A 57,671-nucleotide genomic window follows, 5' to 3' on the forward strand; every position below is an offset into this window, starting at 1 on the left:
ACGTGCCCGTAGTGCTGTTCGGGCAGCAGCAGCGGGAGCTTGCGCAGGATGACCGCCTCGTGCAGCGAGGTGAGGCTGGGCGGCACCGCGTACAACGGGGCGTGGGCCAGGTGCCGCAGGAAGTCCTTGTGCGGCAACATCGTGTACTCGATCTCGACGCCGCCGTGGGTCTCGGTCACCGGTTCGCGGAACGCGCCGCCGCACACCAGGACGCGGCGCAGCTCCGGCTGCCCGGCCGCGAGTTCGGCGACCCACCGGCGCAGCAGGTCGAGATAGGCGTTGTGGGACTCGTAGTCCAGGAAGAAGTTCTGGAAACCACCCAGGTTGATCAGCAGGTCGGGGTTGCGTTCCGGCGCGGGGACCGAGAGAGCGGCCTCCAGCGCGCCGCGGTCCACGATGGGGCCGCACAGTTCGATGTGGCTCGCGCCCGCCTTGGTCAGCGACTCGATGCGCTCCGCGACGCCGGGGAAGTTCTGCGCGTACGAGCGGGTGGCCAGCAGGTGGGCCAGCAGGATGCGCTCGTGCGGCGTCAGCGTGTCGAAGACGAACCGCGCGGTCTCGTCGTCGGACCAGCGCACGAGCTGAGCGCGGGCGGCCAGTTCCTCGATGCTGCGCTCGGTGAGCCAGAAGCTCAGCAGGCTGTCGAAGAACAGCACCGGCACGTCGGCGCGGACCGCCCAGAACACGAGTTCCGCGTCCATCACGCTGACCACGAAGTCGGCCTCGGCCAGACCGTCCGCGACGTCCTCGTGCCGCTGGGTGTCGCCCTCGCTGATGCGGGTGAAACGGTGCACGTGGCGCCGCGCGAAGTCCAGGGCGACATCGCGACCCGTGAAGTCGATGGTGGCGCCGTGGAACATCGGCGATATGGCGGTCAGTTTGGAGATGGGTCCGAAGCCGCAGGCCTGGGCGCTGGAGAAGATCCTCATCGTCACGCTTCCCTCGTCTTCCGGTTGCGGTAGCTCAGTACGGCGGACCGGATGCTCTGGCCGTCGACGCCGTAGAAACGGAGAAGTTCCTGGTGGGAGGCAACCGGCGGGTACCGGTGGTCGGTGTGCAGGCTGAGCACCGCCGGACCGCGGCGCCCGAGTGCCTCCGCGGTGGACTGGCCGAGACCGCCGGGCGCCAGGGATTCCGCCGCGGTCACGACGAGCGGCCGGCGGCCGGCGAGCTCCCGGATCGCGGCGGCGGGAAAGGGGTGCAGGGTGGTCACGGAGGCGACGGCCGCCGCCACACCGTCCTCGGCCAGCCCGTCGGCGGCGTCGAGCGCCTCGGCCACGCACCGCCCCGTGGCCAGGACCAGGACGTCGTCGCCGTCGCGCAGCAGCCGGGGGGCGCTGGGATCACCGGCTGAAGCGGCAGGCGGCAGCACGGGATCAGGGCGCGCGGACAGCCGCACGTAGGCCGGGCCCGCGGTGTCGGCCAGCACGGCCCGCACCACGGAGACGGCGTCGGCGGCGTCGGCCGGGCAGTACACCCTCATGCCGGGCATGGCCGACATCAGGGTGATGTCGTCCGTGGCGTGATGGGTGGGGCCGAGCGGGCCGTAGCCGAGGCCACCGCCCACGCCGAGCAGCACGACCGGAAGGCCGGGCACGCACACGTCCAGCCGGATCTGTTCGTACGCCCGGCGGACCAGGAACGGCGCCATGGCGGCGGCCACCGGGCGCAGGCCGCTGCGCGCCAGCCCCGCGGCGACGCCGACCAGGTTGGCCTCGGCGATGCCCGCGTCCACGTAGCGACGCGGATCCCGCTCGAGGACCTGCTGGAACAAGGCCCGTCCGTCCGCGCCCAGGGCGATCAGCCCGGGATCGGCGTCGACGGCGTCGGCCAGCACGGGGGCGAGTGCGGCCCGCATGCTCTGCGGCGCAACGGATACGCGGTGCGGTGTGATGGATGTGGTGGTCAAGGTGGTCTCCTCACGCCGTCGCGGTGAGCGCCGCGACGGCGATCCGGCGTTGGACGGCGTCCAGCTCTCCCATGTGCCAGGCGGGATCGCCCTCGGCGAAGGGGACTCCCTTGCCCTTGGTGGTGTGGGCGATCAGCACCGCCGGGCCGTCACCGGCTTTCAGGGCGATGAGGGCGTCACCGATGGCCGTGATGTCGTGGCCGTCGGTCTCGCCGACCCGCCAGCCGAAGGCGCGCCACTTGTCCGCCAGGGGTTCCAGCGCGCAGACGTCCTCCGTGTCACCCTCCTGCTGGAGGCGGTTGCGGTCGACGACGGCCACGAGGTTGCCGAGCCGGTGGTGGGCGGCGAACTGCGCCGCCTCCCAGTTGCTCCCCTCGTCGAGTTCGCCGTCGCCCGTGAGCACGTAGACCCGGCGGTCCTTGCCGGCGAGCCGTGCGCCCAGCGCCAGGCCACTTGCGAGGGACAGGCCGTGGCCCAGCGCCCCGGTGGCCGCCTCGATACCGGGAATACCGTCCGACGGGTGCCCTGGAAGCTCGTTCAGGTCCGTGGTCAGCACGCCCAGTTCGGCGAGCACGGCGTACAGGCCGTAGACGCCGTGGCCCTTGCTGAGGACGAGCAGATCGCGGTCCGGCCGGTCGGGGCGGGCTGGGTCGCGACGCAGGATCCTGGTGTAGAGCGCGGCCAGCACGTCGATCAGCGAAAGCGCGGGGCCCAAGTGGATGGCCTTGCGCGCCGCTAGTTCGACGACGCGGAGTCGGGCCCGCCTGGCCAGTTCGTCCGCGTTCGACATAAGGAACACTCCTCGCGTGAACGGGGTTGGAATGAGCCGGATAAGCGCGGTTAAAGCCGCCCGGCTTTCAGATGCGGAAAAGGTCTTCCATGGTCTCGTGCGAAATTTCCTTGCTCAGATCCCGTTCGGCCGCGTAAGCCATGTTGATGATCGTGCGCGTGGCGCCTTCCTCAACGGGGTGTACACGGTGCAACGTGGTGTCGGTACGCAGCAGGTAGACGTCACCGGGCCGCAGCTCGTACGAATAGATTGGGTGGTTCACGAGCTGCTTGAACACCTGCGGGTTCTTTTTGTCCCATGCCGTGTTCGGCACCGTCTGGACGAATCCTCCGAACTCGACGTCCGGGCAGTCGACCACGAAGATCACGCCGAAACTGTAGTCGTCCCAGTGCCAGCCATGCGTGTCACCAGGCCGTTCGAGGTGCGTGATGATGTAGTGCTCGGGCTCGTACGGGCACTCCAACACCTGTTCACCCGCGACGCTGCTCAACGCCTTGACGAAGGCAGGGCTGTTGTACAGAGCGACGGCCGCGCCCGCGTGAGCGCGGATGTCGGCAGCGGTGATGTTGCGCATGTACCGCGGGCTGTTGCTGGTCTCCGCGAGGTGCAGATCGCGCCGGACGGACTGTCCGGCCAGCAGCTCGTTCACCTCTGCCGAGACCATGGCTTTCACGTCGTCCGGCAGAAGGTACGACACGAGCGCGAAGCCCGTTTCGTAGAACGACTTGCGCGATACCCACAGCTGCTCGTTGTCCACCTCACGGTGAACGTGCTCCTCGATGGACGAATCCAGTGAAGTCACAATGGACAATTCCGTCTCCCTAGTCGGTCTTTTGCAGCGAAAGAATCCCCCACTGAATTCGGCTCCGAAACTGACGCTCCGACAGCCGCAGGTTTGTTCAGTCAGTGTCACCGACAGATGCTGACCATACCGATCGCGCGGACGCCGGAGCCGAAGACAGTGAACGCGCCGCAGATCCCCGAATGCGAGTTCACGTTCAGCACGACCGTGCCCGGCCGGACCAGACCCTCCTCGCACATTCGATCCGGGTCCCAGACCTCGACATCCGCACCGAAGGAGTTGCTGTCGCCCTCGATCACGACGTGGAACGGTCGTCTCTGTCGCTCCCGGTGGACCCGAAAGAAACGTGCCGCATTTTTTGTATCAGCCTGGATCGCCCGGTTGCCAGTAATGTAAATGTCACCTAAACGCCCATCTATACCTCGTCTAAATGAAGCATTGTCGACGCCTTGAAAACTTGGACAGCTGCTGGTTGCCGTGTTGTGATCGGAGCCAAGGCATCCGTGATCACCACAGGTCGGCTGCGAATCGAGCTGCACGTACCAGCAATTCACTTCGAGGGAGCACCATGATTTCTGGCACGGCACGAACGACAGGGTGCGGATGTCAATCGGCGTGCAGCTCAGGCACATCGACGCCCCGTCCGACCGGCCCCGACAGCTGACCCTGCCGGCCAATACGGCTTTGCGCGCATCGACATCCCCGTTCTCCGTCCCATCCTTTCCGGAAAGGAACATTCATGTCTGCTGGCTACGGGCGGCTGATCTGGCGCAACGGCGTCCTCATGCCGTGGGAGGAGGCCACCGTCCACATCAGCTCAGTGGGCCACGCCTCGGTCTCAGCCGCGTTCGAAGGCGTGCACTCGTACTGGAGCAGCACGCGGGAGACCCTCCACGGCTTCCGGTTGCGCGACCACATGCAACGCCTGCTCGAATCGCTGCGGATGAGCTGGATGGAGCCCGAGTTCGACGCGGACGCGCTCGTCACCGCGACGGTCGAACTCCTCACGTCCTGGCAAACCACGGGCAAGGACCTGCACATCCGCCCGTGGGGCTTCGCCGCCGGAACGCATCGCCAACAGATGGTGCCGCGCGGCACCCCGGCCGAGATCGCCATCGAGACCTGGGAGTTCGAGAGCAAGCTGGGCCAGGGTCGCACCTGCACACTCGCGGTCAGCTCGTGGCCGCGGTTCAACCACGGTGCCTCACCGGCGTCGATGAAGGTGTTCTCCAACTACCACAACGGCCGACTGGGCAACATCGACGCCAGAGCACGCGGGGCCGACTGGCCGCTCTTCCTCAACACCAACGGCCACGTCACCGAGTCGTCGGGGTCGTGCATCGCCCTGGTCAAACGCGGCCGGCTGGTCACCCCGGCCCTGTCCGACGGTGTGCTGGACAGCATCACCCGGCGCACGCTCATCCAGCTGGCCCAGGAGGAGCTCGGCCTCGACGTGGAGACCAGGCCGGTGGAGCGCACCGAGCTGTACCTCGCCGACGAGATCTTCCTCATGGGCACCTCGGCCGAGGTGCTGCCCGCCGTCGAGGTGGACGGCTTCCCGATCGGCGACGGCAAGACCTCGGGTGAGATCACGCAGGCGATCGAGGCCTGCTACCACGACACCGTGCGAGCCGTGACCGGCAAGCACGACGAATGGCTGACCCCGGTGCACCTCGACCGAGCTCCTGACGCGCCGTCGTTCCTCTCCCCCACTGGTTCGAGCGATGCCGGGAGTTCGAAGTGAAGCGTCTCGTCCATGCCGTCGTGGGCTGCGGCCGTGTCGCCCCCAACCATGTCGACGGCTTCTCCGTCCTGCCCGAGGTGGAGGTGCGCTGGGCCTGCGACCGCGATCTCACGACCGCGGAGTCGCTGGCTCGTGCGCATGGCCTGCCGCGCGTCACGACGGACGTGCACGAGGTGCTGGCCGACCCGGAGGTGGACAGCGTCTCCGTCGCGACCGGGCACGCCACGCACCACGGGCTGGTCGCGGCTGCGCTCGAAGCGGGCAAGCACGTGCTCGTGGAGAAGCCGCTCGCCCTCAGCGTCGAGGACGGCGCGGCCCTGACGTCCCTCGCCGAGCGCGCCGGACGGGTGCTGTCGGTCGTCTCCCAGCACCGCTATGACCGCGTCGTCACCGCCGTCCGGGACTGGATCGGGGCCGGCCTGCTGGGCAGCCTCGTCTCGGGTGTGGTCAGCCTGCAGTGCGGCCGCGACGACGCGTACTACGCGGGCAGTGACTGGCGCGGCACCTACACGGGTGAGGGCGGCTCGGCCCTGGTCAACCAGGGCTACCACGCGCTCGACGTGACCCGCTGGCTGACCGGCGGGCTCGCGGTGGTCGGCGCGGCCGCCGGGCACACCGCGCCGCGGGGCGGCATGGAAACCGAGGACACCCTCGCGGCTCTGCTGCGCGGCCCGCGGGGCGCGCTCGTGACCTACCAGGTCACCGTGGCCAGCAGCATCACCTGGCGCACCCGCGTCGAGATCATCGGCACCGGAGGGTCGGTCCTGTTCGACCTCGACCACCCCGGGACCCTGCACGTGGCGGAAGGCAACGAGGAGCTGCGCGCGGCGGCGGCAGAGCTCGCCTCAGCGGAGGTGGAGCAGGCTCCGCCGGGGATCGGCTACTACGGCATCTCCCACCGCCGGCAGATCGCGGATTTCGCGGCGGCCGTGCGGGACGGGCACAAGATGATCGCCGACGACCGGGCCGGGCTGGACACCCTGATCCTGCTCCAGGACATCTATCGTGTGGCCCGGCACGAGGTGGCGGCACCCGTCCTGTCAGCCCTGGGGAGCTGAACGTCCTGGTCGGCGCGGCCACCGCGAGCCGGATCGAGGAGGCCCGGACCGTCGCCGGGGAGGCCCTGCGCACGGATCCACGACCGAAACTCACCCGCCGCCCGCTGTCCGCGGAAGAGGTGGACGAACTACTGCGGGGCGACGTGGCCGCCCTGTACCGGCGCGGGGCGCATCCGGTGCTGCTCGTACGCCTGGCCCAAGCCCGACTCTTCGGCCTCGATCCGCACCTATGCGCGGCCCGCATCAAGACCGCCGAGCCTCGGCTTCACCAGCCCTGGTGCGACAGGTGAGGCCGAGGGGCGTCAAGCAGTTTCTGGAAGCGAGTGGATGGGAGTTCGAAACATGCTGCACGACATCACCGGCGCCACGCGCCGGTTCATTGGTTTGCTGGACGCTGACCAACGCGAACACGCGATTCGCGCGGTCACCGACGACGATCTCAGGCACCGCTGGGGGTATGCACCCGGCACACGACCTGGCCTGGTGCTCGGCGATCTCCGGCGAGACCAGCGCAAGGCGGTGCACGGCATGCTCGCGACAGTGCTCAGCCCTCACACCTACACGCAGGCCGCGGCGGTCATGGCGCTGGAAGACGTCCTCGACCACCGAGAGGGCGGGCACCGCGACCGTCACAGCGGCGACTACTGGACAATCCTCTTCGGCACCCCGGACGGCGACGAACCGTGGGGATGGCGAATCGAAGGCCACCACCTGTCGGTGAACGTCGTCGTCGCAGACGGCCGCGTCTCGGCGACACCGTTCTTCCTCGGTGCGAACCCGGCCCGCGTCACCTACCGCGGCCGCGTCGTCGGCCAACCGTTGCAGCTCGAAGAAGAACTCGCCCGCGAACTCCTCGACCGCATGGGCCCGACCGCCCGCCGCCTCGCCGTCGTGTCGGACCTCACGCCACACGACATCCGCAGCAGCAACTCCCCCCGCATCAACCCATCAGAACCGGTCGGCGTGACACCGGCGCAACTCGACAAGCCCGCCGGCGAGCTACTGGTCGACATCGTCCGCTTCTACCTCGACCGGCTCAGGCACGAGCTCGCCGACAAGGAGTTCGCGCAGATCGACCGGGAACGCCTGCACTTCTCGTGGGAGGGCTCGCCGCGTCGCGGCGAAGGCCACTACTACCGCGTCCAGGGCCCGGAACTGCTCATCGAGTACGACAACACATTCAACGAGGCCAACCACATCCACACCGTCTGGCGTCGCCATTCGGGTGACTTCGGCGACGACCTCCTTGCCGCCCACTGCGACGCGTCACGGCACACTGTCGCCCTTGGAGTGGCCCAGAACGGTTGACGACGGACCTGTTGGTTACGGACGGTCAAGGGCCCCGCGCACCCAGGCCGGTTCGGCCTGGCGTGCCCTCCCCCACACACGTCACCACAGCACGAGAGGAAACCGATGGAAGTCCGTCTGGACGGCCGCAGCGCCATCATCACAGGTGCCAGCAAGGGCCTTGGGCTCGCGATGGCCAAGGAATTTGCCGCCTCCGGCGCCAATGTGGCGATCCTGGCCCGCAATCCCGATTCGCTGGCCGAAGCCAAGGCTGTTGCCTCGGCCGGTGCCCAGGGACGGGTCGAAACCTTCAGCTGCGACGTTTCCAAGGCCGCCGACATCCAGAAAGCCTATGACGCGGTCGTCGGCGCGTTCGGGAAGGTCGATATCCTGATCAACAATGCCGGCCAGACCCGGTCCATGCCGTCGGACCAGATTACCGATGACATCTGGCAGGAAGACCTGGATCTGAAGCTTTTCGCGGCGATCCGCCTTACCCGGCTTGTCTGGCCGGGCATGAAGCAACGCAACTGGGGCCGGATCATCAACGTGCTCAACACCGGGGCCAAGACACCGCAGGCCAATGGTGCCCCCACGGTGGTGTCGCGTGCGGCCGGCATGGCGCTGATGAAGGTCCTCGCCGGTGAGGGCGCCCCGCACGGCATCCTGGTCAACGGCATGCTTGTCGGCCGGATCGTATCGGATCAGATCGCGCGTCGTTACAGGGCCGAGGGCACGAACGTTTCATTCGAGGACTATGTTGCCAAGGCCGGCGCCAATATCCCGGTCGGCCGCATGGGCAAGGCCGAGGAGTTCGCCGCCATGGCCTGCTTCCTGTGCTCGGATCATGCGGGCTTCACGGCCGGGACGGCGATCAATATGGACGGCGGCGCCTCGCCCGTGGTCTGATGCCGCCGGGTCGCGGTCCGGGCAGCGTGGCCGATCGTGCCGACCAGGTCGATGGGGGTGCGGGGGAAGATTCCTTGGCCGGTGGTGACGGTGTCGGTTGCGGCGGCCGGCAGGACGCTGAAACTGATCCGTTCCATGGGTATTTCCGGCCGTCCGGTCAGGGCGTCGTCGCAGGCGCGGATCAGAGCTTGGTAAGCGGTGAGCAGGGCGTAGACCTCCTGGTGGAGGCCATCGATACTGCGGGAGCGCAGGACGCCGTAGCCGATGCGGGCGATGCAGGAACCGTCATCGAGGAGGCCGGGACCGGCCTGGGCGAGCTCCTGCCGTGGACCGCTGCCGCCGAGATGGCCGCGGACCTGCTCCTGTCCCTGATGGACCGCCGCGACGGCGAGGGGCACGCGTTCGCCGCCTGGGGACCCGGCTGAGACAGCAGGACGGCACACGAACGAACAGCGGCCCCGGAACGCGGCAACGGCGTTCCGGGCCCTGGGGATGGGGAGAGCACGTGACGGCGCGGACGGTGTCCCGCTCACGAGGGGGGATGCAGGAGCCGCACGACTCGGTGACGTGGCCCCTGTCGTTGAGGAAGACCGGCCGGTCGGCGCCGCGCGCGCGAGCGTCGATGTTGCCCAGCCTGCCGTTGTGGTTGTTCGAGAACACCTTCATCGACGCGCGGGAGGCGCCGGGGTTGAAGCGAGGCTACGAGTGCACCCCGTCGAAGGCGGCGGACACCGAGGGGACCGTATTCGGCTGGCATGTTCATTCCTCTCTGCCCGCTTCCAGCCACCGCTCGTTCCGACGTACCGCTGGAACCTCAGAAATTGACGAGCCTTCACATAAAGCTGAGTTGTCAAGTCAGTCATAATCGCAGTCAAGTTCATCCGTCTCCCCGCGTCCGCAGATCCTCGAACGCCACGGACGCCAGCGGCGGCTCCACGCCCGCCTCACGGCACCAGCGCAGGGAGAGCCCCAGCGGCACCCCCAGCTCCGCACGGATTCGGACCAGGTTCCGCGCCAGTTCGTTCGGCCCGCCGGACAGCAGACCCGAACTCATGACGTACTCGCGGCCCCGGTTCACGACCCGTTCGAACGCCGCGCATTCGTCCCTGACGTGTCCCCGCGAGCGCACGGACAGCGGGGAGAACCCGGCCGGTATCCGGTACGTGGCGTCGGCAACGTCGATGACCTGGGACAGCAGGGGTACCGGGATGCCGTGGACGGCCAACTCGCCGCCGATCGTCCGGATGAGCCTGCGAAGGACGTGGTGGCGGCCCCGGGGACCGGGGGCGATCCCCTCTCCGAGCAGCAGGACGGCCGCACTCGACACATCGGCGAGAAAGACGGAGCTGGGGCCGGGTTCCGTCGGCGCGTCGGCCGTCACCGCCGAGATGTCGGCCGCCAGCCGTGCCAGTAGCGAGGACACGCCGCCCCCTGGCGCCGACGGGCCGGTGCCGTCGGGGCGCGTGAGCCCGTGCTCGGAGGCCACCATCTCGAAGAGAGGCTGTCGCGCGGCGGTCAGCCGCCCGGCCTTGGCCCGGCGCTCGACGAACTGGATGTGGGCGACGGAGGCGTGGCAGCCGCAGACGCATCCGGGGCCACAGTGGGCGAATAAAGGTGCCCCCGAAGGCCGCCGCAGCGTCAGGCACGGCCCCAGCGCCGGGTCCATTCTCGACGGGGCCCCGGGAAGACGGTCACTGTGCACGACCCTGTCCCAGGCGACTTCGAGGGCCAGCAGGCCCCGCCGCACCCGCGTCGCGTCCTCGGGCTCCGCGGAGAGCAGGAAGGTGAGTTCCCCAATCTCCGTACCGGACCGGCCCAGTGCCTCCATGACGTCCCGCAGGGCCGCCGCGTACGGGCGCGCACCGACCCAGACGGCCCCGACCGTGCGTCCGGCGCTGGGCGGGGAGGCCGGCGGGAGAGCTGCCAGCCGACTGGTGTTGAGGATCCACTGCAACACCACGGCACCCCCCGCGTCCGGTCTCGAGGAGCTCGCCAGTGATCTTCTCCACTCCACGTCCGCGACGGAGGTGAACAACGTGGATCTTCCCTCGCCCGCGAACAGAGGTCGCGGCGGCCGTCTGCGATAACCGGCCCGCACCAGACTCTCCGCGCATGTCAGCGCCGCATCGGCCCCGGGTCCATCTGCCCGGGACTCTGCGATGCCACTACCCACTCGGGCCCCTCCCCCTCGTACCTCGCATCACCTGTCAAACCAAACTTTACCGTTGTCATAAATTCGATCATGGGGAGTCACTATAAGAGTCACTAAATTTTGGGGCAGGGTGCCAGTCATGCGATATGCGGACAAACAATTTGTTATCGCCCTAAAAAGTCCAGCACCAAAAGGCGCATTCACCCCTTTCCTGGGTGAATCTCTGACCGTGGTCGCATGTTGACTGGCCCAGTCAAGGCGTGTCAACATTCCTGACCGTGCGGTAAGGCGGCCACAAAGCACATAACGGCTTGTTTTATTCGCACTCCTCCACCCCCCGTTGAAGTGCCCAGGAGAGGACAGAAAAATGACGCACTCGCGTCCGAAGCGGATTTCGTTAGTCGCCGCACTGCTGATATGCGGACTGAGCCTGCAGGTGACGGCGACACAGACGAAGGCCGGGGTGATCCCTCGGGTGGACACGGCGGCCGCCCAGGCGACCTTCGGCATCCCCACCGTTGCCCGAGAGGTCCTCTCGATGCTCAACAACGACCCCGACATCCCTGTCTGCTGCTGACAGGCTCACCGGACGGCTGTGGGGGGCCGACTGGAGAAAGCCGGCCCCCCACAGCATGTGACGCCTTTCGGCGTCCGCGTCAGGTGCTCGACGCCACCGACTGTCCCGTGAAGGTCTCCCGGTGCCCCATGCATCGCAGGCTCTGCCGGTACGCCCACACGGCGCGCTCGTCATCGCCGCACAGCTGGAGAATCTCGGCCAGTTCGGCCCAGGCGAAGGAGGCCTGCCGGCTGGCCTCCGATGCCTCGAGCATCAGGGCGCCCCGTTCGTATGACTCCTGGGCGGCCGCTCGCTCGCCCTGTGCCAGCCGGGCGGCTGCCAGGACCAGGTGGTTTCGCGCGCTCTGCAGACGGTGGTCGGATCCCAGGAGGGACAGTGCCCGTTCCGCGTGCTGGATGGCCTCGGGCGCGTTCCCCAGGCGGAGCTCGGCATGGGCCAGCGCCGAGAGGCAGTACGCGACATCCACACTGCTGCCGACGTCGCGCAGGGTCGCCAGGCTCTGTTCGAGCACCTGGCGCGCGGTCTCCGGCTGCGGTGTCTCCGACTGCAGCAGCACCATGGCATAGGCGTTGCGCAGCCGGGCGAGCGCCCGCTCGTCCTCGCCCTCGGCGTAAATGGCCAGGGCCTTTTCGATCAGCACCAGCGCGTCGGCGGTCTGGCCATTGCGGTGCATGACCACGCTGGCGTTCCAGTACGCGGCGCCCAGAGCCCGGGAGTCCGTGATCGTATCGGCCTGGTCGATCGCCTTGGTGGCCAGGTAACGGGCGCGGTTCAGATCGCCACGCTCCATGTAGACCCCGACGAGCGTGGACAGCAGCTCGACGCCGATCACGGTCGGCGCGAGCTGGAGCTCCTCCAGTTCCCGCAGCGTGGACTCGGCCAGTTCGATGGCGTGCGAGAGATCTCCCAGCTCCCGGTAGCACCGGCACAGAGCGATCACCAGGCTGAGCCGCGACACCAGGTCCGGCCGCCGCACGGAGTGCGAGCGCAGCGCCTCCAGCCGGGTCACGGCCTCTTCGAGTCGCCCCGCGTGCTCGAGGGCACGGGCTATGCCGTGCTCCGCCTTGTACCAGATCTCGGGCTGGGAGTCGGCCGTCACCGAACCCTGAACGGATTGGTACGCCTCCAGCGCCGCCTGGGGGTCACCGTTGTTCAGGGCCATCTCGGCATAGTTGAGCTCGACCTGCAGTTCATTGACGGAGGCCTCCACCGTGGCACCCGTCAATTCGGACGCGTCACAGCCGAGCCGTTTCGCCAGCGCGGCCAGAACCTCCACCGACGGCGTGCGCTTTCCCGCCTCAAGCAAAGAGATGTAGCTCGGCGACAAACCATCCCCAGCCAGATCGGCCTGGGACAAGCCAGCGGCCCGGCGTAGTCGTCGTATGCGTGCACCCACGTCATGCGAGACGTTCATATTTACTCCACGACCGTATTGACAGGGCTTGACTAGAGAGTCAAGTTTACCCATGCGGTCAACTATAGATGCGAAAACCTCGCTCCATGGTCTGTGACCTGCGGACCCTTGCGACGATCCACCCGAGACTCGTTCGTCCGCGCAAGCTCATCGGGGCGGCATGGTGATGACGTTGCTATCGACTCCACACCACCGGCTAAGGCGATGTGGGCGTCCCCGGCGGCGATGGCGCGGGCCGCCTGGATGACCGCCTCGAGGCCGGAGGCGCACAGCCGGTTGAAGGGCCCCAGCCTCGCTCGTCATCCGCACCTCATCCTCGACGGACACCCTGTAGTACGCCCTACTTCGGTGCGTGGAAGCCGCCGATCCTCTGCTCGAGCAGGTCGGCCAGCCGTAGCGGGGTGCGGTCCTCGAACATCGGACCGATGAGCTGCACTCCCACCGGCAGGCCCTCGGAGGGCCGACCCGCTGGTATGGCGGTGGCGGGCAGGCCGGGCATGGTGGCCAGACCAGCCCAGACGAGCTGGTCGAAGTAGGGGTACTCGACGCCGTCGATGTCGATCCGGCGTTCCAACAGATCGGGGTTGTGGTCGTGCGGGAACGCGGGAGTCGGCGTGATCGGGCACACCACGGCGTCGAACTCGGCGAAGAGCTGCCGCCAGCCGTGACGGTGGAGCTCGCGATGGTTGTTGGCCTCGATCCAGTCGCGGTGGCTGAACACCATCCCGCGCAGCCGCGCCGCGTCGAGGCTCTGGTCGTCCGCGCTCAGTCCGGCGGCGCGGGTCCGCAGCTGCTCGTACGCTTCGACGGGAAAACGCGCGACGGAGCCCGAGAACAGCAACTGCGTGTAGAGCGTAGCGGCTTCGGCCAGGTCGGGCAGCAGCGGAGTGTGCCGTTCGACGCGGGCGCCGCCGTCGACAAGTGCATCGGCCACCCGGTTCACGCCCGCCCGCACAGCGGACCCGGTCGGAATGAGCGGATGCTCGTCGAGGACCAGGACCCGGAAGTCGCCGAGCCGCTCGTGGCGCGCGGGCGGCAGCGTCAAGTCGTGCGCCACGCCCAGCGTCAGCGGGTCCGGTCCGGCCATGACGTCGAGCAGGAGCGTGAGGTCGCGGGCGGTACGCGCCATCGGGCCGACGACGGCGAGGTCGAGGTCGACCGGCAATGCCGGCGTGGTCGGCGGGACCATGCCGCGGTTCGCCACCAGCCCGAGTGTCGGCTTGTGCGCGTAGACACCGCAGAAATGCGCGGGGGTGCGCAACGAACCGCCGATGTCGGAGCCGATGGACAACGCGCCGAATCCAGCCGCCAGGGCCGCCGCCGATCCGCCGGAGGAGCCGCCCGACGTGCGAGCGTGATCCCACGGGTTGTTGGTGGTGCCATAGATCTCGTTGAAGCTCTGCAGATCTTGCAGCCCCAAAGGCACATTGGTCTTACCGAGCACCACCGCGCCGGCGGCCCGGAGCCGCGACACCTGTACCGCGTCCTCGGCCGGCACAAAGTCGCGGTACATCGGCATGCCCCAGGTCGTGGGCAGCCCGGCGATGTTGTAGGACTCTTTGACCGTCACCGGAATACCGAGCAGCGGCCGATCCTCGCCGCGGGCACGCGCCTGGTCGGCATGGTGCGCGGCGGCCCGCGCACGGTCGAAGTCCGGCACGCAGATCGCGTTGATCACCTTGTCGTCCCGCTCGATACGGGCGATTGCCTCGTCGGTCAGCTCCACCGATGTCACTTCACCGGCACGCAAGGCGGCCGCGAGTTTTTCGGCCGTCTGAAAGTTCCAGTCCATGAATCCGACCGTACTGACCTCTGGAAGAGGTCATAAAATGCCGATTCGTACAACGGGATAGATGTCTCAACTCATCATGTTGCTCTCTGGCCACAGAAAATTCGCCCGACCGCCGGCCATGGCGACGCGCGGCGGCCTGGCGCACCTACGGAGATGGCAGCGGCCCGATCTGCCGGCGAAGCACAGCGACTCATGACGAAGTACAACGATCTCGGTGTACGCGGCGGTCGACCGGCCCATCAGGAGCAGGCAGCCCAGCAGTCGGCAGAACACCAGGCAGAGCAGTCGCAGACCCACGATCACTGATCATGCCCATACGCGGGCCATCGCAAAGCCCCCCAGTCAACCACCGTGCGGCAATAATGACATCCATCAGACCTCCCCGCAGGTGGGTATCTCGGCGAAGGACTGAACGGCGCGCTCCCGCACCCCCGCGGTGAGCCTGAAACATCGACACCAGGAACGACGACGTCACATACTGACCCTCGTCGAAATCTGACAACGGGGCCTTCTGCGTCCGGGCCTTCCAGGACGGCGACTTCTGCCGCAATCACGATGAGGAATCGCAGTGAACGCACCTACGTCGCCGGCCGCTTGGGTGACCGGCGAGATCATCGACGGCCGGTACCGGGTGATCGGCGAGCTTGGCCGGGGCGGGATGGGCGTCGTGCACCGGGTACGGCATCTCGCCTGGGGCATCGACATGGCGGTGAAGAGTTCACGGCCCGAGCTGTTCCGGAGCCCCGGCGATCAGGAGCTGTTCGTCAGGGAGGCCGAGGCGTGGGTGTCCCTCGGGCTCCATCCGAACGTCTGCGCCTGCCATTACGTGCGGGTGATAGACGGTGTCCCCCGCGTGTTCGCCGAGTACGTCGACGGCGGCAGCCTGGCCGAGTGGATCGGCGACGGGCGTCTCCACGCCGGGGACGCGCGGCAGGCCCTCGCCCGTGTTCTCGACACGGCAGTCCAAGCGGCCCGTGGACTCGAGCACGCCCATGGCAGAGACCTGGTGCACCAGGACGTGAAGCCGGCCAACATTCTGCTCGACGGTACGGGCGCCGCGAAGATCACCGACTTCGGTCTCGCCCGGTCCAAGGCCACCACGGCCCCGGCTGACCTCCAAATGGCGCCGGGCGTCAGCGTGTTGGTGCCATTCGGCGGCATGACCGTCGGCTACGCGTCCCCGGAGCAGCTCGCGGGCGAGCCCGTCGGGCGGCGCAGCGATGTCTACAGTTTCGCGGTCTCGGTCCTGGAGATGTTCACCGGCGGTGTGCATTGGGCGGCTGGTTCGGTCGCGGGTCTCGCACTGGAGGAATACCTGGCCGACCCCTCGAATCCGGTCGCGGCGCCGCCGGAAGTCGCCCACCTGCTCCGGCGCTGCCTGCGGCAGCACCCGGCCCACCGGCCGGCCTCGATGGCGGACATCGCGGATGTACTGACCGGAATCTACGAGCAGGTGACCGGCTCGGCGTATCCGCGTCCCACGTCGCAGGCCGCCGATCTGCGCGCCGACGAGCTCAACAACCGTGGCCTGTCGCTCCTCGACCTGGACCGGGCCGCCGACGCCGAACATGCCTTCGACCAGGCGCTCGCGGTCGACCCGCACCACGTCGGGGCCGTGTACAACGGTGGCCTGTTCCGGTGGCGTACGGGGGCGATCACCGATGGGGAACTCGTCGCCCAATTGGAGGCGATCCCACGTGGGTCCGGCGCGTCCTCCTGGCAGGTGCGGCTGTTTCTGGCCCGGGTCCACCTCGAACGCGGCGACCTCGCGGCGGCACGCGACCTGCTCGACGCCCTCGCGTGCGAACGGCCCGACGACACCGACGTACGGGCGGCGCTGCGGGTGGCGGCCTCCGGAACCGTGGCCGATGCCCGCCACACCAGCACCCGGGAGTTTCGCGAGCCGTTCGCGGTGCCGTTCGCGCCGGTGAAACTGCTCGCCCGGCACGAGGTGATGGGCTACCTGCCGATCCGGTTCACTCCCGACGCACGCCTCGCGCTGAGCGGCCACTGGGACGGCGTGCTACGGCTGTGGGACACAGCGTCCTGCGCACAGCGGCTGGCAGTCAGGGGCCACGGTACGCAGGTGCTCGGCGTCGACCTCACCCCTGACGGCTCGTACGCACTGTCCACGAGCCGCGACGGCACGGTGCAGTTCTGGGATCTCAGGGCGGGCAGGTGTACCCGCGTCATCCGCTCCGCCGCACGCGCCACGGGGTGCCCGGTCAGGTTGAGTGCCGACGGGCGCATCGGTGTGTGGCAGGGTGTGGACGGGCGCGTTCAGGTCTGGGAACCGCGGACCGGGATCTGCCGGTGGTCGCTCGGGGCAGCGTTCAGGGACAACTACCTGGACGGCTCGCCGTACGAGGTGAGCGCCGACGGGCACCATGTGCTCACCGCCGAGGAGGACGGGGCGCGGCTGTGGAGCGTGGCCGATGGCCGGTGCCGGGTGCTGCCCGCTGACTCGGAGACGCATGCGCTGTGCTTCAGTCCCGACGGGCGGATGGTCGCGGTGGCCGGCGAGGACCGGGTGATCCGGTTGTGGGATGTGGGGGACGGCCGGCGGGTCCGTATGTTGCGCACGTTGACGGGGCTGACCGCCGCGGCCGGTCACCTGGCCTTCGGCGACAGTGGGCGGCTGCTGCTGTCCGGAACGACCGGCGACCACACTGTTCAGATCTGGGAGCTGAGCAGCGGCCGGTGTCTGCGGACCTTCACCGCCCACGCGTACGGAATGCACCACGTCGGATTTCCGGACCGCGACGACCGGTTCGGCGCTTCCGTCGGCGGGCATCCCGAACTCCCCATGCATAGCTGGCGGTTGCCCGATACCGAATACGCCGCCGAGCCGCACGTGATCAAGCCGCGCGAGTACGCGGAGGTCAACCGGCTCGGCGAACTGGCCGAGGAACTGCTCGCCGACGCACGCCAGGCGATGTCGAACGGCCGGCACCGGTCAGCCCTCGGCCTGCTGACCCGCGCACGGGAGATACCGGGATACGAGCGCGCGCCCCAGGTCCTGGCCGCCTGGCACGAACTGGGCCGCTCGGCGCGCCGCATACGGCTGCGCTCCGCCTGGTCGCGGCCACTGGACGCCGGCCACCTCTCCTTCGGCGCCATCACGGCGATCGGTGTCGCCGCGGATGTCCGGCTCGCCGTCAGCGGGCAGAGCGACGGCACCGTACGGATCTGGGATCTGGACAGCGGCGCGTGCACGCACGTCCTCGACGATCACCCGGGCAGGGTGGGCGGGGTGGCGTTGAGCGACGACGGCCAGTACGTCCTGTGCCAGGGCACCAAGCCGCTCGCGATCATTCGGCGGCGACTGGCGGACGGCGAGTGCCGTCGGCTGACTCCGGACTGGGACATGAGGAGGACCATCACGTTCGCCGGCGACGGAAGGTACGCCTGGCTCGGCGGCGGCGACGGTGTCCTGCGCCGATGGGACCTGGACGACGACCGCTGCACCGCGACGATCAGCGGGAACGGCCCGGTCAACGTGATCTCCACGTCCGCGGACGGGCGGCTCGCGGCGGTCGGCGACAGCAACGGTGTGGTCCGGCTGCGGGATCTCGACACCGGAGCCTGCCTGCGGACCTGGACCGGCCCCCGGGAACCGATCCTGTCGGCGTGCCTGAGCGCCGACGGCCGCCTGGCCATGTCCACACACCAGATCATGTCCTCGGGCGCCGAGGACGAACCGATCCGGCTGTGGGACGCCGGTTCCGGGCGCTCCGTACGCGAGTTCGCGGGGCACGAGGGCTGGGTCTCCGCCGTGCGGTTCACACCCGACGCCCGGTTCGCCTTCTCGGCCGGCCACGACAGATCGGTACGGATGTGGGAGGTCGCCACCGGCCGATGCCTGCACGTGTTCGAAGGACACCAACAACGCATCCGGCACCTCGAACTCACCCCCGACCTGCGCAATTTGGTCTCGGCGGGAGACGACGGCATCCGGCTCTGGGACCTCGACTGGGAGCTGGCGGCCGACTGAGCGGAGCGGGATGCGTACCGTCCGACGCCGCGGACGGCACGCTCACGTTCACCGTCTCGTCCCCCGAAGCCCTCCCCTCACACACAAGGAGACGATCCTCTGTGACGCCCTCGGCCACCGTCACGCTCACCCTCGTCGAGGGCCGGGTGAAGCCCGGCGCGTACGTCTTCGAGGAGCGCACCACCTGCGTCCTCGGCCGCTCCACCGACTGTTCGCCGCAACTGCCCGACGACTCCGACCACAAGACCGTCTCCCGCCACCACTGCCTGCTCGACATCAACCCGCCGGACATCCGCATCCGCGACTTCGGCAGCCTCAACGGCACGTACGTCAACGGCGAGAAGATCGGCCAGCGGCGCCGCGGCCTCACCCCCGAGGAGGCCGCCGCGGATTCCTACCCCGAGCACGACCTCAAGGACGGCGACCGGATCCGCCTCGGTGACACTGTGTTCCGCGTCGACATCACGCGGCCGCAGGTCGCCACGCTGAGGCTCGCGCGCTGCGCCAAGTGCGAGCGCGAGCTGGACGACGAGGCGGGCGGCCGCCCCGGCGAGTTGTTGTGCGCCGCCTGTCAGGCCCGGCCCGACGCCGTGCTCAAGCTGCTGCTCGAGCTGGCGCACGGCGGCCGCGCCGACCTCAAGGCCATCCGCGGCTACTCGGTGATCCGGGAGCTCGGTCGTGGCGGCATGGGCGCGGTGTACCTGGCCCGGCACGAGGCCACCGGCGTCGAGGTGGCGCTGAAGGTGATGCTGCCGAAGGTGGCGGCGAGCGAGACGGCGCGCGCCCGGTTCCTGCGGGAGGTGGCGCTCACCCGGGCGATGAGGCATCCGCACGTCGTCGCGCTGCACGACGCGGGTTTCGCGAACGGAACCTTCTATCTGACAACCGAGTTCTGCACCGGCGGCAGCCTGGACCGGCTCGTCGCCCAACGCGGCGGGCGACTCCCGGTCGAGGAAGCGGTGCCCATCGCGGTGCAGGCGCTCAAGGGCCTGGAACACGCGCACGGGCAGGGCGTCGTCCACCGCGACCTGAGCCCCTCCAACATCCTGCTGCACCGGGAGACCGACGGCTCGACGACGGCGAAGATCGCGGACTTCGGCATCGGAAAGGCCTTTGACCAGGCGGGTCTGAGCGGGCTGACACGCACCGGCACCACGGCGGGCAAACCGATGTTCATGCCGCGCCAACAGGTCATCGACTTCCGCAAGGCCACCCCCGCCGTGGACGTCTGGGCATTCGCCGCCTGCCTCTACCACACGCTGACCGGAAGGCCCCCGCGCGAGTTCCCGCGCGCCAAGGACCCCTGGCAGGTGGTCCTGCAGGAGCCGGCGATCCCGATCCGCCGCCGCGACCCGGCCATCCCGCGACGCCTCGCGGAGGTCATCGACACGGCGCTGCGGGAGCACCCCGAGATCGGCTGCGCGAGCGCGGCGGAGCTGCGCGGGGCGCTGGAGCGGGCGGGGCGGTGAGCCCTGACAGCGGCAGGGGTTGTGCGGGGCTCCGTCGAACGGCCCCTCGATACTCGGGCCGCGGGCGATGCTCACCGCGTGGCCGGCCCTGGTGCCGCCCTCCGCGATCATCAGATACCAGTGGTCGCCGCGCCGGAACACATAACGCAATCTTCTCGGCTGCCACCACCAGGTCAGCACCTGCCGCATGAGGTCAGGACCGACGCGGCCGTCGGCCCCCGCCTGTCGGGTTGTTCATCAACATGCCCAACCCGGTGGACGCCTCAGCCCGGCGAGAGCCGCAGGACGGCTCCCGGCTTGTCCGTGGACGGCGCCGAGTGCGAGGCCAGGGACTCGGTCACCGGAGCAGTTCGAGCACTCTCCACCCTTGGCAATCCTTATTAATTAATATTTAATCGTCGGACTGGTGGTAACAGCCTTCCTCCAGAGACTCTTTCACGTCCCCACCGGAGCCCCCTCTTGGACCTCGCAGACTTCCTCGGCCGTCTGAGCCGTCGCAGGCTCGCCGCCATCGTGCGCGGACGCTCGGCGGACGCCGCCCTGCATACCGTTCTCACTCTCGTCGAGGAGGGAGTCGACCTCATCGAGGTCTCGCTCAACACCGACGACGCCTGCGGTGTGATCGCGAAGGCCGCCCGCTCAGCCGGCCAGGACGCGTTCATCGGTGCGGGCACCGTCGTCACACGCGACGACTTGCTGCGCGCCCAGGACGCCGGCGCCGCATGGGTGGTCACCCCCGTCGTGGGTGAGGGCGTCACCGCCGCCGTGGAACAGCGCCTGCCCGTACTGGCCGGAGCCCTGACCCCCACGGAGGCCGCCGCCGCCATGGCCGTCGGCGCCACCGCGGTAAAGCTCTTCCCCGCCTCCCTCGGCGGCCCCGCCTACCTCCGAGCCCTGAAAGACCCCTTCCCCGACCTTCCGGTGGTGCCGGTCGGCGGAGTGGACGCGCAGGCCGTGCCGGAGTACTTCGCGGCTGGGGCCCTCGCCATCGGCGTCGGCTCGCCGCTGGTCGGCGACGCGGCTCGCGGCGGCGACCTGGACGGACTGCGGCTGCGGGCCCGCCGGTTCCGCGCCGTGTGTCAAGGAGAGGAACCCGCCGCGTGACGTCCGGAGCAGCCGCCGATGTCCTGACCTTCGGCGAGACGATGCTGTCCCTCCAGTCCGAAGGGCCGCTGGCCACCGGTGCCCCGGCCCGTACCGCGGTGGCCGGGGCCGAGTCGAACGTCGCCGTCGGGCTGGCCCGTCTGGGACACCGCGTGTCCTGGGCGGGCCGCCTCGGCGCGGACGAGCCGGCGCGCCTGATCCTGCGGACGCTGCGCGGCGAAGGCGTCGACGTGCACCACGCCACGACCGACCCCGACGCGTCCACGGGCGCCCTGCTGCGCGAACGCCTCGTGGCCGACGTGACGCGTGTGCACTACTGGCGATCGGGATCCGCCGCCTCCCGCCAGCGACCCGAGCACCTCGCCCCGGCACTGGCCGCGGGCGCCCGCGTGCTGCATGTCACCGGCATCACCTGCGCCCTCGGCACCGGCCCCCTCGCCTCGGTGACCACCGCCGTCGAACACGCGCGGGCACACGGCTGGACCGTGGTCCTCGACATCAACTACCGCGCTCGCCTCTGGAGCAGGGACGAGGCAGCGGACACCCTGCGTCGGCTCCGCGGCAGTGTCGACGTGATCATCGCGTCGGACGACGAACTACCCCTGGTCGTGAGTGACGACGACACGGAGGGCGAAGCTGCCCGGGTGAGCCGGCTACTGGCCGGCGGAGCACGCGAAGTGGTCGTCAAACGCGGAGGCGACGGCGCGAACCTGTACGGCGCCGACGGCCGTCACTTCCACCAGCCCGCCCACAGCGTCCCGGTCCTCGACACGGTGGGCGCCGGGGACGCCTTCTGCGCCGGATACGTCTCGGGCCTCCTGGACGGTCTGCCGCCGGCCGACCGCCTGCGACGCGCGGGCACCACCGGCGCGTTCGCGGTCGCCGCCCGCGGCGACTGGGAAGGCCTGCCCCACCGCGACGAACTCGCCCTCCTCGACGCCCCGCCCGGAAGCGCCATCCGCTGACGGCCCCGCCCCCAACCACCCACCACCGGAGTCCCCATCCATGCCCGCGCCCACCCGCACACCCGAAGTCGGCACCGAGTTCACGCCCCTCGCCACCGACCGGCTCGAGCTGGGAGAGGGGGTACGTCTCCTGGACGACGGACGCATCGTGCTCGTCGACATCCTCACCGGCCGGCTGCTGACACTGCCTTACGATCCCGACGGCGCTCTGATCGAGCTGGCCCGCCTCGGCGAACCGCTCGGCGCGGTCGCGCCCTTGAACACGGGGGCCGGCTTCCTCGCCGCGGCGGGCACCGGTTTCGCCTGGCTCGCCGAAGACGGCACTCTCACCAGCCGTAAGCGCCTGCCGGACCTGGAGGGGCCACCACTGCGCCGGATGAACGACGCCGTATGCGACGCGCAGGGCCGCTTCTGGGCCGGCTCGATGGCCTACGACGCCGATCCCGGCGCGGGTGCCCTGCACCGGCTGGATCCGGACGGCACGGTCGTCACCGTCTTGAAGGACCTGACCGTGCCCAACGGCCCGGCGGTCAGCCCCGACGGAGCCACCCTGTACCTCGCCGACAGTGCCCACGGCGCCGTGTACGCCTACCGCATGCATCAGGCAACGGGGGCGCTGTCCGGCCGACGGGTCTTCTTCCGGCTCGCCCCTGGCAACGGCAGCCCCGACGGGATGACCGTGGACGACGAGGGCCGGCTGTGGTCGGCGGTGTGGGGAGCGGCAGAGGTCCGCTGCTACGCGCCGGACGGACAGCTCCTGCTGAGACTCGGCCTCCCAACTGGACAGCCCACGAGTGTCTGCCTGACCGGCGACCGGCTGATCGTGACCACCGCCCGGTACGGCCTCGACGCTCCCGGCCCGCTGGACGGAGCCGTGCTGTCCGTCCCCTGCGACGCCACAGCGCCCACAGCGTCGCCTGCCGCTTCCCGTTCCGATCAGCTCATCGGACCGCTGGTGCCGAGGCCCTGACCGCGCCACGGGACACAGGCCCGGTGCCGGGCGAGGCCGGTCTCCCCGGATGCCGTCACCCGGCTTCTCGGTCCGCCGAGCGTGCTGGTCAACAACGCCGGCCGCAACTCCCACGCCGACCCGGTCACCATGACCGCCGCCGAGTGGGACGCGGTGTTCGCCGTCGACCTCAAGAGCGCCTGGCTGCTCAGCCGGGCCGCGCTGCCCTCGATGATCGAGGCGCGCCACGGGGCGATCGTCAACATCGGATCCATCCATGCCGAGCAGACCAGTGCCGGGTACTTCCCCTACGCCGCCGCCAAGGCGGGTCTCGTCGGGCTCACCCGCAGCATCGCACTGGAGGTGGTCCGCCACGGCATCCGGGGCAACGCCGTCAGCCCGGGATGGATCCGCACGGCCCCGGTCGACGACTGGCCGGCCCGCAGCTCCGACCCGGTGTTGGAGCGGACCGTGGTCGAGGCCACCCTCTGGGCCGCATCGGAACGCCCGATGAGGTGGCCGCGGTGGTGTGCTTCCTGGCTTCTCCGGCCGCGTCCTTCGTGACCGGGGCGGACTGGCGTGTGGACGGGGGCTCACGGCCCGCTATGCCGTACCGCCGGCGTCATGACGGAACCGGGACGGGATCCTCTCTTGGCACCCCTTAATAATTCATATTTAATCTAGGGGCTGCCGCCGCCCTTCCCGAGGAGTCCTCTCATGCTTCCCACCGCCACCTCCCCAGCGGACCGCCTCGACGGCCGCTGCGTGCTGGTCACCGGCGCCGCCTCCGGGATAGGCGCGGCCACGGCGCACCGGCTCGCCGCCGAAGGCGCACGCGTCGTCGTCGCAGACATCGACGAGGAGGCGGGCAAGGCCGTGGCGGCTGCCGTCCGGGAGGCCGGCGGCCACGCGCTGTTCCAGCGCTGCGACGTCTCCGAGGAGTCGTCCTGGGACGACACGGTGAAGGCCGCCCGTGAGGCCTACGGCCCGGTTCAGGCGCTGGTGAGCAATGCCTACGCGGTAAGGGTCGCGGCGGCCCATCAGACCAGCGCGGCCGAGTGGAACCGGCAGCTCGCGGTAACCCTCACCGGATCGTTCCTCGGTGTACGCGCCTGTCTCGCCGATCTGATCGCGACCGGCGGCAGTGTGGTGCTGGTCTCCTCGGTGCACGCCCTGGTGGGCTTGCCCGGGCGGCCCGCATACGCCGCGGCGAAGGCCGGCCTGACGGGGCTGGCCCGGCAGCTGGCCGTCGAGTACGGCGGCCGCGTCCGGGTGAACAGTGTGCTGCCCGGCCCCGTCCTTACCCGCGCCTGGGACGGCATAGGCGAGGAGGACCGGCGGGCCACAGCCGCGGAGACCGCTGTCGGGCGACTCGGCCGCCCCGAGGAGGTCGCCGCCGCGGTCGCCTTCCTGGCCGGCGACGACGCCTCGTTCATGACCGGTGCCTCGCTCGTCGTCGACGGTGGCTGGAGTGTCCTGAAGAACTCCTCGTGAACCTCGCCGGACCTCAGCGACCGGTCTCTTGCCCCCACGCCTCGCCTTTTGGAGCAAACCTCTTGAGAATCTCCCGGGTTGAAACGTTCGCCGTCCCGCCCCGCTGGCTGTTCTGCCGCATCGAGACCGACGACGGCGCGGTCGGATGGGGCGAGCCGGTCGTGGAGGGCCGGGCGGCGACCGTCCGCACCGCCGTGCACGAGCTCGCCGAACATCTGATCGGCCAGGACCCCATGCGGATCGAGGATCACTGGCAGGTGATGACCAAGGGGTCGTTCTACCGCGGCGGCCCGGTCCTCTCCAGCGCCGTCGCCGGACTCGACCAGGCTCTGTGGGACATCGCGGGCAAGACACTCGGAGTGCCGGTCCATGTGCTGCTCGGCGGTCCGGTGCGCGAGCGGGTGCGGGCCTACAGCTGGGTCGGCGGTGACGAGCCCGCCGAGATCGCCGATGCCGTCAAGGCACAGGTCGAAGCCGGCTTCACCGCGGTCAAGATGAACGCCTGCGGGCGGATGAACAGGCTTGCCACCGCAGCGGACATCGCCGCCGTCGTCGAACGGGCCGCCACAGCCCGCGAAGTCCTGGGACCCGAACGTGACTTCGCGATCGACTTCCACGGGCGATTCAGCGCCGCCAACGCACGCCGTGTCCTGCCCCATCTCGCCCCGCTGGCCCCGCTGTTCGCCGAAGAACCCGTCCTGCCCGAGTACGCCCACCGCCTGAGTGAGGCCGTCGCGGCATCGTCCGTCCCGATCGCCACGGGCGAGCGCATCTACTCGCGCACCGAGGCCCTGCCCGCACTGCAGGCCGGTATCGCGGTGCTGCAACCGGACCTGTCGCACGCGGGCGGGATCTCCGAGGTGCGGCGTATGGCGTCGCTGGCGGAGACCTTCGACGTGCTACTGGCCCCGCACTGCCCGCTGGGCCCGATCTCCCTGGCGGCAAGCCTCCAAGTAGCCTTCAGCACACCGAACTTCCTCATCCAGGAACAAAGCATCGGCATCCACTACAACGAAGGCGCCGAAGTCCTGGACTACGTGGTCGACCCTGAGGTCTTCCGGTTCGACGAGGGGCACATCCGCCGGCCTCTCGGGCCCGGACTGGGCATCGAGGTCGACGAGCAGGCGGTACGCCACGCCGACGACAGGGCACCGGACTGGCACAGCCCCGTCTGGCGCCATGGGGACGGCTCGTTCGCCGAGTGGTGACCCCTCCCGGGGCGGACCGGCACAGGCGGGCGGCGCCGGTCCGGGACCGGGCGCCGCCCGCGTGCGGCAGACCGCTGCGGGGATCAGCCGGGCAGGTCCACGCCCTTGGCACGCACGGCCGTACGCGGTACGGCCACCAGCTCGGCGGTCTCGACGGCGGCACGGGTGTAGGCCGCTTCCAGTCCGTCGCGCACGGAGGCGTCCAGGTAGATGTCGGCTGCGGGGTCCAGGGGCAGGACGCGGATCTCGATGCCGTGCAGTCGAACGGCCTCGGCGAAGCGGCGTAGCCCGATCTCCCATTCCGGGCCGTACCAGAAGTGGTCGGCGACGAGTTGTCCGTCGATGTAGGCGCGGGCGGCGTCCCCCGTGTAGCGCAGCCGCAGCAGCACCTCGCCGTCACCGTCCAGGGCCGTTGCCGGGACGTCGACGCGGTGCACGGCGGCCTTGCCGAAGTCCGCGTCGCGCGGGGCCGAGGCCCGCAGGTGGGAGCCGCCGGTACGAGCCGGCGCGGCAACCGCGTCTCCCTGTAGGCAGCGCAGGGCCGGCTGCGGCAACTGCGGCGCGGGGCTCAGCGGCCAGCGGGTGAACACACCGTCCTGGGTGGGCCGTCCGACGCCGTCTCCGTGCAGCGTGGCGGGTGCGGGCAGCAGTGCCATGGACGGCGCGGTGGAGGCGATGTGCAGGCGCAGTTCGTCTCCGTCGGCGAGGACCAGGTCGTCGCTGAGGACGAGCCGGTCCTGTCCGTCGACGCGGATCCTGTTCAGGCGCAGCGCTTCGTCGTGCGACAGCACCAGGACCTGTGCGGTGCCGGACGGGCCGTTCAGGGTCAGCAGCGCTCCAGTGCCCGGCTCGGTCACCGTGACCAGCGTGCCGTCCGCACCCTGCTCCACCCGGGCCGGGCCCTCGACATCCACGTCCCCGCTCAGGGACAGGGCGGCCGGGATACCGTCGACGACGGCCAGCACGGTGAGCGTTCCGGCCGCGGAGTCCAGGCGGGTTACGGGCTGGGCGGTGGCCCAGTCCAGCCGCAGCCCGCCGCCGAGGTCCAGACCGATCGGCCAGACGAAGTGCGCTCCGGAGGCCACACGGACCGGCTGCGCGGGCAGCGTGACGGTGCGGCCGCCGTCGAGGTGCACCCGGAACTGGACGCCGTCGTGGTCCGGCATTCTGTCGTGCGGTTGGTGGTTGTTGACGAACAGGAAGCCACTCTCGCCCGCCGAGCGGACGGCCCAGCGCAGGGTGACGCGGTCGTCGAGCGAGGCGGGTTCGGTGTCGGGCAGCGCCAGCGGCATCCGCGCCAGGTCCGAGCCGTAGCCGTGCAGGAACAGGTGGAGCAGGCGCAGACCGTGGAAGGAGGGCCGGACCTGGCCGTACTCGCCGAGCGGTGCCTGGAAGTCGTAGGTCACCGTCGGCATGTCGTTGGGGTAGCCGGTGTCGTGGCTCTCCTGGTTGGGCTCCTTCAGGTCCGTGCGCTGCGAGCAGCCGTGGTACAGGTAGTAGCCCTGCCAGACCGAACCGCTGCCCAGCTTGGTCAGCGCCAGCGAGGTGACGTCCTCGGCGGGCACGATGGGCCGGCGGTGGTAGGCGATCGCCATGCCGCCGCCCAGTTCGCAGGTGGCGTACGGGTAGCGGCTGGTGTCCGGCCCGGCGCCGGTCGCCGTGGCGGAGCGAAGGTCGGCCCCGATGGCGTGGTCGTCCCGGATCGGTGTGAAGAAGAAGTGGCGGCGCATCTCCCGGGCCGGCCCGATCCGGGCGTCCTCCCAGAACACTTCCGAGTAACCCCCGTACAGCGGCAGCAGCGTGTCGCGCGGGATGTCGGCCGCACCCCAGGCCGTCGCGGTCCACAGCGGTGCCCGCATGCTGTGGTCCTCGGCCATGCGTCGCAGGGTGGCCAGATGCCCGGGCTGGTCGTAGAGCTCGTTCTCCACCTGGAGGGCCACGATCGGGCCGCCGTCGTCGTGGAAGAGGCCGCGCAGTTCATGGGCGATGCGCCGGTAGTAGGGCTCGACCAGCGCGAGGTAGGCCGGGTCGTCGGTGCGCGGGGTGCAGTCGACCTCGTTCAGCCAGTCGGGGTGACCCCCGTTGCGGCATTCGCCGTGGGACCAGGGGCCGAGCCGCACCACCAGGGTCAGGCCGAGTTCGCCGCACAGCGTCACGAAACGGCGCAGGTCGAGATCGCCGTCGAAGCGGAGTGTGCCGCGTTCGTTCTCGTGCTGGTTCCAGAACAGATAGGTGGCCAGCAGGTCGATGCCACCGGCCTTGATCTTGAGTAGCTCCTCTCGCCATTCGGCAGCGGGGTAACGGCTGAAGTGGAACTCCCCCATCACCGGGATCCACGGGCGGCCGTCCCGGATGAGGCTCTGGCTGTCGACCGTCAGCGAGTGAGGCGCGTCGGCGGAACTGCCCATGGGCAGGTGCCCGGCCAGGAGCTTGGAGGCTTCGCGGGCGTGCAGGGACAACATGAAAGGTGGCTCCAATGACGACGGATGAAGTGCGTCCATCGTCGGTCGGGCCCGCAGCCAGGTCAAGATGTATTCATAATTAATACCTTTTCCCGGGTGGCGCCGAACATGGCTCGACGACTGGGGACCGAGTCCACCCGGGCCCGACTCATGGCGTCGAGGGGCACTTTGACGGGACGCCCACCGGGCAGGCGGGGCGGGCCTTGCCGCACCACCCCCGTCGGCAACCAGCACACTATCGTTTAGGCATTATTTATGAATACATCTTGACAGGGGTGGGGCCACCTCGACTATGAACCCACTTCACGAGCCGCCACGCAGGAGCCGCCTGTCATGTTGACGCTTCATGCCCTTGAACCTCCGCTCCTTTGCCGGGCCAGCTCATAAGCGAGCTCCGCATCCGCCGGATCACCCCCACGGCCAGAAACGGAGGCGGCGAATGAACGGGATCAGCCGCCGTTCGGTGCTGCGCGCGACAGCCGGGGCCGGTCTGGGCGCCCTCGCCATGCCCGGTCTGGCCGCTTGCGGCTCGTCCTCGGGCAAGACGGTGACCTCGGGACGGGTCGACATCTCCCTGTGGACCCACGACCCCGGTTACATCAAGACCTTTCAGGCCGCGGTGGGCGAGAAGGCCCTGATGCGGGCCTCCCGGTTCGACTACCGGATGAACATCACCAACGCGGCCGGCAGCGACGTCGTCACCCGCATGATCGCTCAGGCGGTGGCGGACGGGAAAACCCCCGACCTGGCCGGCGTCATCATCGACCAGTTCCCCCGCGTCATGGGCTCCTCGATCGCCGAGAACCTCTTCGTCGACCTGAGTGCCACCGTCAAGCCCGTCGACGGACAGTTGCTCAAGCTCGCCCCCTACTCGGTCGACAAGATCCCTTACGGGCTGGACTCGGACAACTCCATCACCGTCCTTTATTACCGCCAGGACCTCTTCGCCAAATACGGCGTCCCCGAGGACATCGACACCTGGCAGGAGTTCGCCCGCGTCGGCGGACGCCTCTACGACAAACACGGCGTCAGCCTGGGCATGGTCGCAGGCGGTGACAACGGCTCCATCGTCAACGGTTTCCTGCAGTTCCTCCTCCAGCGCGGCGGCGGCGCCTTCGACGCCTCCGGCGACCTGACGCTCGACTCCGCCGAAGCGGTCGAGGTCCTCGACTTCATGGCGCAGGGGGTCCGGTCGGGCTTTCTGATGTCACTGCCGGATCCGTACGGCACCGCCTGCGCCGCCGCCCTGAAGTCGGGCCGTCTGGTGGCGACCTCCATGCCCAACTGGTACAACGTCTACGGTCTGCAGGCCAACGCGCCCGATCAGAAGGGCAAGTGGCGCATCAGGACGCTGCCGCGGTTCTCCGGCGGCGGCCACGTGGCCTCCACCCTTGGCGGCACCGGATTCTGCGTCCTCAAGGACAAGCCCCACACCGAGGCCGCCCTCGAACTGCTGCGCAGGGTGGCCTCTGTGGGGCTGTGCTCCCTGGCCGGCTTCGCCTTCGCCAAGTACAGCTTCCGCGGTCAGCACGTCCTGTTCAATGTCATGTTCAGCTCGCTGGCCGTGCCGTTCGCGGTCATCGTCGTACCGCTGTTCATCATGGTCGCCAAGGCACATCTGACCACACCGTACTTCGCGCTGGTCGTGCCCTGGGTGGCGCCTGCGTTCGGCATCTTCATGATGCGCCAGTTCGTCGGGCAGTCCGTTCCCGACGCCCTGCTGGATGCCGCACGGGTCGACGGCTGCACGGAGTTCGGCCTGTTCCGCCGCGTCGTGTTCCCGCTCTTGCGGCCCGCACTGGGCGCCCTGGGCGTGTGGTCCTTCCTCACCAGCTACAACAGTCTCCTCTGGCCGCTGATCGTCGTCAGTGACCCCGGCGACTACACCCTCCCGGTGGGTCTGCAGGTCGTGTTCAGCGCCACCGGCCGCCAGTACGACCTGGTTCTCGCCGGGTCCGTACTCGCCGTGGTGCCCAGCCTGCTGGTCTTCTACGTCCTGCGCAAGCAGCTGCTGGAGGGGCTCACAGCGGGCGCTGTCAAGAGCTGACCCCTTCCGGGGGCGTGCCCCAGAGCTCCGCTGCGAGCGCACCGAACCTCCTGGTGAATCCCGGCTTCGAAAGCGGATTGACCAGCTGGACGAACATCGGCACCGCGGACTCCGCGTACACACAGACCGCGAAGCCCCACAGTGGACGGACCGATCTCGTCCACGCATCGAACGGGCAGTGGGCGGTGAACACGGTGCAGACCCTGACCGGTCTGACCCAGGGCACCTACACGCTCTCCGCCTGGGTCAAGAACGACGGGGTGGCCTCCGCGGGGCTGGAGGCGTACTCCTGCGGTGACACGTCCCAGACCCTCGACCTCCCCAAGTCCCCGCAGTGGACCCGGGTGACTCTCATCGTCTCGGTGCTCAGCCCCTCCTGCACCGTCGGCATCTGGTCCAACTCCAGCGGGGGCACGCTCCAAGCCGACGACTTCTCCTTCACCCGCATCGCACCGGGATCCGGTGGCGCAATGCCGGTCGGCGGCGACATCACCTACCGGCGGATGAGCGCGGCCGCGGGCGGTGTGTACACGGACAGCGCCGACCGCAAGAAGGACGTGCTCGACGTCCTCGCCCCGCAGGGGTTCAACCTGGCCCGCATCCGCGTCTACAACAAGCCCGGCAACTTCGTGACCAACGGCGGAGAGAAGCAACAGCTCCAGCCGGGCTGGCAGGACATCGACGACGCCGTGAAGAACGCGCGGGACGCCAAGGCACGGGGGATGAAGATCTTCCTGTCCTTCCACTACAGCGACTTCTGGACCAATCCGGGACTGCAGATCAGGCCCGCGGACTGGGACGGTTACTCCCAGAGCCGGCTGGAATCGGCGATCTACGACTACACGACCCGCTCTCTCCAGGCGATGAAGCGCGCGGGCGTCACCCCGCAGTACGTCTCCATCGGCAATGAGATCAACAACGCCCTCGCGGACGTGAGCCGTTGGGCCAGCCCGGCCGATTACTTCGCCCTGCTGAAGTCGGCTTCGAAAGCGGTGCGGGCGACCTCGCCGACGAGCAAGATCGTGATCCACCTCACCACCCCGGACCGCGCCGCCTACACGGACTGGATCAACAACGCACGGGCCAACGGTCTCGACTACGACATCATGGGCGTATCGCTGTACCCGTTCTGGACCAACATGTCGATCGCGTCCTTGGCAAACTTCGCGAGCTGGGTCGGGTCGGCGAGCGAGAAGCCGGTCATGGTGGTGGAGACGGGCGCACCGTGGACGCTCAAGTCGAGCGGCGCGAGCGAGACGACCATGATCGCGCAGAACCACCTCGACCCCGACGGTCCGGAGAACTACGGCGCCACGCCCGACGGGCAACTGAGGTGGACGCGCGAGTTCTTCCGCGCCATGCATGACACGGGCAAGTGGTGGGAGTCTCGTACTGGGACCCGATCGCGATCGACTTCGCCGACGGGCCCGACCAGAACGGCTGGATCGTCGGCGGCGACAACGAGGTCGAGGACACATCCTTCTTCGGATACGGGCCGACCCACAAGGCTCTCCCTGGCCTGAGCGCTTTCCGTAGCTGGTGAGACACTGCTGATCGGGAGCCGGCCGCGGATGATTCTCCATCCCGGCCGACTCGCTCTTTGCGACGGGAGGTGGCAGATCCCTGCGTCCAGATGTATTCATAATTAATGTTTAGCTATAGAGTAAAGTATTGATTTTATCAGTACCTCGACACCAGGGAGCATTCGCCATGGCGTCCTACTCCGGCCGCGGCGTACACGGACAGGTCGTACATCAGCTGGGCACGCGCATCGTGGGAGGCCGGGTCGCCGAAGGCGAGACGCTGGACATCGGCGCGCTCGGAGCCGAGTTGGACGTGAGCCTGACCGTCATGCGAGAGGCGCTGAAGGTCCTCGCCGGTAAGGGCCTGATCGACGCTCGGCAGAAGCGCGGCACGTTCGTCAGGGAGCGAACCCACTGGAATCTCCTCGACGCCGATGTGATCCGCTGGCGTATGGAGACGGGCGACGGCAGTCAACTGCTGCGCGATCTCGCTGACGTGCGCTCCATTGTCGAGCCGGCCGCGGCACACCGGGCCGCTCTGCACCGCACCGACGCCGACCTGACTGCCCTCGAAATCGCCCTCGACGCCATGGGGCAGGCACACGCCGAGTCCAGCGACGCCGCCGAAGCCGACGCGGCGTTCCACAGAGCACTGCTCGCCGCCACGGGCAACGAGATGCTGCAGAGGATGGACATGCTCCTGGAACCGGGCCTCAGGGAGCGCGACCGAATGGTGCACGCCCACGGTGACGCCGACGACCCGGTTCCCAGCCATCGTGTAGTGCTCGAAGCCGTGCGCGACCAGGACCCCGCCCGAGCGGAACTCGCCATGCTGGACCTGTTGTCCAAGGCGACCGAGGACCTCGACCACCTCGCCCGTTCTCCCGACGCCACTCCCCGATCCTGAGTGACGGTCCGAACGCGTCATTCCTCGTTGAGAAAGTCACCGGCGCTCGGACTCCTGCTGAGCCTGACGGCACCGGACCGCACCGGGCGAACCGTCCAGTCGGTCGAGTAGCCGCACCCGGTGGGGCCCGGACAAGCTGCCGGCGGACGGGCCCGACGAGAGGATCGCACCGCGCCGTTCGGACCCGGCGGGAGTCAGCCGGACGTGGCGGGAGGCGGGACGGGGGCCCACGCCTTGGGCGACGAGAGCACGAAGCACGTCGCGGGTTTGCCCAGTTCGTTGAGCTGGTCGATGAGCGGCTCGAGCGCCCCGATGTCGCGCGCGACCACACGCAGGATGTGGTCGTCGGCGCCGGTGACCCGGTGGTCCTCCAAGACGTGCGGTGCGGCCTGAGCGATGTGGGCGGTCTGATGGGACTGGCGGACGCCGTTGGTGGACAGCACGATGAAAGCCTGCACAGGCCAGCCCGCCTTGACCGGATCGATGCGCGCTCCGTAGCCGGTGATCACCTGGAGGCTCTCCAGCCGTCGTACCCGGGCGGCCACGGCCGGCGGACTGAGCCCCACCCGGCGGGCCAGCTCCCGGTAACCGAGGCGGGCGTCATTCTGCAGCAGCGCGAGCAGATGCCAGTCGGTGGGGTCAAGGGTCGCCATGTCGTGATGAGACACCACGACTTAACAAACGGCAAGTCCTGCCCTGCTGTAGCCGCACAGTGTGCATTCCGGTCCGCCAATGCCTTTGCGTACGGTCTGCGCGTGCCCGATCCGGGGCGTGTCCGTCCTGCCCACCGTGGAGTACCGATGAGCCGCCGAGGCCTGCTGTTGTTCATGACCGTGTCCGTGCTGTGGGGGGTGCCGTACCTCCTGATCAGCGTGGCGCTGGAGGGGCTGGGCCCGGTGAGCGTGGTGGCGGGGCGAGTCGCGCTGGGGACCCTGGTTCTGCTGCCCGTGGCTGGCGGCGGGGCCTTCCGCGGCTGCTGCGGGAACGGTGGCGTCCGCTGCTGCTGCTCGCCGTGGTGGAGGTCGCGGTGCCATTCACACTCATCGCGGTGGGCGAGCGTACGGTGTCCTCCGGACTCGCCGGGGTGCTGATCGCCACGGAACCGCTGTTCGTCCTGGGCCTGGGTGTCCTCTGGGGCAAGCGCAAGCGGATGGCGCGCGGGGCGTGGGGCGGTGCGGCTTTTGGATTCCTCGGCGTCGTCGTCCTGCTCGGAGTGGAGGGCGCGGGTACGGGTGCCGCGCTGATCCTGGCGGCTGCGGCGTGCTACGCGGCGGGCGCCGTCATGATGCACCGGCTGTTCCCCGGCACGCCTCCCGTGGCCGTCACCACCGGCATGCTGACCCTGGCCACGCCCCCGCTACTGGCCATGGCCGCGATCACGGAACCCGCTCCGCAGGTGACGGACCGCGTCCTGTTCGCGGTCATCGGCCTGGGCGCGGCGTGCACCGCAGGGGGTTTCACCGCGTTCTTCGCCCTGATCAGCGCCGAAGGCCCCGCGCGCGCGGCGTTCATCACCTACGTGGCCCCCGTGGTGGCCGTCTCGGCCGGTGTACTGCTGCTCTCCGAGCCGGTCACCGCTCGCACGGTCACCGGTACCCTGCTGGTCCTGGCCGGCGCCGCGCTGGCCGCCCGCCGGCCCGCGGCGCCGACCTCTGCCGAGTGACCGCCACGACGGGCGTGGACCGCGGCCCGGCACTGGACGACGGCAGCCTCAGCGGGGGCCGTCGGCTCGCCCAGCACCCGAGCGGAACTCCAGACCCTGGGCCACCTTCCTTCGCTCCCAGGCTGATGCGCTACTGGCCTGCGACTTCATGGAAACAGTCACCCTGTCGGGGGTACGGATGTACGTGCTCGTGGTGATCGAACACGGCAGTCGCCGGATCCGGATCCTGAGCGCCACCGCGCAGGTTCTACAACAGACACCGGCCACACCAAGGCATCGCCAACGCCAGACCGCCGCACCCCCTGCCCCCACCGATCGACGACCCGGACACGTCAGACCGCCTCAACATACGCCGACGCGATCGCCTCGGCGTCATCCTCCACGCAGACCGACATACAGCGTGACCTGCACGGATGAAATTTCCGGCAAGGGCACTGCAGCCGCGTGCTCACGCCGGCGCAGCCCCGACCTTCCTGGGCGGGGCCTTGCGCGACGGTTCCGTTTCTTTGCCGTTCGCCTGCTCCAGACGTTCGGGACCAGCGGGGACCCTTCCCTCCAACCCCTGTGGCCCTTTGACCAACCTGAAACGGTGTACGCCGTGCCCCGGGTCCAGCCCGTGGACATCCGCAGCCCGGCCTCGGTCGGGTTGGAATCACTGCTGCGCCGATGCACCCTACGTCGCGGAGCAGTCGAGGCTTGCGAGGTCGACCGCGTCGGCCATGGCCTGCATGCCCTTGTCGTTGGGGTGCACGTGGTCGCCGTTGTCGAGGAAGGGGAGCATGCGCTCGGGGTCGTAGGGACTGCGCAGAGTCCGGTCGAAGTCGGCCACGCGGTCGAACTCGCCGCTGTCCCGGATGAATGCGTTGATCTCCTGCCGTACGGCTTCGCCTGCCGGGTCCCATTCGGGCCAGCCCTTGTAGGGGCCGACCGTGGCGCCGACCACGCACAGTCCGGCGTCATGGGACCGCTGGATGATCTCCCGGTAGCCGTCGATCACATCCTGCGCCGTCACCCCGGTGTGGGCCTTGATGTCGTTGATGCCCTCGAAGAGGAACACGGTCCGGACCCCGGGGTGGGACAGGACATCGCGGTCCAGCCGGTTGAGTGCGCTCTGTCCGGCGCCGTCGGCGAGCAGCTTGTTGCCGGAGATTCCCTCGTTGGCGACTCCCTCGACGGTCGTCGCGCTGGACGTGCGCAGCCGGCGGGCCAGGTAGTCGGGCCAGCGGCGGTTCAGATCGGTCGAGGACTGCCAGCCGTCCGTGATGGAGTCGCCCAGCGCGACCACCGCGCCGATGGAGGCACTTGTCCGTACGGTGACGGCGTCGAGGTAGTGCCAGGAGCCGGTCCGGCTGGCCCAGTTGGTGGCGCTCTCTTCTCCCGTGTGATCGCCCTGGGTGATGTACGACGTCGCCATGGCCATGCCGTGGCCGGTCGCGGGACCCGCGGCGTCCGGGCTGTGCACGCTGATGACCAGGTCGGACCCGGCGGCCAGCCGGCCGGGCAGCGGGTCGCTGTAGACGGTGCGTCCCGCGGGGACGGTGACCGAGCGGGCGCCGTCGAACGTGAGCCGCTTGTTGGTGCCGCGCACCAGTTCCGCACCCGACTTCCGCAGGCCCGCGTAGACGCTGTCGAAGGTCACCGGCCGGTCGCCGAAGGCGTTGGACAGGCGGATCCGCAGGTTGTCGCCGCCGGCGCTGGTATGGACGACGAGCCGGTAGCCGCGCCCGGCGACACCCTCGCCCAGGCGGTCGGCGCCGGCGCCCCAGGTGATGACGTCGTGCCGGCGAGCCGCCTTCCCGGAATCCTCGGCCAGCGCCTGCCCGGACGGGACGGCCAGGGCGCACACCATCGCGAGCGCCCCGCCCGCGGACGCGATCCGGCGGATCACCGGTCGAAGTCCTTGAGCGTGACGGACGCACCGGCCTTGAGCACCACATTGCGGGTGCGGCCCGCGAACTCGACGGTGGTCGTGCGCCCGCCGACGCTGCGCAGCCTCACCGAAGTGGGCTTCGCGTCCCGCCACTTCACGTCCACGACGAATCCGCCGCGCGCGGGAAGTCCGGTGATGTGGCCGGAAGAAGCCCATGCGTCAGGCAGGGCCGGGAGCAGTTCCAGATGGCCGGGCCGCGAGTACAGCAGCATCTCGGTCATCGCGGCCGGAGTGCCGAAGTTGGCGTCGATCTGAAAGATGCCGCGGCCCTGTTCCACCTCGTAGACGTCGAAGAGGTTGAAGGCGGTGCCGTTGCTGCCACCGCTGGACGGGCGGAGGTTGTTGACCACGAGCCGGTAGGCCTTCTCGGCGTCCTTGAGCCGGGCCCAGCACAGGCTGCGCCAGGCGTTGGCCCAGCCGAAGCTGTTCATGCCGCGCGCGGTCAGCTGGGCGGTGGCTGCGTCGACGATCTTCTTGGGGGTGGAGCCGTCGGGGCGGATGCGGTCGCCGGGGAAGAGGCCGACCAGCCCGGACAGGTGCCGGTGCGTGGTTTCGCCGAGGTTGTCGGGCGACATCCACTCCTCCAGCCAGCCCGTCTTCGGGCTCACCTGCGGCAGGTACAGGCGCTTGCGCATGCCGGTGATGGTGTCGGCGTAGGCGGTGTCCTTCTTCAGCAGGGCGGAGGCGGCCGCGAAGTTGCCGAACAGCGCCCACACCAGTTCCTGGGCGTAGGTGATGCCCTTGGCGTCGAGCGGGCCGTGCTCCGGGGACCAGTCGCTGTCCGCGATCAGCACCTCCTTGGTGGTGCCGGGGAGGGTGTGGGGCAGCAGCCGTGCCTCCCAGAACTCGCAGGCACCCTTGAGAAGCGGGTAGATCTTCGCGAGGTAGGCGCGCGACTGGGTGTACTCGTAGTGCTCGTACAGGCTGTTGCACAGCCAGGCGTTGCCCGCCGGGTGCCACCACCAGCCGCCTCCGCCGTAGGGGTTGGTGGAGATGGCGACGGTCCAGCCGGCGACCCTGCCGGTGGAGTTGCGGTAGCGGTTGCGCGGGTCGTTGAACAGGGTCTGGGTGAGCTTGGTCCAGGAGGGGAGCTGGGCGAGGCAGTAGTCGGTGAAGGTGTCGAAGCACTGGGAGAGGCCGGTCCGGTCGGCCATCCAGTAATTCATCTGGATGTTGATGTCCGTGTGGTAGTCGCCCATCCAGTCCGGGTCGTTGCCGTCCAGCCACAGGCCCTGGAGGTTCAGGGGCAGGCTGTCGCGAGATCCGGAGATCATGAGGTATCGGCCGAACTGCAGGTAGGCGGCTTCCAGTTCGGGGTCGGGGACGAGGTCGCGGGTGCGGACGTGGAGGCGTTCCCAGGTGTCCAGCTCGCGCTGCTCGGCGCTGGACGTGCCGAGCGAGAGGTCCAGTTTTGCGTAGAGGGCACGATAGTCGGCGATGTGGGTGCGCCGGAGGGCGTCGGCGGACTCCGACGCTGCGTCGCGGACCTTCGTACGGGCCAGCCGCTCGGGGTCGAGGGAGGGATTACGGAAGCCCGCGGCGGCGTCGGGCGCGTAGTTGGTGCCGGCGCTGACGACGACGGTGAGTTCCCTGCAGCCGGAGAAGTCGATCCGGGTGTCGTTGACGGTGACCTTGCCGCCTGTGGCGCGGGCCTTGACGGCGGCGCCGTAGCGCAGGCCGTTGGGGAGGGTCGCGCCGAAGGACTCGGCGGCGGTGGGGTTCTCGCCGTGGGTGCCGGTCAGGGTGATGGTGCCGGTGTAGCGGCCGCCGCCGCTCTGTGTGAAGCGCAGGACGATGACGTCGTCGGGGTGGCTGGCGTACATCTCGCGCCGGTAGGTGATGCCGGAGCGGACGTAGGAGCTGGTGACCAGGCCCTGGGCGAGGTCGAGGGTGCGGCGGTAGGTGTTGACGGCACCGAGCTCGTGGTCGGGGATGTCGACGGTGACCTTGGCGAGCAGCGTGAACGAGCCGAAGTCGGAGCGTCCGTAAGGGAACTGGCCGTCCTTGTCCAGGGTGTCGTTGAGGCCGCCGGTCCACATGGTGGCGTCGGAGATCAGCAGCAGTTCGCGGCCGGAGTCGTTGCTCGCGAGGGCGCCTATGCGGCCGTTGCCGATGGGCAGGCCCTGTTCGATCAGGGAGCCCTCGTCGCCAGGTGCTTGCCACCACAACTGCTGGCGGGCGGCGTCGGCGGGCAGTGGAGCTTCGGCGGGGCGGGCGGGCGCGGCGGAGGCGGTGAAGGTGGGCAGCGTGGCGGCGGCGGTGAGGGCCGCCGTGGTGGCGAGGGAGAGGAGGGTTCTTCTGCTCGGGTCGTCAGGGCTGGTGTTCATGGCGGCTCCGGATGCGTCTGGGGTCGGGGGACGGCGCGGGGCCGGCCCCCCGGGGGGACGGAAGGAGATCAGCGAGACTTCTGTACGTCGATCCGGTCGATGTCCGGCGCGTAGCCGTCGCTTCCGCTGTCGATGGTGACCGTGTTGGCCCCGGACTTCAGCTTCACTGGCACATAAACGCTGTTCACCGTGGTCCAGTCCCCCGTGGAAGCGAACTTGTGCGAGGTGGCGCCGCCGCCGTTGGCGGAGACCAGGGCAGACCTGGCGTCGCCGCTGATGTAGGAGACCTTGACCTGGTAGGTGCCGGCCCTGGGCACGACGACGTCGTTGACGGTGAGCTTGCCGCCGCCGTAGAGGTTGCCGACCTTGCGGCCGTCGGAGCAGGCGGAGCAGTCGGCCACGGAGGCGTTGCCGCTCAGGCCGCCCGCCTCGGCCTCGTAGCCGGTCCAGGTGAGGCCGGTGCCGCGCGGGGTGACGGTGAACAGCCGCGAGCCGTGCGCGGGCAGCGCCTGGGTGATCTTGTCGGTGTAGGTGCCGAGGTTCTCCTTGTTCCACACGTCACGCACCGAGGCCTTGCCCTGGAAGCCGAGGGTCGACCAGTTCGCCGTCACGGAGGCGGGTGCGTCGGACAGGTTGAACAGCGCCACGCTGTAGGTGCCGTCGGGGTTCTTCGCGGCCCACACCTGCTGCGGGTCGGATGCGGTGACGGGCTCGGCGGGCGGCGCGCTGCTCTGGTTGATCGCGATGACCTCGCGATTGGTCAGCAGCGACAGCCCGTAGGAGTCGAGGCGGGTGAGGTCGTCGCCGGTGTAGAGCGGAGACTTGGCGATCGCCCACAGGGTGGCGTAGCTCTGCCGCTCGGCCTTGGTGAGGCCGTCCATCTCGCCGTTGCCGACGTTGAGGGAGTCGAGGTCGTTCCAGCCGCCGGGTCCGGCGTGGTCCGTCCAGGCCGGGGCGTCGTCCCACCGGTCGTCGACCGAGTTCTCCCAACTGACCAGGGTGTTGCAGTAGCACTCGACGTCGGTGTCGATGCGCCAGCCGTTGGAGTACTTCTTCCAGTCCTCGACGTGACTGTAGGCGAGGGACCAGGACAGCTCCAGGTGGATGGGACGGCCGGCGGTGTCGATGGCCTTCTGCCAGGCGGCCACGTCGGCGACGTTGTCGTAGTTGTCGCCGCTCTTGAAGGAGCCGGGTCCGACGCCGTCGAGCTTGAGGAAGTCGTAGCCCCAGTCGGCGAACATCTGCGCCTGGGAGTCGATGTACTTCTGCGCGCAGGGATCAGAGAAGTCGATCTTGTACGAGCTGTCCCAGCCGTTGGTGGTGCGCAGGTCGTCGTAGACGATGTCGGCGGTGGTGCAGCCCTCGGCCTTCCAGATCGGCGTCCTGCCGTCGTCATACGCCTCCTTCTGCAGGCCGACCGGGAGGTAGATGCCGGCCTTCAGGCCCCTGGAGTGGATGCGGTCGGCGACGGCCTTCATGCCGCTCGGGAAGCGCTCGGGGTCGGCCTTCTGCCGGCCGTACTCGTCGAACTGCGACTTCCACGACCAGTCCATCCACCAGCCGGCGTCGATGTTGATGTACTCGTAGCCGAACTTCTTCAGCTTGGCCGCCATGGCATCGGTCTGCTTGTCGACGTTCGCCTCGGTCAGATAGCTGTAGTCACCCTTCGGGTTGAGGCCCGGGTACTTCGACGACTGCATGGTCCAACTGGTCCAGCCCATGTAGGGGTTGGCGGCCAGGGTGGTGGTCGTGGCGGCCGGGGTCGTGGGGGCCTCGGTCTCGGCCCGCGCGGCGGGAGCGGTCGTCGCGAGTTGGGCGGTGAGGGCCAGGACGACGACGGCTCCCAGCCGGCGTCCGGGCAGGGCTGCGTTCGAGGTTGACCGCATGGGCCGTACCTCCTTGTGTTCGGTGCGGCGAGGGATACGAGGGCGGCTCAGCCCTTGCTCGAGCCGATGGTGAGCCCGCTGATGAACTGACGCTGGAGCGCGAAATAGACCAGCAGCGTGGGGATCGCGGTCATCAGGGCGCCGGCCGCGATCAGATTGGGATTGGTGAAGTACGCGCCCTGGAGGTTGGCGAGGGCGGAGGTGATGGGCCGCTTGTCGCCGGTGTCGATGAGGACGAGAGGCCAGAAGAAGTCGTTGTAGATCCAGATGGACTCCAGCGTGGCCAGTGCGGCGAAGGCCGGCCGGCACAGCGGCAGGATGATCTGGAAGAACTGCCGCCACACCGGGGCGCCGTCGACCTGTGCGGCCTCGGTGATCTCCTTCGGGATCGTCTTCATGTAGTTGCTGAGAACGAAGGTGCAGAATCCGCACTGGTACGCCACGTGGATCGCGATGATGCCCCAGACCGAGTCGTACAGCAGCATGGAGTCGCTCATCCACCACGGCAGCGGGATCTGCAGGTACAGCCGGTACAGCGGGGTGATGAGCACCTGGGCGGGCAGCAGGTTGCCCGCGGTGAACAGCATCAGCAGCGCGAGGTTGAAGCGGAAGCCGAAGCGGGAGACGAAGAACGCCACGGCCGCGGAGAACAGCAGCGTGCAGAGCACCGCGGGCACGGTGATGAGGACGGAGTTCCAGAAGAAGTGCGGCATGCCGGACTGGGTCCAGGCATCGGTGAAGTTGTCCAGGCCGAAGCTGCGCGGCAGGGAGAAGTAGCCGTTGCTCGCGGTGTCCTCGTACGACCTGAGCGAGGTGTACACGGCCCACAGCAGCGGGACGAGCCACAGCAGGGCGATACTGCCGAGCAGCATGTGCCGCCCGAGGGCGCGGGGCGGCCGCTTGGGTCCGCTCTTCGGCGGTTGCCGGCGTCCTGTCCGGGTGCGGGAGGCGGGCCGCTCGACGGTGGAGGTCACTGGTCCCCCTTTCGGAAGGTCTGCACGAGGAAGGTCCCGATTGCCGCGAGCGACACGAGCAGCAGGATCACGGCGAGGGCGGAGCCGTAGCCGATGTGGCCGGCCTCGCCGACGATGTTGTCGGTGATCAGCAGGGAGAGCAGTTCCATGCCGGGTTTGCTGCCGGTCCCGCCGCCGAGGACGTAGACGATGTCGAACGCGCGCAGCGACTCCATCACCGTGACGACGAGGATGATGGTGTTGACCGGTTTGAGTGCCGGGAAGATCACCTTGAGAAAGGTCTGGCGTCCGTTGGCGCCGTCGAGGGCGGCGGCCTCCCGGAGGGCCGGGTCGACGCTTTTCAGTCCCGCCAGGTAGAGGATCATGATGTAGCCGGTGTGCCGCCAGCCCGAGGCGACGAGGACGGCCCACAGATTCAGGTCGGGGTCGCCGAGCCAGTCGATGTGGTGACCGGCCCCGACGACGCCGAGGAAGCTGTTGAGCAGCCCGGTGTCGGGGTTGTAGATGATCTCCCAGATGAAGCCGACCACCGCGAGGGACAGCACCATCGGCAAGAAGATCGCGGTCTGGTAGACCCTGGTGAATCGAATCTTCTTGTCGAGCTGGTACGCCAGGAAGATACCGAACGGGGTCGGCAGCAATGCCGTGAACAGCAGCCAGATCACGTTGTGCTGGACGGCCGGCCAGAACGGCGGGTAGTTGGTGAAGATCTCGGCGTAGTTCTCGATGCCCGTCGGCTGGATGTCGGACAGGTCGATGCCGTCCCACCTGGTGAACGACAGCGCGATCGAGGCGAGGGCGGGCAGCCAGACGAAGACGAGCAGGGCGAGCAGGGGCAATCCGATGACGAGCGTCAGGAAGAGACGGTCGCTCCGGCTCAGCCGCCCGGGGGAAGTCGCGGAGGACACAGTGCGCAGGCCTTTCCGGTCCCGGTCAGGAAGTGAAGAAGCGTGAGCGCTGGGACTCGATCTTCTTGAGGGTGGCGGTGCCGTCGTCCGGGTGGCCGAGCCACTCGACCAGGCCGGGCAGGACGACGGTGGAGATGAAGCCGGGGTCGCTGTCCCGGTCGGCGAACTGGCTGATGTTCTTCGCGGAGTTGATCAGTTCGGCCGACTTGGTCTGCAGGGCGTTGTACGAGCCGGTACCGGCCTGCTCGTTGGCGGCGAGGTTGCTCGGGTCGACGCCCCCGTACAGCTCCTCGGCCCGGGCGCCGCCCAGGAACTCCAGGAACTTTTTCGCACCGTCCTCGTTCTTCGGCTTCCGGCTCAGCATGAAGCCGTCGGTGGGTGCCTCGACGGCGTCCAGGCCGTGGACGCCGTCGATCTCGGGGAAAGGGAAGAAGTCGATGTCGCCGCGTATCGCCTCGTCGGTGATCTGCTGGCCGATGAACAGGCCGATGACCGCCATGCCCGACTTCTTGTCGATGAGCGACTGGGCGGCGTCCTGCCATGAACGGCCGCCGCCGCCCGTCTGGTAGTAGGGGGTCAGCTCGCGCCACAGGTCGAAGATGCGTACGACGCGCTTGTCGGTCCAGGAGACCTCGCCGCGCATGAGCTGCATGTGGAAGTCGTAGCCGTTGGCGCGCAGGTCGAGGTAGTCGAAGGCACCGAGGACGGACCAGCTGTCCCCGCCGCCGTAGCCGGCGGTGACCGGAGAGAGTCCGTCCTTCTTCATCCGCTTCGCGAGAGCGATGAAGTCGTCCCAGGTGGCGGGGGCTTCGTACCCTCGATCCTGGAAGAGACTCCGCCGGTAGAACACCGCCCAGGGGTAGTTGTAGAGCGGAACGAAGTAGTACTTGCCGTCCTCACCGCGCGAGAGCTGCTTGGTGGCGTCGCTGAACCCGTCGCCGATGACGTCCCAGACCTCGTCGACGGGGCTCGCGAGCCCCTTCTTCGCGAAGTACTTCATGCGGTAGCCCGCGAACCACGTGAAGACGTCGTCCGGAGTGCCCTGCAGATAGCCGGTGATGCTCTTCTGAAAGGTGTCGTGGTCGACCGTGTTCGTCTTCACCGTGAGGCCGGAGTCCTGGGTGAACGCCTTCGTGACGGCCTCGTAGGCCTTCTTGGGCGTGGCGTCGGCGCCGTTGGAACCGAACGTGACCGTCTTGGGGTCGGCTCCCGGGCCGCCGCCGCAGGCGGTGAGGACGGGAGCGGCCAGAGCGGCCGCGGACAGGCCGAACAGTCCGCCGACCACTCTGCGCCGGCCGGGGCTCTGCGCAGCCAGGGGGAAGCTGCTGTGCTGCGTCATTCGTCGCTCCTCGTGCTCGTGCGTGCTAGGTGCGCGCAGCAGCGCCATTGGTGCGCTGCTGGTGGGTGTCGGATCTGATGAAGCTCTGGATCGCGGTGGCGGCCGCACCGCGTGCCCACTCCTCGAAAGGCAACGGGCGGGTCTGTACGTCGCACCGCACGGCGGAGCCGAACGCGTACGCGGCGAAGGTGTCGCGGATCTGGTCGGCGAACAGGTCGTAGGCGGCCAGGCCCTCGCCGGAGATGATCACTCGCTCGGGCCCGAACAGGTTGGCCATGGTGGCGATGCCGCGGCCGATCGCCTCGCCGGCAGCGGCGTAGACCTCCCGCACTCCCGGGAACCCCCGGCGCGCGAGGTCCACGGCATGGGCGGAGTCGGTGACCGCGGTCCCCGTCGTCTCGGTGATGCGGGCGAGGATGGCCTGGTCGGCCGCGATCGCCTCCACACAGCCCCGGTTGCCGCACCGGCACATCGGGCCGGCCGGATCGATGGCGACGTGCCCGATTTCGCCGGCCACCCCGTGCGCCCCGGCCACCACCTGCCCATGCACCACGAGTCCGCAGCCGATGCCCGCGCCGACGGTGACCAGAGCGAAGTCGGACAACCCGACGCCGGCGCCGAACCACTGCTCGGCGACGGTCAGGGCACGCACGTCGTTCTCCACGGTGACCGGCAAGCCGGTGATGGTGCCGGCGAGTTCGCCGAGCGCCACGCCGCGCCACTCCAGAAACGGCGAGTAGCGGACGGTTCCGTCGAGGCGGTCCACGTCCCCGGAGACGGCGAGGCCGAGGCCGAGCACCGGGACACCGAAGCCTTCGGCCTCGGTGAGCAGCTCCCGCACAAGCTCCGAGATCGCGGCGAGCACTGCTGCCGGGGCCTGATCCGTCAGCGGCAGGTGCCGGGCCACGCGGATCCGGCAGCACAGGTCGGTGAGGACGCCGATGAGTTCGTCGCCGGTCGCCTTGATTCCGATGAACAGCGCTCGGCCGGCGTCGACCCGCACCGGATTGGCCGGTCGCCCCAGTGCCCGGCGGGCGTCGTCGACGTCCTCCACGAGATACCCGGCCCCGATCAGCGGCCGTACCGCCTTGGTCACCGCCGCGGCTGACAGCCCCGTGCGCTCGGCCACCTCGGAACGGGTGAGGGGACCGTGCGAGAGCAGCGTGGTGAAGATCTGGGCGGCGGCGGGCGTCTGTGCCGGTAGGGCCTCGGGAGGGGGTGTCGGAGGGGAAGTCGACTGCATGGCCGGGAACTTAGGGCCCTTATTTTCTGCTGTCAATGAAAGAAGCGGGAACTCGTGAAAACTCTGCTGTTGCTCGCTCGAAGCATTCAAACTGGGTGCCGTGCAAACCAGTTGACAGCTGATCGAAGGTCACGTTTGCTCACGGTCAGCATCGTCCCTGCTTGGAACGTGAGGCCTCATGCCGCTGATCTCCCATTCCCCCGAGGCCGGGGTCTGGCTGCTCACCACCCCGCGCACGTCGTACGCCCTGCGTATCGACGAGACCGGTGCACCCGGCCATGTCGCGTGGGGACCACGGCTGTCCCTGGCGGAGGCCCTGGAGCTGGCCGTTCCGCTGCGGGAGGCGCACAGCAGTTTCGAAGGGCGACGTGCGGTGGGCGAGGAACTGCCGGCGGATGACGGCGTCCACTACGGGCCGCCGTCGCTCCAGGTACGCCACATCGACGGCACCCGCGGTTTCGAGTGGTGGCTTCAGGGGCACGAGGTGCTCCGGCAGCCGTCATCCGGCGCGGAGGAGCTGGTCCTGAGGTTCCGCGACCGTCTGTACCCACTGGAGGTGGCGCTGCACTACCGGGTACGCGAGGACACCGACGTCATCGAGCGCCGGACCGTGCTGCGCAACGCGGGCGCCAACCGTGTCGACCTGCTGCGCGCCGACTCCGCCGCCTGGACGCTCCCGCCACTGCCCGGGTACCGGCTCAGCCACGTCACCGGCCAGTGGTCGGCGGAGACCCAACTGCGCCGAGAGCCGCTGCCGTACGGCGAGACCGTGCTGACCAGTCGCCGCGGCATCACGGGGCATCACGCCAACCCGTGGGTCATGGTGGACGCAGGCGAGGCCGACGAGGAACACGGCCGGGTCTGGAGCGCGGCCCTGGCCTGGAGCGGCGGCTGGCGCGTCACGGCGCAGCGCACGCCCGACGGCCGGGCCGGCTTCACCGCCGGCGTCGGACACGAGGGCACGGTCCTGCCACTCGGTCCGGGCGAGAGGTTCGAGACGCCAATGTGTGCCGGGCTGTTCACTGACGGCGGGTTCGGTGCCACCACCGGGGCGTGGCATGACTACATCCGGACCCATGTTCTGCCGCGCGCGGGCGAGTTGGCTCCCGTGCTCTACAACTCCTGGGAGGCGACGGGCTTCGACGTCGACGAGGACGGCCAGAAGGCGCTGGCCAAGCGCGCTGCCGCGGTCGGCGCGGAGCTGTTCGTCGTGGACGACGGCTGGTTCGGCGCGCGCCGCAGCGACCGGTCGGGCCTCGGCGACTGGACGCCGACCCCCGACCGGTTCCCCGACGGGCTCGGCCCGTTGGCCGACCATGTGCACGGGCTCGGCATGCGGTTCGGGATCTGGGTCGAGCCGGAGATGGTCAATCCGGACAGCGACCTGTACCGCGAGCACCCCGACTGGGTGTTGCACCTGCCCGGCCGGCCACGCACCGAGATGCGCAATCAGCTGGTCCTCGACTTCTCCCGACAGGAGATCGCGGACTGGGCGTACGGCTGGCTCACCCGGCTGGTCGCCGACCACGGCATCGACTTCCTGAAGTGGGACATGAACCGGGCCATTGGCGAGGCGGGCCGGCCCGGCGAACCTGGTGGCGGCGATGCGCTGTGGACGCGGTACGTGACCAATTTGTACGGGGTCCTCGACCGGTTGCGTGCCGACCATCCGCAGCTGCGCATAGAGACGTGCAGCGGCGGCGGCGGCCGGGTCGACCTGGGCATCCTCGCACGCACCGACCAGGCGTGGACGTCCGACAACACCGACGCCGAGGACCGGCTCGCCATCCAGCACGGCTTCGCCCACATCTATCCGGCGTGCTCCATGTCCGCGTGGGTGACGGACGTGCCGAACCAGCTCACCGGCCGTTCCGTACCCTTGTCGTTCCGCTTCCACGTGGCGATGTCCGGCCTGCTCGGCATCGGCGGCGACCTCTCCCGCTGGACGGAGGACGAGGTCACCGAGGCCGCCGGACTGGTGGTCACCTACAAGCGAGTACGTCATCTGGTCCAGCAGGGTGCCATGTACCGCCTCTGCGAGCCGGCGAGGGAGGGACCGACCGTCGTGCAATACGCCGGAGACGGCGCCGGCGAGGTGCTGCTCCTTGCGTGGCAGCGCGGACCACGGCACGGTGCCCCGCGCCAACCGGTCCGCCTGCGGGGCTTGACCCCGGGCGCCCGCTACCGCGACACGTACACCGGAACGGTCCACCATGCGAGGATCCTTGCCGACTACGGGCTGCACCTGGACCTGCCGCCCGGCGACTGGGCGAGCACGGTGCTGCACCTGGTACGCGTCCCGGCAGAGGGCTCGTGACACGTTGCCCATACCCGACGGACTGCGGCGAGGCAGCGGGCGGAGAACGAAGCGGCCCTGGGGGTGCCGCCCGCGACGTCGTCCCATTCCTTCCAGCACCGCGAAGCGACCGTAGACGGCGTAACTGTCGCCCTGTCGGGCAGCCCCTGCATTTCCTCGACCAGCACCTCGATGCGGTCCGTCCGACTCGAGCCGCGCCAGGGCCTCGCGTACCGGTGTGGCCGAGCCGGCGTGTTCCTGGGCCCCTCCGTGCCCGGCGGCATCCCACAGGTCACCCCTTCTGCACCCCGCTCCCGTCTGTGACAACCCATCGACTAGCTTGTTTCTATAGGATTCTGTAGAACTTGACGGCGCAGGGCACAGTGCTCCTGTAGGCACCAACCGGGCCATGGCGGAGTGCGACGGGGTGCGGTCCGCGACCTTCTCGCATCTTATGTTCGGTTTGTAGTGGAGATTCGTCGTCCCGATCCCCGCAGGGGCCTTGACGCGGATCGGGGTGCTCCCCGAGCATCACGGCAACAAAATCCTATTTGATTCGGGGCATCATCATGAGCCGTCGCAGAACCGCCATGACAGCCGCCGTCACCCTCGTAGTCCTGGTCGCCGCCTCATCGGCCTGCACCATCAAGAACTCGGACGAACCGGGCGTCGCGAGCGCCGCTTCCGGGAAGACCGGCGGTGGGACGGCCGAGCTGGCCGATGGCTCCGCGACCAAGGTCGCGCTCGTACCGGGCGGAGCCCACCCCTACTTCCAGCCCTGGAAGCAGGCCGGCGCGAAGGCCGAGAGAACGCTGGGACTGGGCGACGTCACCTTCGACGAGACCGCCGAGTGGGACCAGCAGAAGCAGAACAACCTGGTCTCGACGCTCGCCGCCCGCGGCTACAACGCCTTCGGCATCTTCGGCGTCTCCCCGACCGACATCAACACCACCTTCGCCGACCTCAAATCCCAGGGCTTCGCCGTCGCGTCCCTGGCCTCCTGTCCGGCCGGCGACACGAACGAGGCGGACTTCTGCCTCTCTACGGACGTCGAACTGGCCGCGTACAAGGCCGCGAAGGCCGCCATCGAAGCCATGCACGGCAAGGGCGCCCTCGTCCATCTGACCGGCAACAACGTGGACGCCAACACCCAGCTGCGCAGGCGGGGGGTGGAGAAGGCGGTGAAGGAGACCGGCGGCAAGGTCACGCTGCTGCAGACCATCACCGACATCGACAAGGATCTTCAGACCGCCCAGAAGGCCGTGTCCGACCTGCTCGCCGCCAAGGGTGCGCAGATCGCGGGCATCGTCTCCACCGCGTACAACCCGGCGGTCGCCGCCGCCGAGGCCGTGCGGGAGTCCGGCTCCGCGGCCAAGGTCGTGGCCATCGACGACGACGCCAAGATCCTGTCGTCGATCAAGAACGGCTCCGTCAGTGCCACCGTCGTGCAGAACCCGGTCGGTCAGGCGGAGATCGGCGCCTGGGCGCTCGCCCTGCTGCAGACGAAGCAGTGCACCATGAAGGATCCCGGCAAGATCGTCGACTCCGGCTCCTTCATCGTCACGAAGGACAACCTCTCCGACTACGACGACGCACGCAAAGCCAAGACGGCGCAACTGAAGAAGCAGTTCGCCGACGAGTTCCTCACCTGCGGCTGACCGCCGGGCCCCCGACACAGAAAGTCAGTACGCGCATGACCCTCATCACCAACGTGACGGCCCTGCTGGCCGACATCGCCGTGGAGACCGACCGCACCGACGCCGTGCAGTCGTTCGTCAAACAGGAGACCGTCCTCGTCACCATCACCACGGCCGATGGCCTGGTCGGTACCGGCTACGCCTACACGATCGGTACCGGCGGCAGTTCGGTGGTGGCGCTGCTCCGGGAGCACCTGCTGCCCCTCCTCACCGGCAAGGACGCCCGCAACGTCGAAGGCCTCTGGCAGTCCCTGTTCGCCCACACCCGAGCCACGACCACCGGCGCCATCACCTCACTGGCGCTCGCCGCCGTGGACACCGCCCTGTGGGACCTGCGCTGCAAGCGTGCCTCAGAACCGCTGTGGCGGCTGGCGGGCGGGCACCGCCAGGAGATCCCGGTCTACGACACCGAGGGCGGCTGGCTGCACCTCGGCACTGAAGACCTGGTCAAGTCCGCGCTCGCGGCCAGAGACGCCGGGTTCTCCGGGGTCAAGATCAAGGTGGGCAAGCCGCACGTCGCCGAGGACGCGGAGCGGTTGCGCGCCGTCCGTGACGCTGTCGGCCCCGGGCTGCACATCATGACGGACGCCAACCAGTCCCAGTCGCTGTCCTCCGCCGTACAACTCGCCGCAGCCCTTGAACCGTACGGCCCGTACTGGCTCGAGGAGCCCCTGCCCGCCGACGACATCAGCGGCCATGCCCGGCTGGCCCGCTCGACCCGGATCCCGATCGCCGTCGGCGAATCCCTGTACGCGCCCATGCAGTTCCGCAGTTACCTGGAGGCCGGTGGCGCCTCCATCGTGCAAGTGGACGTCGCCCGTGTAGGCGGCATCACCCCGTGGCTGAAGGTCGCTCACCTCGCGGAGACCTTCAACGTCGGGGTCTGTCCGCACTTCCTGATGGAACTGCACGTCAGCCTGGTCGCCGCGGTGCCCAACGGCGTGTTCGTCGAGTACATCCCGCAGCTGCGCGCCGTGACCCGCACCGAGATGGCCCTGCACAACGGCCTCGCCGTGGCGCCGGACGAGCCCGGCATCGGCATCGACTGGGACATGGACGCCATCGACGACCGGAGGGTCTCATGAAGACGGCGGTCACACGGACCGACAGCGAGACCGACCGTCGTTCCGAGGGGGCCCGCGCGGCCCACCGGCTCCCGTTCTGGGTCAATCAGCGGCTCGGCCTGCTCGTGCTCGTCGTCGCGCTCGCCGCCCTGTTCGGCGTGTTGCGCCCCGCCTTCTTCGACGAGCGGCTGGTGCTTTTTCCCCTCCTGAGGGACATCTCGACGCTCACCGTGGTGGCACTCTCGCAGATGGTCGTCCTGTCCATCGGACACATGAACCTCGCCGTGGGACGCATGGCCGCCTTCGGTGCCTTGTTCGCGGGGTTCGGCTACGACCGGCTCGCACTGCCGCTGCCGCTCGGCCTCGTGCTGTGCCTCGTCGCCGGGGGAGCCATCGGGGCCCTCACCGGCTGGGTCATCGCCCGCACCGGCGTGAACTCGTTCGTCGTGACGCTGGCCATGGATTTCGCCCTGCTGGGTCTGGTGTCCTTGCTCTACTCGGCCCTCACCGAGAACGCCGCCTTCACCACCCGGCCCGACGGGCTCGCGGAGCTGCGTTCCTACTCGCTCGCGGACATCTGCGCCGGCCCGATCTGCGGCTCACCCGCCATCCCGCAGCTGGCCCAGTTCACCGTGCTCGCCCTGGCCGGCCTCGGCTTCCTCTACGCCCGCACCCGCTTGGGCCGGGAACTGCTGCTGACCGGCGCCAACCCCGCCGCCGCCGAGCTGTCGGGTATCCCCACCGGCCGCCGGATCATCCTGGCCCACGCGCTGTCCGGGCTGCTCGCGGCCCTCGCCGGCTTCATGGCCGCCGTCGGCACCGGCACGTTCCGCGCCTCCATCGGCGACGACTTCATGCTCCCCTCGTTCCTCGGCGCCGTGCTCGGCGGGACCCTCCTCACCGGTGGTGTCGTCTCCGTCATCGGAGCCCTGCTCGGCACCTCCCTCGTCGGCGTCATCCGCAAGGGGCTCGACCTGCTCAGCGTCGGTCTCGAAAGCCTCAACATCTACCTCGGCTGCGTGCTCCTGTTGGCCCTGTCCGCGGACCGGGTGCGCACCGTCGTGTCCTATCGCAAGGTGGTGCGCTCCACATGACGACGCTCCGCGACAAACAGGCCTTGGCCCTCCCGGCCCTGCGGCGCTTCACCGGGTCCACCACGACGACCCTGCTGTGCGTGGTCGTCGTCGGTTACGTGGGCCTCGGCATCGCCTCCTCCGGTTCCTTCTTCGAAGGCTCCTCCCTCCGCACGTTCCTCCAGTACCTCGCCACACCCGTCCTCATCGGCCTGGCCCAGATGGTGGCTCTGTGCGTCGGGCAGCTCAATCTCGCCGTCGGCGCGCTGGGCGGGTTCACCGCCTGCCTGATGGGTGTACTGATGGCCGACCAAGGAGTGCCCGCCGGCCTCGCCGTGCTGACCGGCGTCCTCACCGCCACCCTGATCGGCCTGCTCACCGGCGTGTTCATCGTCGCCACCCGCATCAACGGCTTCATCGTCACCCTCGGCACGATGACGATCCTGGTGGGCGCGCAGTACCGGCTCTCCGGCACCCGCACCATCGACGGCTACTCGACGACGCTCCGCGACTTCGGCCACGCAGCGCCGCTGAACATCCCCCTCGTCTTCGTCACCGCTCTCGCCGCGGCCACGCTGCTCGCTGCCTTCATGTACCGCACCATCGCCGGCCGACGGCTGCTGGCCGCCGGCGGCAACCCGCTCGCGGCCCGCCTGTCCGGCATCTCCACCGACCGGCAGATCGTGCTCGCCCACACCTTGTCCGGCCTGCTCGTCGGCCTCGCCGCGCTGATCGCCACCGCCTCACTGCCCGGCGTCAACCGCAGCGTCGGCGGAGACTGGCTGCTACCCAGCTTCGCCGCTCCCATCATCGGCGGCGTCGCGCTCACCGGTGGCTCGGTCGCGGTGCTCGGCACCGTGCTGGCCGCTTTCGTGATGCGGCTCATCGACACCGCGCGGGCCCAGTTCTCCCTCGACCCGAGCTGGGTGAACTTCCTCATCGGCCTGGTCGTCCTCGGCACCGTCGTCGGCGGCCGCATCCACCAGACCCACCTCGAGAAGAAGGGCAGGGCACCCGGACGCACACCACCCGCGCCACCGGAAAGCGACACGCCGCCGGCCGCGGTCCTGCCGAGCACGGGAGGCGCCCGATGAGCGACCAGGTTCTGCTGGAATGCGAGAACATCGTCAAGGTCTTCCCCGGAGTACGCGCCCTCGACGGCGTGAGCCTGACCCTGACCGCCGGTACCGTGCACGCCCTGCTCGGGGAGAACGGCGCGGGCAAGTCCACGCTGATCAAAATGATCACCGGAGTGCACCCGCCCGACGGCGGCAGACTGCTCCGTCACGGCGAGGAGATCCACCTGCGCTCCCCGCTGGAGGCCACCCGGGCCGGCATCGGCGTGGTCCACCAGGAGCGGAACCTGATCCCCGGCTTCTCCGTGGCCGAGAACATCACGCTCCAGAACCCGCCCTCGCGCCGGGGACTGGTCGATCGGGAGGCAATGACCGCCCTCGCCCAGCGCTGCCTGGCCGAACTCGGCCTGGACCTCGACCCGCACCGACCGGTACGCGAACTGTCCGTGGCGATGCAGCAGTTGGTCGAAATCGCCAAGGCCCTGTACACCGACAGCGAGGTGCTGCTTCTTGACGAGCCCACCGCCTCGCTCTCCCCCGGGGAAGCGGAGCGCCTCTTCGACGTCGTACGCCGGCTCAAGGAGCGCGGGACCTGCGTGGTGTTCGTCAGCCACAAGCTGGAGGAGGTCTTCGCGATCTGCGACACCGTCACCGTCCTGCGCGACGGCCGACCGGTGCTCGAGTCGGCACCCCTCGCCGAGTACGCCCAGGACGAGGTGGTCACCCTCATGGTCGGCCGAGCCCACTCGGTGACGGACCTGACGCCGCGCGCGGTGGACACCTCCGCACCACCGGCCCTGTCCCTGTCGGGACTGTGCACGGCGGCCGGACACCAGGACGTCTCGCTCGACGTCCGGCCCGGCGAGATCGTCGGCTTGTACGGTCTGGTCGGCGCCGGCCGCAGCGAACTGGTCAAGGCCGTCCTCGGCCTCGACCGGATCACGGCCGGCGAGATCCGCGTGTACGGCCGACCCGCGCGGATCAGCTCCCCGCGGGAGGCCCTGCACACCTACGGCATCGGCTATCTGACAGAAAACCGCAAAGAGGAAGGCGTCTTCCTGGAGCAGCCCATCGTCCGGAACATCACCGTGACGGTGTGGAACACACTCGGCCGGTTCCTCGGCGACATCTCTCCACGCCGGGAAAGGGAGGTCGCACAGGACCACGTCGACCGTCTCGGAATACGTGTCTCCGGGTTGCAGCAGAACGCGGGTGAACTGTCCGGCGGCAACCAGCAGAAGGTGAGCCTGGCGAAGTGGCTCGCGGCCGATACCCGGCTGCTGGTCGTCGACGAACCGACCGTCGGTGTGGACGTGCGGGCCAAGCATGCCTTCCACGAGCTGATCTGGGAGCTGGCCCGCGACGGCCTGCCGATCCTGCTCATCAGCAGCGACCTGACCGAGATGATCACCCTCGCCGACCGGGTGGTGGTCATGGCCGACCACCGCGTCCGCGGGAAGGTGGACAACGACCACGACTACGACCGCATGAGCGGGAAGATCATCCGGATGATCCACGACCGTGCCGCCTCGACCGTGACCGCGAAGGGCTCCGCCACATGAAGCGGCTTGCCCAGGTCTTCCAGGTCCTCCCCGACAGGGGGGAGGAGTACCGGGCGCTACACCGCGACGTACCCGAACCGGTCCTCGGCTCGCCAGGTACGCGATGGCGGCGGCGACCTCCTCCGCGGTGACCAGACGGCCCATGGGCTGGCGGGCGCGACGGCCCGGTGCGCGGAGGCGCGCAGCAGGGGCAGCGCGGCCCGGGTGGTGCGGACCATGCCGAGTACGTTCACGTCCAGGACGCGGTACCACTCGGCGTCCTCGTTGTCCTCGACGGTACCCACGGCGCCGATGCCCGCGTTGTTGACCAGGATGTCGATGCCGCCGAGGTCACCGGCCGCGGCGGCGACAGCGGACCGCACCGCGGTGTGGTCCGACACGTCGGCGGCGTACCCGCGCAGCGGCATACGCCGTTCCCTGGAAGGACAGCCTCATCCGCCTCGGGCTCGACCGCGTGGGCCTGGTCCTGATCCACGACCCCGACGATCACGGGAGCATGCCTTCGAGGAGGCGTACCCGGCGCTGGAGGAGCTGCGCTCGCAGGGCGTCGTGCGAGCCATCGGCGCCGGTATGAACCAGAGCCGCATGCTGGCGCGGTTCATCACCGACACGGACGTCGACGCGGTGCTCTGCGCCGGACGCTACACGTCGCTGAGCAGGGCGCGCTGGAGGCGTTGCTGCCCGCCGCGGCAGCCGCCGGCAGGAGCGTGATCGTCGGCGGTGTGTCCAACTCCGGGCTGCTGGCCGATCCCACGCCTACAGCCACCTACGACTACGGGGCGGCGCCCAAGGGCCTGCTGCGCCGGGCCACGCGTATGCGCGACCTCGCGGAAGGGCACGGGGTGCCGCTGCGTGCCGGCCCTCCGCTTCCCCTTCGGCCATCCCGCGGTCTCCTCGGTACTCGTCGGGGCGCGGTCGGCGGCCCAGGTCCGGGACGCGGCGGCGCAGTACCGCAAGCCCTGCCCGGTGCCGTACGGGAGGCTCTGCGCGAGCAGGAGCTGCTCCCCGCCGGTGTGCCGATTCCGGAAGGAAGCCGCTCGTGAGCATGGTCGACGCCCATCACCACGCTCGTGAGCATGGTCGACGCCCATCACCACCTGTGGGACCTCGCCGTACGCGACCAGGGGTGGATCGACGGGCCCGAACTGGCCCCGTTGCGGCGCTCCTTCGTCCTCGCGGACCTGGAGGCCGAGAGCCGGGCGGCCGGGATCACGGCCACGGTCGTGCTGGATCGCCACCAGGTCCAGGCGGAGCCCGACCCCGACTGGCTGACTCGGCCGGATGTCCTGCGCGGCCTGCGCACGGTCGCCTCGGCGGGGCTCGTCTACGACCTGGTTGTCCTGCCGCACCAACTGCCCGCGGCGGCGCGGGCGGCCGCCGCCGTACCCGGGCTGACCTTCGTCCTGGAACACCTCGGCAAGCCGCCGATCGTCTCCGGGCCGAACGAGCCGTGGGCGCGGCAGTTGCGGAAACCGGCATCCCTGGTTCCGGCGCCTGATCTGATCCGGTCACTCCCCCTCGAACCGGGTCAGCTGGCGCTCCAGGCTGCGCGTGAGGTGATCGGCCATCGCCTCGGCGGCCCGTTCGGGCCGACGGCGCAGAATCGCCCGCACCACGCGCTCGTGCTCGGCCAGGGTGGGGTCGCCTGCGTCCTGGTTGCTGCTGAGGCGGAAAATGTGCAGGTGAGAGTGGAGCCGCTCCACCGCGTCAGCGAGCAGCGGCCGGTGGGTGGCTTCCGCGACGGCATCGTGGAAGCGCTGGTCCAGTGCAGCGAAGTCGCGATAGGAGGCGTATGGCCCGCCGGGGCCCGTCGGGTGGACCAGCATGGCCTCCAGCGTCGCTTCGATGGCGTCGAGCTGACCCTCGTCCGCGTTGCGGGCAGCGAGCGCCGCGGCGCGCGGCTCCAGGAGCAACCGCATTTCGAACAGCTCCTCCACGCCCTGCCGCGTCAGCAACTCGGTCGCACGGTATCCAGACAGGGACCGTTTGACCACGAGACCGTCGGACTCCAGCCGGGCGAGAGCCTCACGTACGGGAGTCGGCGAGACGTCGAGAGCACTGGCCATGGCCTCGATACCGACGCGCGCCCCCGGGGCGATCTCATGGTCCATGATCCTGGCCTTGATGTCCTCGTAGACACTGTCGGACAGGGCTTGCCGGACCGGCGCGGTGGTCGGCTCACTCGCCCTGTCCGCTTGAGCGGGGACAGGGGGGTCGTGTGCCGACATCCGGATCTCCCTGCGCTCAGTGTGCTGCGACCACCAGCAGTTTAGCGACGTACGTCAGTGACCGGCGGGGCCCTCACACGCCCTGACCGCCCGAGAGAGGCCCATCACATCCTGGCCGCGCGTGCCGGAGACGTCCACCCCGGTCATGGTCGGCGGCCCCGTCGTCAGGGCCGACCACCGAAACCAGAGGCCCTGCGGCAACTGGCCCTGCGTCTGGCGCTGGAGAATCCGGGTTGGGGCTACCGCCGCATGCACCGGGAACTCCTCGGAGGCCACGTGAGTCGGGCACACGGGCCGGGGTCGGGTCCGCCGTTCTATCTCCAACCTGTGTTGTTTCTAGAATGGCGGGGTGGAGGACATTGACGCGATCGCGGCGTTGCAGGATCCGGTGCGGCGTCGCCTGTACGAGTACGTGGCGGCGCAGGGCCGCGAGGTCGGGCGCAACGAGGCCGCCGAGGCGGCCGGGGTCGCGCGCACGCTCGCCGCGCACCATCTGGACAGGCTGGCCGAGGTCGGGCTGCTGGAGAGCGGCAGCCGCCGTCTGTCAGGCCGCTCGGGGCCGGGGGCGGGCCGTCCCGCCAAGGTGTACACGCGGGCGCAGGCGGAGCTGTCGGTGTCGCTGCCCGCCCGCGACTACCGCACTGCCGCCGAGCTGCTCGCCGAGGCGGCCGAGCAGGCCGGGCTGGATGCCGGGTTGTGTGCGGCGGCGCGCCGCCGGGGTGAGGTCCTGCGTGGCTCGGCGGCGCCCTGCGGCGGTCTTGAAGAGGCCATGGAGATGCTGGCCGCCCGCGGCTACGAACCACACCTGGAAGGCCCCGAAGACGCCAAAGGGGTGTCGGGGGCGGCCGCGAGTGTCGTGCGTATGCGCAACTGCCCCTTCCATGCCGTCGCCGAACGCTTCCCGCCACTGGTCTGCGGCATGAATCTCGCGCTGCTGGAGGGGCTGTTCGGCACGGACGGCCCCGTCCGCGCCCGCATGGACCCCCGGCCCGGGGAGTGCTGCGTGGTGGTCGAGAATTCTAAAAACAACATTGATTGACATAGAAATGGGGGGCATGCTGGGATGAGGCCATGACCGCATCCGTGCATGCCGCCCACCTCGCCCACCTCAACGTCGCCACGCTCCGACACCCCCTTGACGACCCGCGCACGGCGCCGTTCGTCGAGATGCTCGACCCGGTCAACGCCTCCGCCGACGCCGCGCCCGGCTTCGTGTGGCGGCTCGTGGAGGAGGGGGCGGCCGACGCCACCGGCCTGCGCCCGGCGGGCGACGACGTCATCGTCACCCTGTCGGTGTGGGAGACCCAGGAAGCCCTGTGGGACTTCACCTACCGCAGCGGACACCTGGAGGCCATGCAGCGACGCCGCGAATGGTTTGAACGGCACGTCGAGGCGCACCTGGTGCTCTGGTGGATCCCCGTCGGCCACCTCCCGACCGTCGACGAGGCCCTGGAGCGGCTGGCGGACCTGCGGGCGCACGGGTCGTCCCCCCGCGCGTTCACCTTCGCCTCCTCCTACACCGCAGCCGAGGCCCTCCAGCACCTTCAGGCCGCGCCGCCAACGCAAGCTGAAGCAGCTAACTGATCCACAGGTCTTGACGGTTACTCCCTCCTGAGCATGTGTGAAATAACCGCTACGCCGGACAGGATGCCCGCATGGATCAGGGGATCGCGGTCGTGCTGGGCGCGGCAGTCGGAGTCGCGGGAGCCTTGGGCGCGTGGGCGCTGACTTACCTCGGGGTGAGGCAGCAGACCCGTGCCACAGGGCAGATCGAGTATGCGAAGAGCCCTGGGCGGTCAGGAGTCCAACGAAACCAACCAGGAAGCAGCACACGAGGCCGCCGAGGCCC

At 69.3% G+C, this 57,671-nt stretch carries 46 protein-coding genes and 4 pseudogenes (1 of these 50 cut by a window edge); 29 read left to right on the forward strand and 21 right to left on the reverse strand.

Annotation, left to right across the window (positions count from 1 at the left end; translation table 11 throughout):
* The 5 genes from ACFV2X_RS07615 to ACFV2X_RS07635 form a co-directional block, all read right to left on the reverse strand.
* Positions 1-929, reverse strand: the 5' portion of a protein-coding gene (locus ACFV2X_RS07615) for a hypothetical protein (protein ID WP_385612714.1). It extends 328 nt beyond the left edge of the window; 929 of the gene's 1,257 nt are visible here — the first part of the coding sequence; it begins with the start codon at positions 927-929; its stop codon lies off the left edge, out of view.
* A 2-nt stretch (positions 930-931) separates the two neighbouring features.
* The gene (locus ACFV2X_RS07620; RefSeq protein WP_385612716.1) at positions 932-1,909 is read right to left on the reverse strand and encodes a transketolase family protein; all 978 of its coding nucleotides are present in this window, start codon (positions 1,907-1,909) and stop codon (positions 932-934) included.
* A 10-nt stretch (positions 1,910-1,919) separates the two neighbouring features.
* The gene (locus tag ACFV2X_RS07625) at positions 1,920-2,699 is read right to left on the reverse strand and encodes a transketolase (RefSeq protein ID WP_385612718.1); all 780 of its coding nucleotides are present in this window, start codon (positions 2,697-2,699) and stop codon (positions 1,920-1,922) included.
* 67 nt (positions 2,700-2,766) lie between these two features.
* Positions 2,767-3,510, reverse strand: coding sequence for an ArpA protein (locus ACFV2X_RS07630; RefSeq protein WP_385612719.1), 744 nt, complete (start codon positions 3,508-3,510; stop codon positions 2,767-2,769).
* Positions 3,511-3,608: 98 nt separating this feature from the next.
* Positions 3,609-3,800: a hypothetical protein gene (locus tag ACFV2X_RS07635; RefSeq protein ID WP_385612721.1), complete on the reverse strand. Its 192-nt coding sequence runs from the start codon at positions 3,798-3,800 to the stop codon at positions 3,609-3,611.
* Positions 3,801-4,240: 440 nt separating this feature from the next.
* On the opposite strand from ACFV2X_RS07635, the gene ACFV2X_RS07640 reads away from it, so the two are divergent.
* The 5 genes from ACFV2X_RS07640 to ACFV2X_RS07660 all read left to right on the forward strand — a co-directional run bounded on the left by ACFV2X_RS07640 (position 4,241) and on the right by ACFV2X_RS07660 (position 8,499).
* Positions 4,241-5,245, forward strand: coding sequence for an aminotransferase class IV (locus ACFV2X_RS07640; RefSeq protein ID WP_385612724.1), 1,005 nt, complete (start codon positions 4,241-4,243; stop codon positions 5,243-5,245).
* Positions 5,242-6,303, forward strand: a complete 1,062-nt coding sequence (locus ACFV2X_RS07645) for a Gfo/Idh/MocA family protein (RefSeq protein ID WP_385612726.1) — start codon at positions 5,242-5,244, stop codon at positions 6,301-6,303. The genes ACFV2X_RS07640 and ACFV2X_RS07645 overlap by 4 nt, the downstream gene beginning before the upstream one ends.
* Before the next feature lie 119 nt (positions 6,304-6,422).
* Positions 6,423-6,593: a hypothetical protein gene (locus tag ACFV2X_RS07650; protein WP_385612729.1), complete on the forward strand. Its 171-nt coding sequence runs from the start codon at positions 6,423-6,425 to the stop codon at positions 6,591-6,593.
* A gap of 52 nt (positions 6,594-6,645) precedes the next feature.
* Positions 6,646-7,611, forward strand: a complete 966-nt coding sequence (locus ACFV2X_RS07655; protein ID WP_385612731.1) for a DUF3500 domain-containing protein — start codon at positions 6,646-6,648, stop codon at positions 7,609-7,611.
* Between the two features lie 105 nt (positions 7,612-7,716).
* Positions 7,717-8,499, forward strand: coding sequence for an SDR family oxidoreductase (locus ACFV2X_RS07660; RefSeq protein ID WP_385612733.1), 783 nt, complete (start codon positions 7,717-7,719; stop codon positions 8,497-8,499).
* On the opposite strand, the gene ACFV2X_RS07665 is transcribed toward ACFV2X_RS07660, so the two are convergent.
* On the reverse strand, positions 8,436-8,897 hold the full coding sequence (locus ACFV2X_RS07665; RefSeq protein WP_385612735.1) for a hypothetical protein: 462 nt from the start codon (positions 8,895-8,897) through the stop codon (positions 8,436-8,438). The two genes, ACFV2X_RS07660 and ACFV2X_RS07665, sit on opposite strands and share 64 nt — an antisense overlap.
* Positions 8,898-9,376: 479 nt before the next feature.
* Entirely contained in the window at positions 9,377-10,534 is a 1,158-nt protein-coding gene (locus ACFV2X_RS07670; RefSeq protein WP_385612737.1) for a hypothetical protein, read from the reverse strand.
* Between the two features lie 553 nt (positions 10,535-11,087).
* On the opposite strand from ACFV2X_RS07670, the gene ACFV2X_RS07675 reads away from it, so the two are divergent.
* Positions 11,088-11,228 (forward strand): hypothetical protein, encoded by a 141-nt coding sequence (locus ACFV2X_RS07675; protein WP_385612739.1) that lies wholly within the window; start codon positions 11,088-11,090, stop codon positions 11,226-11,228.
* A gap of 79 nt (positions 11,229-11,307) precedes the next feature.
* Here the strand turns inward: ACFV2X_RS07675 and ACFV2X_RS07680 are convergent, their stop codons facing one another.
* From ACFV2X_RS07680 to ACFV2X_RS07690, 3 genes and pseudogenes are all read right to left on the reverse strand, one after another.
* Positions 11,308-12,696, reverse strand: a complete 1,389-nt coding sequence (locus ACFV2X_RS07680) for a helix-turn-helix domain-containing protein (protein WP_385612742.1) — start codon at positions 12,694-12,696, stop codon at positions 11,308-11,310.
* A 124-nt stretch (positions 12,697-12,820) separates the two neighbouring features.
* Positions 12,821-12,920: pseudogene (locus ACFV2X_RS07685) on the reverse strand (beta-ketoacyl synthase N-terminal-like domain-containing protein); the annotation flags it as partial.
* A 62-nt stretch (positions 12,921-12,982) separates the two neighbouring features.
* The gene (locus ACFV2X_RS07690; RefSeq protein WP_385612744.1) at positions 12,983-14,434 is read right to left on the reverse strand and encodes an amidase; all 1,452 of its coding nucleotides are present in this window, start codon (positions 14,432-14,434) and stop codon (positions 12,983-12,985) included.
* Between the two features lie 568 nt (positions 14,435-15,002).
* Here ACFV2X_RS07690 and ACFV2X_RS07695 point away from each other — a divergent pair.
* The 9 genes and pseudogenes from ACFV2X_RS07695 to dgoD all read left to right on the forward strand — a co-directional run bounded on the left by ACFV2X_RS07695 (position 15,003) and on the right by dgoD (position 25,617).
* The gene (locus ACFV2X_RS07695) at positions 15,003-18,428 is read left to right on the forward strand and encodes a protein kinase (RefSeq protein WP_385612747.1); all 3,426 of its coding nucleotides are present in this window, start codon (positions 15,003-15,005) and stop codon (positions 18,426-18,428) included.
* A gap of 101 nt (positions 18,429-18,529) precedes the next feature.
* Positions 18,530-19,897: a protein kinase gene (locus ACFV2X_RS07700; RefSeq protein WP_385612750.1), complete on the forward strand. Its 1,368-nt coding sequence runs from the start codon at positions 18,530-18,532 to the stop codon at positions 19,895-19,897.
* Positions 19,898-20,356: 459 nt separating this feature from the next.
* Positions 20,357-21,001, forward strand: coding sequence for a bifunctional 4-hydroxy-2-oxoglutarate aldolase/2-dehydro-3-deoxy-phosphogluconate aldolase (locus tag ACFV2X_RS07705; RefSeq protein ID WP_385612752.1), 645 nt, complete (start codon positions 20,357-20,359; stop codon positions 20,999-21,001).
* A complete protein-coding gene (locus ACFV2X_RS07710; RefSeq protein WP_385612754.1) occupies positions 20,998-21,966 on the forward strand; it encodes a sugar kinase in 969 nt (322 codons plus the stop codon). The genes ACFV2X_RS07705 and ACFV2X_RS07710 overlap by 4 nt, the downstream gene beginning before the upstream one ends.
* 40 nt (positions 21,967-22,006) lie before the next feature.
* A complete protein-coding gene (locus ACFV2X_RS07715; protein WP_385612756.1) occupies positions 22,007-22,936 on the forward strand; it encodes an SMP-30/gluconolactonase/LRE family protein in 930 nt (309 codons plus the stop codon).
* 66 nt (positions 22,937-23,002) lie between these two features.
* A pseudogene (locus ACFV2X_RS07720) lies at positions 23,003-23,479 on the forward strand (SDR family NAD(P)-dependent oxidoreductase); the annotation flags it as partial.
* Positions 23,443-23,580, forward strand: a complete 138-nt coding sequence (locus tag ACFV2X_RS07725; RefSeq protein WP_385612930.1) for a hypothetical protein — start codon at positions 23,443-23,445, stop codon at positions 23,578-23,580. The pseudogene ACFV2X_RS07720 and the gene ACFV2X_RS07725, both read left to right, overlap by 37 nt.
* Positions 23,581-23,632: 52 nt before the next feature.
* Positions 23,633-24,409, forward strand: coding sequence for an SDR family NAD(P)-dependent oxidoreductase (locus ACFV2X_RS07730; protein WP_385612758.1), 777 nt, complete (start codon positions 23,633-23,635; stop codon positions 24,407-24,409).
* Between the two features lie 62 nt (positions 24,410-24,471).
* Positions 24,472-25,617 carry a galactonate dehydratase gene (gene dgoD / locus ACFV2X_RS07735; RefSeq protein ID WP_385612760.1) on the forward strand — a complete coding sequence of 382 codons (1,146 nt, stop codon included), beginning with the start codon at positions 24,472-24,474 and terminating at the stop codon, positions 25,615-25,617.
* 83 nt (positions 25,618-25,700) lie between these two features.
* Here the strand turns inward: dgoD and ACFV2X_RS07740 are convergent, their stop codons facing one another.
* The gene (locus ACFV2X_RS07740; protein WP_385612763.1) at positions 25,701-28,079 is read right to left on the reverse strand and encodes a beta-galactosidase; all 2,379 of its coding nucleotides are present in this window, start codon (positions 28,077-28,079) and stop codon (positions 25,701-25,703) included.
* 439 nt (positions 28,080-28,518) lie between these two features.
* Between ACFV2X_RS07740 and ACFV2X_RS07745 the strand changes: the two genes are divergently transcribed.
* The 3 genes from ACFV2X_RS07745 (at position 28,519) to ACFV2X_RS07755 (ending at position 32,556) form a co-directional block, all read left to right on the forward strand.
* Positions 28,519-30,126 carry an extracellular solute-binding protein gene (locus ACFV2X_RS07745; RefSeq protein WP_385612766.1) on the forward strand — a complete coding sequence of 536 codons (1,608 nt, stop codon included), beginning with the start codon at positions 28,519-28,521 and terminating at the stop codon, positions 30,124-30,126.
* Positions 30,127-30,179: 53 nt separating this feature from the next.
* Positions 30,180-31,649, forward strand: coding sequence for a glycosyl hydrolase 53 family protein (locus ACFV2X_RS07750; RefSeq protein WP_385612768.1), 1,470 nt, complete (start codon positions 30,180-30,182; stop codon positions 31,647-31,649).
* 187 nt (positions 31,650-31,836) lie between these two features.
* Complete coding sequence (locus ACFV2X_RS07755) at positions 31,837-32,556, forward strand: FadR/GntR family transcriptional regulator (protein WP_385612771.1); 720 nt, start codon at positions 31,837-31,839, stop codon at positions 32,554-32,556.
* Between the two features lie 194 nt (positions 32,557-32,750).
* On the opposite strand, the gene ACFV2X_RS07760 is transcribed toward ACFV2X_RS07755, so the two are convergent.
* A complete protein-coding gene (locus ACFV2X_RS07760) occupies positions 32,751-33,209 on the reverse strand; it encodes an Lrp/AsnC family transcriptional regulator (protein WP_385612774.1) in 459 nt (152 codons plus the stop codon).
* A gap of 191 nt (positions 33,210-33,400) precedes the next feature.
* Between ACFV2X_RS07760 and ACFV2X_RS07765 the strand changes: the two genes are divergently transcribed.
* Entirely contained in the window at positions 33,401-34,219 is an 819-nt protein-coding gene (locus ACFV2X_RS07765; RefSeq protein WP_385612777.1) for a DMT family transporter, read from the forward strand.
* A gap of 673 nt (positions 34,220-34,892) precedes the next feature.
* Here the strand turns inward: ACFV2X_RS07765 and ACFV2X_RS07770 are convergent.
* The 7 genes from ACFV2X_RS07770 to ACFV2X_RS07800 form a co-directional block, all read right to left on the reverse strand.
* Positions 34,893-36,068: an SGNH/GDSL hydrolase family protein gene (locus tag ACFV2X_RS07770; protein ID WP_385612932.1), complete on the reverse strand. Its 1,176-nt coding sequence runs from the start codon at positions 36,066-36,068 to the stop codon at positions 34,893-34,895.
* A gap of 35 nt (positions 36,069-36,103) precedes the next feature.
* Positions 36,104-38,476, reverse strand: coding sequence for a glycoside hydrolase N-terminal domain-containing protein (locus ACFV2X_RS07775; RefSeq protein WP_385612780.1), 2,373 nt, complete (start codon positions 38,474-38,476; stop codon positions 36,104-36,106).
* Between the two features lie 68 nt (positions 38,477-38,544).
* On the reverse strand, positions 38,545-40,362 hold the full coding sequence (locus ACFV2X_RS07780; RefSeq protein WP_385612783.1) for an alpha-galactosidase D: 1,818 nt from the start codon (positions 40,360-40,362) through the stop codon (positions 38,545-38,547).
* Positions 40,363-40,409: 47 nt separating this feature from the next.
* Positions 40,410-41,336 carry a carbohydrate ABC transporter permease gene (locus tag ACFV2X_RS07785; RefSeq protein ID WP_385612786.1) on the reverse strand — a complete coding sequence of 309 codons (927 nt, stop codon included), beginning with the start codon at positions 41,334-41,336 and terminating at the stop codon, positions 40,410-40,412.
* Positions 41,333-42,244: a carbohydrate ABC transporter permease gene (locus tag ACFV2X_RS07790; protein ID WP_385612788.1), complete on the reverse strand. Its 912-nt coding sequence runs from the start codon at positions 42,242-42,244 to the stop codon at positions 41,333-41,335. Before ACFV2X_RS07790 ends, ACFV2X_RS07785 begins: the two co-directional genes overlap by 4 nt.
* A 25-nt stretch (positions 42,245-42,269) precedes the next feature.
* Positions 42,270-43,583: an ABC transporter substrate-binding protein gene (locus ACFV2X_RS07795; RefSeq protein ID WP_385612791.1), complete on the reverse strand. Its 1,314-nt coding sequence runs from the start codon at positions 43,581-43,583 to the stop codon at positions 42,270-42,272.
* Between the two features lie 25 nt (positions 43,584-43,608).
* Positions 43,609-44,826 (reverse strand): ROK family protein, encoded by a 1,218-nt coding sequence (locus tag ACFV2X_RS07800; protein WP_385612794.1) that lies wholly within the window; start codon positions 44,824-44,826, stop codon positions 43,609-43,611.
* 178 nt (positions 44,827-45,004) lie between these two features.
* Here ACFV2X_RS07800 and ACFV2X_RS07805 point away from each other — a divergent pair, with 178 nt between their 5' ends.
* From ACFV2X_RS07805 to ACFV2X_RS07830, 6 genes are all read left to right on the forward strand, one after another.
* Entirely contained in the window at positions 45,005-47,143 is a 2,139-nt protein-coding gene (locus ACFV2X_RS07805; protein WP_385612797.1) for an alpha-galactosidase, read from the forward strand.
* A 548-nt stretch (positions 47,144-47,691) separates the two neighbouring features.
* The gene (locus ACFV2X_RS07810; RefSeq protein ID WP_385612799.1) at positions 47,692-48,780 is read left to right on the forward strand and encodes a sugar ABC transporter substrate-binding protein; all 1,089 of its coding nucleotides are present in this window, start codon (positions 47,692-47,694) and stop codon (positions 48,778-48,780) included.
* Positions 48,781-48,815: 35 nt separating this feature from the next.
* Positions 48,816-49,904 carry a mandelate racemase/muconate lactonizing enzyme family protein gene (locus ACFV2X_RS07815; protein ID WP_385612802.1) on the forward strand — a complete coding sequence of 363 codons (1,089 nt, stop codon included), beginning with the start codon at positions 48,816-48,818 and terminating at the stop codon, positions 49,902-49,904.
* On the forward strand, positions 49,901-50,977 hold the full coding sequence (locus ACFV2X_RS07820) for an ABC transporter permease (RefSeq protein WP_385612804.1): 1,077 nt from the start codon (positions 49,901-49,903) through the stop codon (positions 50,975-50,977). Before ACFV2X_RS07815 ends, ACFV2X_RS07820 begins: the two co-directional genes overlap by 4 nt.
* Positions 50,974-52,050, forward strand: a complete 1,077-nt coding sequence (locus ACFV2X_RS07825) for an ABC transporter permease (RefSeq protein WP_385612807.1) — start codon at positions 50,974-50,976, stop codon at positions 52,048-52,050. The genes ACFV2X_RS07820 and ACFV2X_RS07825 overlap by 4 nt, the downstream gene beginning before the upstream one ends.
* Entirely contained in the window at positions 52,047-53,594 is a 1,548-nt protein-coding gene (locus tag ACFV2X_RS07830; RefSeq protein WP_385612810.1) for a sugar ABC transporter ATP-binding protein, read from the forward strand. Before ACFV2X_RS07825 ends, ACFV2X_RS07830 begins: the two co-directional genes overlap by 4 nt.
* Before the next feature lie 158 nt (positions 53,595-53,752).
* Here ACFV2X_RS07830 and ACFV2X_RS07835 read toward each other — a convergent pair.
* Positions 53,753-53,998 (reverse strand): annotated as a pseudogene (locus tag ACFV2X_RS07835) (SDR family NAD(P)-dependent oxidoreductase); the annotation flags it as partial.
* A gap of 318 nt (positions 53,999-54,316) precedes the next feature.
* On the opposite strand from ACFV2X_RS07835, the gene ACFV2X_RS07840 reads away from it, so the two are divergent.
* Positions 54,317-54,637, forward strand: a complete 321-nt coding sequence (locus ACFV2X_RS07840) for a hypothetical protein (RefSeq protein WP_385612813.1) — start codon at positions 54,317-54,319, stop codon at positions 54,635-54,637.
* 33 nt (positions 54,638-54,670) lie between these two features.
* A pseudogene (locus ACFV2X_RS07845) lies at positions 54,671-55,078 on the forward strand (amidohydrolase family protein); the annotation flags it as partial.
* A 24-nt stretch (positions 55,079-55,102) separates the two neighbouring features.
* On the opposite strand, the gene ACFV2X_RS07850 reads toward ACFV2X_RS07845, so the two are convergent.
* Positions 55,103-55,822 (reverse strand): GntR family transcriptional regulator, encoded by a 720-nt coding sequence (locus ACFV2X_RS07850; RefSeq protein ID WP_385612816.1) that lies wholly within the window; start codon positions 55,820-55,822, stop codon positions 55,103-55,105.
* Between the two features lie 349 nt (positions 55,823-56,171).
* Between ACFV2X_RS07850 and ACFV2X_RS07855 the strand changes: the two genes are divergently transcribed.
* Together ACFV2X_RS07855 and ACFV2X_RS07860 are read left to right on the forward strand one after the other, a co-directional pair.
* Entirely contained in the window at positions 56,172-56,861 is a 690-nt protein-coding gene (locus tag ACFV2X_RS07855; protein WP_385612819.1) for a helix-turn-helix transcriptional regulator, read from the forward strand.
* A gap of 32 nt (positions 56,862-56,893) precedes the next feature.
* Complete coding sequence (locus tag ACFV2X_RS07860; protein ID WP_385612821.1) at positions 56,894-57,406, forward strand: DUF3291 domain-containing protein; 513 nt, start codon at positions 56,894-56,896, stop codon at positions 57,404-57,406.
* Positions 57,407-57,671 lie beyond the last annotated feature (265 nt).

Source organism: Streptomyces sp. NPDC059679 (assembly GCF_042734105.1).
In the GTDB taxonomy this organism is placed as follows: Bacteria; Actinomycetota; Actinomycetes; order Streptomycetales; family Streptomycetaceae; genus Streptomyces.

What these genes read in the sequence shown, in the direction of transcription:
- ACFV2X_RS07825 (WP_385612807.1), top strand. Translation starts at nt 50,974, where the DNA reads ATGACGACGCTCCGCGACAAACAGGCCTTGGCCCTCCCGGCCCTGCGG.
- ACFV2X_RS07760 (WP_385612774.1), bottom strand. Translation starts at nt 33,209, where the DNA reads ATGGCGACCCTTGACCCCACCGACTGGCATCTGCTCGCGCTGCTGCAG.
- ACFV2X_RS07770 (WP_385612932.1), bottom strand. Translation starts at nt 36,068, where the DNA reads ATGGTGTGCGCCCTGGCCGTCCCGTCCGGGCAGGCGCTGGCCGAGGAT.
- ACFV2X_RS07780 (WP_385612783.1), bottom strand. Translation starts at nt 40,362, where the DNA reads ATGCGGTCAACCTCGAACGCAGCCCTGCCCGGACGCCGGCTGGGAGCC.
- ACFV2X_RS07740 (WP_385612763.1), bottom strand. Translation starts at nt 28,079, where the DNA reads ATGTTGTCCCTGCACGCCCGCGAAGCCTCCAAGCTCCTGGCCGGGCAC.
- ACFV2X_RS07795 (WP_385612791.1), bottom strand. Translation starts at nt 43,583, where the DNA reads ATGACGCAGCACAGCAGCTTCCCCCTGGCTGCGCAGAGCCCCGGCCGG.
- ACFV2X_RS07775 (WP_385612780.1), bottom strand. Translation starts at nt 38,476, where the DNA reads ATGAACACCAGCCCTGACGACCCGAGCAGAAGAACCCTCCTCTCCCTC.
- ACFV2X_RS07715 (WP_385612756.1), top strand. Translation starts at nt 22,007, where the DNA reads ATGCCCGCGCCCACCCGCACACCCGAAGTCGGCACCGAGTTCACGCCC.
- ACFV2X_RS07690 (WP_385612744.1), bottom strand. Translation starts at nt 14,434, where the DNA reads ATGGACTGGAACTTTCAGACGGCCGAAAAACTCGCGGCCGCCTTGCGT.
- ACFV2X_RS07815 (WP_385612802.1), top strand. Translation starts at nt 48,816, where the DNA reads ATGACCCTCATCACCAACGTGACGGCCCTGCTGGCCGACATCGCCGTG.
- ACFV2X_RS07640 (WP_385612724.1), top strand. Translation starts at nt 4,241, where the DNA reads ATGTCTGCTGGCTACGGGCGGCTGATCTGGCGCAACGGCGTCCTCATG.
- ACFV2X_RS07850 (WP_385612816.1), bottom strand. Translation starts at nt 55,822, where the DNA reads ATGTCGGCACACGACCCCCCTGTCCCCGCTCAAGCGGACAGGGCGAGT.
- ACFV2X_RS07655 (WP_385612731.1), top strand. Translation starts at nt 6,646, where the DNA reads ATGCTGCACGACATCACCGGCGCCACGCGCCGGTTCATTGGTTTGCTG.
- ACFV2X_RS07820 (WP_385612804.1), top strand. Translation starts at nt 49,901, where the DNA reads ATGAAGACGGCGGTCACACGGACCGACAGCGAGACCGACCGTCGTTCC.
- ACFV2X_RS07680 (WP_385612742.1), bottom strand. Translation starts at nt 12,696, where the DNA reads ATGGGTAAACTTGACTCTCTAGTCAAGCCCTGTCAATACGGTCGTGGA.
- ACFV2X_RS07805 (WP_385612797.1), top strand. Translation starts at nt 45,005, where the DNA reads ATGCCGCTGATCTCCCATTCCCCCGAGGCCGGGGTCTGGCTGCTCACC.
- ACFV2X_RS07660 (WP_385612733.1), top strand. Translation starts at nt 7,717, where the DNA reads ATGGAAGTCCGTCTGGACGGCCGCAGCGCCATCATCACAGGTGCCAGC.
- ACFV2X_RS07730 (WP_385612758.1), top strand. Translation starts at nt 23,633, where the DNA reads ATGCTTCCCACCGCCACCTCCCCAGCGGACCGCCTCGACGGCCGCTGC.
- ACFV2X_RS07745 (WP_385612766.1), top strand. Translation starts at nt 28,519, where the DNA reads ATGAACGGGATCAGCCGCCGTTCGGTGCTGCGCGCGACAGCCGGGGCC.
- ACFV2X_RS07830 (WP_385612810.1), top strand. Translation starts at nt 52,047, where the DNA reads ATGAGCGACCAGGTTCTGCTGGAATGCGAGAACATCGTCAAGGTCTTC.
- ACFV2X_RS07860 (WP_385612821.1), top strand. Translation starts at nt 56,894, where the DNA reads ATGACCGCATCCGTGCATGCCGCCCACCTCGCCCACCTCAACGTCGCC.
- ACFV2X_RS07800 (WP_385612794.1), bottom strand. Translation starts at nt 44,826, where the DNA reads ATGCAGTCGACTTCCCCTCCGACACCCCCTCCCGAGGCCCTACCGGCA.
- ACFV2X_RS07625 (WP_385612718.1), bottom strand. Translation starts at nt 2,699, where the DNA reads ATGTCGAACGCGGACGAACTGGCCAGGCGGGCCCGACTCCGCGTCGTC.
- ACFV2X_RS07755 (WP_385612771.1), top strand. Translation starts at nt 31,837, where the DNA reads ATGGCGTCCTACTCCGGCCGCGGCGTACACGGACAGGTCGTACATCAG.
- ACFV2X_RS07810 (WP_385612799.1), top strand. Translation starts at nt 47,692, where the DNA reads ATGAGCCGTCGCAGAACCGCCATGACAGCCGCCGTCACCCTCGTAGTC.